This window comes from Haemophilus parahaemolyticus (assembly GCF_002015035.1).
In the GTDB taxonomy this organism is placed as follows: domain Bacteria; phylum Pseudomonadota; class Gammaproteobacteria; order Enterobacterales; family Pasteurellaceae; genus Haemophilus_A; species Haemophilus_A parahaemolyticus.
Genome location: NZ_MUXY01000002.1, coordinates 1 through 57,671, shown reverse-complemented (window position 1 = coordinate 57,671; position 57,671 = coordinate 1). Strand labels below are relative to the sequence as shown.

45 protein-coding genes, 5 tRNA genes and 1 pseudogene (1 of these 51 running past the window's edge) are annotated in these 57,671 nt (G+C 41.8%); 34 read left to right on the top strand and 17 right to left on the bottom strand.

Features of this window, described 5'->3' with window-relative positions:
- The 3 genes from glmS to proS all read right to left on the bottom strand — a co-directional run.
- Positions 1-971, bottom strand: partial view of a glutamine--fructose-6-phosphate transaminase (isomerizing) gene (glmS, locus tag B0185_RS04215; RefSeq protein WP_005706420.1) — the 5' portion only. It extends 850 nt beyond the left edge of the window; only the first 971 of its 1,821 coding nucleotides appear in the window; it begins with the start codon at positions 969-971; its stop codon lies beyond the left edge, outside the window.
- A 261-nt stretch (positions 972-1,232) separates the two neighbouring features.
- Entirely contained in the window at positions 1,233-1,997 is a 765-nt protein-coding gene (locus B0185_RS04210; protein ID WP_005706454.1) for a DeoR/GlpR family DNA-binding transcription regulator, read from the bottom strand.
- Positions 1,998-2,120: 123 nt separating this feature from the next.
- The gene (gene proS / locus B0185_RS04205; RefSeq protein ID WP_005706442.1) at positions 2,121-3,836 is read right to left on the bottom strand and encodes a proline--tRNA ligase; all 1,716 of its coding nucleotides are present in this window, start codon (positions 3,834-3,836) and stop codon (positions 2,121-2,123) included.
- Between the two features lie 267 nt (positions 3,837-4,103).
- Here proS and selB point away from each other — a divergent pair, with 267 nt between their 5' ends.
- The 3 genes from selB (at position 4,104) to trkA (ending at position 8,847) form a co-directional block, all read left to right on the top strand.
- Entirely contained in the window at positions 4,104-5,972 is a 1,869-nt protein-coding gene (gene selB, locus B0185_RS04200; protein ID WP_005706419.1) for a selenocysteine-specific translation elongation factor, read from the top strand.
- A 49-nt stretch (positions 5,973-6,021) separates the two neighbouring features.
- A complete protein-coding gene (rsmB, locus tag B0185_RS04195) occupies positions 6,022-7,320 on the top strand; it encodes a 16S rRNA (cytosine(967)-C(5))-methyltransferase RsmB (protein WP_039863221.1) in 1,299 nt (432 codons plus the stop codon).
- A gap of 150 nt (positions 7,321-7,470) precedes the next feature.
- Positions 7,471-8,847, top strand: a complete 1,377-nt coding sequence (trkA, locus tag B0185_RS04190; protein ID WP_005706439.1) for a Trk system potassium transporter TrkA — start codon at positions 7,471-7,473, stop codon at positions 8,845-8,847.
- A 50-nt stretch (positions 8,848-8,897) separates the two neighbouring features.
- Here the strand turns inward: trkA and B0185_RS04185 are convergent, their stop codons facing one another.
- Positions 8,898-9,641, bottom strand: a complete 744-nt coding sequence (locus tag B0185_RS04185; RefSeq protein WP_005706456.1) for a DeoR/GlpR family DNA-binding transcription regulator — start codon at positions 9,639-9,641, stop codon at positions 8,898-8,900.
- 163 nt (positions 9,642-9,804) lie between these two features.
- Entirely contained in the window at positions 9,805-9,975 is a 171-nt protein-coding gene (locus B0185_RS10220) for a hypothetical protein (RefSeq protein ID WP_005706385.1), read from the bottom strand.
- A 307-nt stretch (positions 9,976-10,282) separates the two neighbouring features.
- Here B0185_RS10220 and B0185_RS04180 point away from each other — a divergent pair, with 307 nt between their 5' ends.
- The 3 genes from B0185_RS04180 (at position 10,283) to rpoC (ending at position 19,704) form a co-directional block, all read left to right on the top strand.
- Positions 10,283-10,801 carry a hypothetical protein gene (locus B0185_RS04180; RefSeq protein ID WP_005706405.1) on the top strand — a complete coding sequence of 173 codons (519 nt, stop codon included), beginning with the start codon at positions 10,283-10,285 and terminating at the stop codon, positions 10,799-10,801.
- A gap of 326 nt (positions 10,802-11,127) precedes the next feature.
- Positions 11,128-15,156, top strand: coding sequence for a DNA-directed RNA polymerase subunit beta (gene rpoB / locus B0185_RS04175; RefSeq protein ID WP_005706424.1), 4,029 nt, complete (start codon positions 11,128-11,130; stop codon positions 15,154-15,156).
- Between the two features lie 261 nt (positions 15,157-15,417).
- Positions 15,418-19,704: a DNA-directed RNA polymerase subunit beta' gene (rpoC, locus tag B0185_RS04170; protein WP_005706428.1), complete on the top strand. Its 4,287-nt coding sequence runs from the start codon at positions 15,418-15,420 to the stop codon at positions 19,702-19,704.
- Positions 19,705-19,787: 83 nt separating this feature from the next.
- Here the strand turns inward: rpoC and B0185_RS04165 are convergent, their stop codons facing one another.
- From B0185_RS04165 to B0185_RS04140, 6 genes are all read right to left on the bottom strand, one after another.
- Complete coding sequence (locus B0185_RS04165; RefSeq protein WP_005706387.1) at positions 19,788-20,393, bottom strand: DUF4435 domain-containing protein; 606 nt, start codon at positions 20,391-20,393, stop codon at positions 19,788-19,790.
- Entirely contained in the window at positions 20,383-21,666 is a 1,284-nt protein-coding gene (locus B0185_RS04160) for an AAA family ATPase (RefSeq protein ID WP_005706414.1), read from the bottom strand. Before B0185_RS04160 ends, B0185_RS04165 begins: the two co-directional genes overlap by 11 nt.
- A gap of 208 nt (positions 21,667-21,874) precedes the next feature.
- Positions 21,875-22,120, bottom strand: coding sequence for a PIN domain-containing protein (locus B0185_RS04155; protein WP_005706408.1), 246 nt, complete (start codon positions 22,118-22,120; stop codon positions 21,875-21,877).
- A complete protein-coding gene (locus B0185_RS04150; RefSeq protein WP_005706391.1) occupies positions 22,117-22,356 on the bottom strand; it encodes an antitoxin in 240 nt (79 codons plus the stop codon). Before B0185_RS04150 ends, B0185_RS04155 begins: the two co-directional genes overlap by 4 nt.
- A 143-nt stretch (positions 22,357-22,499) precedes the next feature.
- Entirely contained in the window at positions 22,500-22,943 is a 444-nt protein-coding gene (gene mioC / locus B0185_RS04145; RefSeq protein ID WP_005706440.1) for an FMN-binding protein MioC, read from the bottom strand.
- Positions 22,944-23,069: 126 nt separating this feature from the next.
- A tRNA-Sec gene (locus tag B0185_RS04140) sits at positions 23,070-23,164 on the bottom strand.
- Between the two features lie 71 nt (positions 23,165-23,235).
- Here B0185_RS04140 and selA point away from each other — a divergent pair.
- The 9 genes and pseudogenes from selA (at position 23,236) to fucO (ending at position 34,424) form a co-directional block, all read left to right on the top strand.
- On the top strand, positions 23,236-24,666 hold the full coding sequence (gene selA / locus B0185_RS04135) for an L-seryl-tRNA(Sec) selenium transferase (RefSeq protein ID WP_005706438.1): 1,431 nt from the start codon (positions 23,236-23,238) through the stop codon (positions 24,664-24,666).
- 100 nt (positions 24,667-24,766) lie between these two features.
- A pseudogene (locus B0185_RS04130) lies at positions 24,767-25,165 on the top strand (bifunctional metallophosphatase/5'-nucleotidase); the annotation flags it as partial.
- A 196-nt stretch (positions 25,166-25,361) separates the two neighbouring features.
- Positions 25,362-27,020, top strand: coding sequence for a phospho-sugar mutase (locus tag B0185_RS04125; protein ID WP_005706435.1), 1,659 nt, complete (start codon positions 25,362-25,364; stop codon positions 27,018-27,020).
- Between the two features lie 313 nt (positions 27,021-27,333).
- On the top strand, positions 27,334-29,100 hold the full coding sequence (gene fucI, locus B0185_RS04120) for an L-fucose isomerase (RefSeq protein WP_005706432.1): 1,767 nt from the start codon (positions 27,334-27,336) through the stop codon (positions 29,098-29,100).
- 179 nt (positions 29,101-29,279) lie between these two features.
- Positions 29,280-30,713, top strand: a complete 1,434-nt coding sequence (gene fucK / locus B0185_RS04115) for an L-fuculokinase (RefSeq protein WP_005706403.1) — start codon at positions 29,280-29,282, stop codon at positions 30,711-30,713.
- Between the two features lie 20 nt (positions 30,714-30,733).
- Entirely contained in the window at positions 30,734-31,168 is a 435-nt protein-coding gene (gene fucU, locus B0185_RS04110) for an L-fucose mutarotase (RefSeq protein ID WP_005706417.1), read from the top strand.
- Positions 31,169-31,229: 61 nt separating this feature from the next.
- Positions 31,230-31,877: an L-fuculose-phosphate aldolase gene (fucA, locus tag B0185_RS04105; RefSeq protein WP_005706398.1), complete on the top strand. Its 648-nt coding sequence runs from the start codon at positions 31,230-31,232 to the stop codon at positions 31,875-31,877.
- Positions 31,878-31,919: 42 nt separating this feature from the next.
- Complete coding sequence (gene fucP / locus B0185_RS04100; protein WP_005706409.1) at positions 31,920-33,206, top strand: L-fucose:H+ symporter permease; 1,287 nt, start codon at positions 31,920-31,922, stop codon at positions 33,204-33,206.
- A gap of 66 nt (positions 33,207-33,272) precedes the next feature.
- Entirely contained in the window at positions 33,273-34,424 is a 1,152-nt protein-coding gene (gene fucO, locus B0185_RS04095) for a lactaldehyde reductase (protein WP_005706402.1), read from the top strand.
- 79 nt (positions 34,425-34,503) lie between these two features.
- Here fucO and B0185_RS04090 read toward each other — a convergent pair whose 3' ends face one another.
- The gene (locus B0185_RS04090) at positions 34,504-34,662 is read right to left on the bottom strand and encodes a glycine zipper 2TM domain-containing protein (protein WP_370447478.1); all 159 of its coding nucleotides are present in this window, start codon (positions 34,660-34,662) and stop codon (positions 34,504-34,506) included.
- Between the two features lie 209 nt (positions 34,663-34,871).
- Here B0185_RS04090 and recG point away from each other — a divergent pair, with 209 nt between their 5' ends.
- Complete coding sequence (gene recG / locus B0185_RS04085; RefSeq protein ID WP_005706392.1) at positions 34,872-36,953, top strand: ATP-dependent DNA helicase RecG; 2,082 nt, start codon at positions 34,872-34,874, stop codon at positions 36,951-36,953.
- A 143-nt stretch (positions 36,954-37,096) separates the two neighbouring features.
- Here the strand turns inward: recG and B0185_RS04080 are convergent.
- The 3 genes from B0185_RS04080 to B0185_RS04070 all read right to left on the bottom strand — a co-directional run bounded on the left by B0185_RS04080 (position 37,097) and on the right by B0185_RS04070 (position 38,767).
- A tRNA-Ser gene (locus tag B0185_RS04080) sits at positions 37,097-37,186 on the bottom strand.
- Between the two features lie 74 nt (positions 37,187-37,260).
- Positions 37,261-38,367: a tRNA (uridine(54)-C5)-methyltransferase TrmA gene (trmA, locus tag B0185_RS04075; protein ID WP_005706032.1), complete on the bottom strand. Its 1,107-nt coding sequence runs from the start codon at positions 38,365-38,367 to the stop codon at positions 37,261-37,263.
- 67 nt (positions 38,368-38,434) lie between these two features.
- Complete coding sequence (locus B0185_RS04070) at positions 38,435-38,767, bottom strand: MaoP family protein (RefSeq protein ID WP_005706022.1); 333 nt, start codon at positions 38,765-38,767, stop codon at positions 38,435-38,437.
- A gap of 176 nt (positions 38,768-38,943) precedes the next feature.
- Between B0185_RS04070 and B0185_RS04065 the strand changes: the two genes are divergently transcribed.
- The 12 genes from B0185_RS04065 to B0185_RS04005 all read left to right on the top strand — a co-directional run bounded on the left by B0185_RS04065 (position 38,944) and on the right by B0185_RS04005 (position 51,659).
- Positions 38,944-39,774: a virulence factor BrkB family protein gene (locus B0185_RS04065; protein WP_005706030.1), complete on the top strand. Its 831-nt coding sequence runs from the start codon at positions 38,944-38,946 to the stop codon at positions 39,772-39,774.
- Positions 39,771-40,205: a D-aminoacyl-tRNA deacylase gene (gene dtd, locus B0185_RS04060; RefSeq protein WP_005706027.1), complete on the top strand. Its 435-nt coding sequence runs from the start codon at positions 39,771-39,773 to the stop codon at positions 40,203-40,205. Before B0185_RS04065 ends, dtd begins: the two co-directional genes overlap by 4 nt.
- A 94-nt stretch (positions 40,206-40,299) precedes the next feature.
- Complete coding sequence (gene dapD / locus B0185_RS04055) at positions 40,300-41,124, top strand: 2,3,4,5-tetrahydropyridine-2,6-dicarboxylate N-succinyltransferase (RefSeq protein ID WP_005706025.1); 825 nt, start codon at positions 40,300-40,302, stop codon at positions 41,122-41,124.
- 119 nt (positions 41,125-41,243) lie between these two features.
- Positions 41,244-42,251 (top strand): biotin synthase BioB, encoded by a 1,008-nt coding sequence (bioB, locus tag B0185_RS04050; protein WP_005706028.1) that lies wholly within the window; start codon positions 41,244-41,246, stop codon positions 42,249-42,251.
- Positions 42,252-42,689: a type II 3-dehydroquinate dehydratase gene (gene aroQ / locus B0185_RS04045; protein ID WP_005706021.1), complete on the top strand. Its 438-nt coding sequence runs from the start codon at positions 42,252-42,254 to the stop codon at positions 42,687-42,689. It abuts the gene before it with no gap.
- Positions 42,690-42,833: 144 nt separating this feature from the next.
- Positions 42,834-43,616, top strand: a complete 783-nt coding sequence (locus B0185_RS04040; protein WP_005706016.1) for a glycosyltransferase — start codon at positions 42,834-42,836, stop codon at positions 43,614-43,616.
- A 104-nt stretch (positions 43,617-43,720) separates the two neighbouring features.
- Entirely contained in the window at positions 43,721-44,923 is a 1,203-nt protein-coding gene (locus tag B0185_RS04035; RefSeq protein WP_005706023.1) for an aromatic amino acid transporter, read from the top strand.
- Positions 44,924-45,012: 89 nt separating this feature from the next.
- A complete protein-coding gene (gene prfC, locus B0185_RS04030; protein WP_005706018.1) occupies positions 45,013-46,593 on the top strand; it encodes a peptide chain release factor 3 in 1,581 nt (526 codons plus the stop codon).
- A gap of 189 nt (positions 46,594-46,782) precedes the next feature.
- Positions 46,783-47,202 (top strand): phosphate-starvation-inducible protein PsiE, encoded by a 420-nt coding sequence (gene psiE / locus B0185_RS04020; RefSeq protein WP_005706017.1) that lies wholly within the window; start codon positions 46,783-46,785, stop codon positions 47,200-47,202.
- Positions 47,203-47,325: 123 nt separating this feature from the next.
- Complete coding sequence (gene rpoD / locus B0185_RS04015; RefSeq protein ID WP_005706024.1) at positions 47,326-49,197, top strand: RNA polymerase sigma factor RpoD; 1,872 nt, start codon at positions 47,326-47,328, stop codon at positions 49,195-49,197.
- 75 nt (positions 49,198-49,272) lie between these two features.
- Entirely contained in the window at positions 49,273-50,871 is a 1,599-nt protein-coding gene (locus B0185_RS04010) for a ShlB/FhaC/HecB family hemolysin secretion/activation protein (protein WP_005706015.1), read from the top strand.
- 83 nt (positions 50,872-50,954) lie between these two features.
- Positions 50,955-51,659 (top strand): SIMPL domain-containing protein, encoded by a 705-nt coding sequence (locus tag B0185_RS04005; RefSeq protein WP_005706031.1) that lies wholly within the window; start codon positions 50,955-50,957, stop codon positions 51,657-51,659.
- Between the two features lie 152 nt (positions 51,660-51,811).
- Here the strand turns inward: B0185_RS04005 and rpsT are convergent, their stop codons facing one another.
- Positions 51,812-52,075, bottom strand: a complete 264-nt coding sequence (rpsT, locus tag B0185_RS04000; RefSeq protein ID WP_005706020.1) for a 30S ribosomal protein S20 — start codon at positions 52,073-52,075, stop codon at positions 51,812-51,814.
- Between the two features lie 285 nt (positions 52,076-52,360).
- Here rpsT and murJ point away from each other — a divergent pair, with 285 nt between their 5' ends.
- From murJ to B0185_RS03985, 3 genes are all read left to right on the top strand, one after another.
- Complete coding sequence (gene murJ / locus B0185_RS03995) at positions 52,361-53,929, top strand: murein biosynthesis integral membrane protein MurJ (RefSeq protein ID WP_005706033.1); 1,569 nt, start codon at positions 52,361-52,363, stop codon at positions 53,927-53,929.
- A 105-nt stretch (positions 53,930-54,034) separates the two neighbouring features.
- Positions 54,035-55,033, top strand: a complete 999-nt coding sequence (locus tag B0185_RS03990) for a 2-hydroxyacid dehydrogenase (protein WP_005706029.1) — start codon at positions 54,035-54,037, stop codon at positions 55,031-55,033.
- Between the two features lie 115 nt (positions 55,034-55,148).
- Entirely contained in the window at positions 55,149-55,544 is a 396-nt protein-coding gene (locus B0185_RS03985; protein ID WP_005706014.1) for a YbaN family protein, read from the top strand.
- A 100-nt stretch (positions 55,545-55,644) separates the two neighbouring features.
- Here B0185_RS03985 and glnA read toward each other — a convergent pair whose 3' ends face one another.
- Positions 55,645-57,072, bottom strand: coding sequence for a type I glutamate--ammonia ligase (gene glnA, locus B0185_RS03980; RefSeq protein ID WP_005706019.1), 1,428 nt, complete (start codon positions 57,070-57,072; stop codon positions 55,645-55,647).
- Positions 57,073-57,345: 273 nt separating this feature from the next.
- On the opposite strand from glnA, the gene B0185_RS03975 reads away from it, so the two are divergent.
- The 3 genes from B0185_RS03975 to B0185_RS03965 all read left to right on the top strand — a co-directional run bounded on the left by B0185_RS03975 (position 57,346) and on the right by B0185_RS03965 (position 57,629).
- Positions 57,346-57,422: transfer RNA gene (locus tag B0185_RS03975), tRNA-Arg, on the top strand.
- 29 nt (positions 57,423-57,451) lie between these two features.
- A tRNA-His gene (locus B0185_RS03970) sits at positions 57,452-57,527 on the top strand.
- A gap of 25 nt (positions 57,528-57,552) precedes the next feature.
- Positions 57,553-57,629: transfer RNA gene (locus B0185_RS03965), tRNA-Pro, on the top strand.
- The last annotated feature ends 42 nt before the right edge of the window (positions 57,630-57,671 follow it).

Here is a 57,671-nt window from a genome sequence, read left to right as displayed (position 1 = left end):
TCACATGCCACACCTGCAATTGATTCTAACCAATAGCGTGCCACCATCCCTGCGTTGTAAGAAGTACCACACGCGACGATTTGGATATGTTCCACTTTCGATAAAATTTCCGCAGCATTTGGTGCAATAGCTTCTAAATTCACTTTGCCTTCTTTGATGCGGCCATCCAAGGTATTCATAATTGCCACAGGTTGCTCGAAAATTTCTTTCTGCATATAGTGGTGATATTGCCCTTTATCTGCTGCATCTTGCTCAAAGTTGCCTTCGTGAATTTCACGTTCTACTTTGTTGCCGTTGCGGTCGTAAATATCAACTGAAGTACGTGTGATTTCTGCCACATCGCCTTCTTCTAAGTAAGCAAAACGGCGGGTTACACTTAATAGTGCAAGCGGGTCAGAAGCGAGGAAGTTTTCACCGATGCCGTAACCGATAACTAACGGAGAACCTGAACGTGCTACGATTAAATGCTCTGGTTCTTCTTCATTTAATACTACGGTACCGTATGCACCGCGAAGTTGTTTCACGGTTTTTTGCACTGCTTCTAATAATGAATTTGATGTGCGGAATTCCCATTCCACTAAATGGGCGATCACTTCGGTGTCAGTTTGTGATTGGAACACATAACCGCGTGCTTGTAACTCTGCACGCAACTCTTCGTAGTTTTCGATAATACCGTTGTGAACCACCGCAATTTTGCCTGAGCGGTGAGGGTGTGCATTGGCTTCAGAGGGTTCACCGTGGGTTGCCCAGCGGGTGTGTGCTATCCCTGTTCCACCTAATAATGGTTGAGCTTCTAACGCATCATCTAAGGCTTTTACTTTACCCACGCGACGTAAAATATTCATTTGTTTATCTGCACCTAATACGGCAACGCCCGCAGAGTCGTAACCACGATACTCTAAGCGGTGTAATCCATCGACTAAAATTGCTGCTACATCACGTTGTGCTACCGCACCGACAATTCCACACATAAATTTGTTTCCTAATGTTTGTTTAATTTGAGTTTAAATTTATAGATTTATCCGTTTTTTCTTCTGCCAAATCTCCCCTACCCCTCTTTGATAAAGAGGGGAACCTATTCAAACCTAAAACTAATATCGAAACACTTTTAGATAAGTGAATATCTCAAGTGATATTAAAATGCCTTAGATATAATCCCCCTCTTTAGCAAAGAGGGGTAGGGGAGATTTGGCAGTAGTAATTAACGGAGAAAATACACGATAAAATAAGTACTATTTCGCCACAATCACTTCTACGCCGTTTTGTTCAATCAAAACTTTCGTTTCGTAACTTAATTGGCTATCAGTGATGATTTTGTCAATCTTCGACCAATCAAGTTCCACATTGGGCATTTTTCTTCCGATCTTTTGTGATTCGATTAACACAATTACTTCACGGCTTACTTCTGCCATCACTTGGCTTAACCTGACTAACTCATTGAACGTCGTTGTGCCGCGTTCTAAATCTAATCCATCAGCCCCAATAAAAAGCTGGTCAAAATCATAAGAACGAAGGGCATTTTCTGCCACTTTGCCTTGGAAGGATTCTGAGCGAGCATCCCAAGTGCCACCTGTCATTAACACCGTCGGTTCACATTCCAAGGTCGTTAGTTCGCTGGCAAGAGAAAGAGAATTGGTCATAATTACCAAGCCTTTTTGGTTTAAGGCTTTTACCAACGCCCCAGTGGTGCTGCCACTATCAATAATGATGCGATTGTGATCAGAAATAATTTCACAAGCCGCTTTGGCAATAGCTAACTTTTGTTTCGAAAGCTGTTCTTCGTTGTTTTCTTCTTCCATCAATTCCGATGGTATCTTGATTGCTCCACCATAGCGACGTAATAAAAAACCGCCTTCTTCTAACACCCGTAAATCCTTGCGAATGGTGACTTCTGAGGTATCAAAAAACTGAGCAAGGTAATCAACGCTTAATTCATTCTGCTCCATCAGCATAGAAACAATCAGCTGACGGCGTTGTTGCGTATTTCGTTTTGACATAATTTATAAACCATTAAGTTTCGATTCAAAACTTTGTGAATTATAATGAAATTCTGACCGCTTGCAAGTATAAAAAATGGCTAGGGATTACCTAGCCATTGGATTCTTTGCATTGAAGTAGTATTACGCTTTCACATTTTCTTTCAAAAACGCTAACAACTGCTCTTTCGCAATCATCTGTTTTTCGCCTGTGCGGCGGTTTTTGTATTCAATTTCGCCATTGTCTAGGTTTTTCTCGCCGATTACCACCATATGCGGTACGCCGATAAGTTCCATATCGGCGAACATCACGCCTGGGCGTTCTTTACGATCATCAAAAATCACATCAACGCCTTGTGATTGTAAAGTGCGGTAAAGTTCCTCAGCGTATTTTTGTACGCTTTCAGATTTGTGCATATTCATTGGCACAATCGCCACAGTAAATGGTGCAATTTCATCTGATGGCCAGATGATACCGCGCTCATCGTGATGTTGTTCAATGGCTGAAGCCACCACACGAGTTACCCCAATACCGTAGCAACCCATTGTCATCACAAGCGGTTTACCATCTTCGCCTTGAACGGTCGCTTTCATTGCTTCAGAGTATTTTTTACCAAGTTGGAAAATATGCCCCACTTCAATACCACGTTTGATTTGAAGCGTGCCTTTACCATCTGGACTTGGATCGCCTTCAACTACGTTGCGTAAATCAAATACTTCTGGCATTGCAACATCTCGTTCCCAGTTCACATTGAAGTAATGTTTTCCATCGATATTCGCACCACAACTAAAATCAGACATTAACGCCACAGTGCGGTCAATAATTGCAGGAATATTAAGATTTACCGCACCTAATGAACCCACGCCTGCCCCAATTTTCGCTTTGATTTCTGCTTCGTCCGCAAACTCAAGGGGATCTGCTACTAACGGGTGTTTTTGAGCTTTGATTTCATTTAATTCGTGATCGCCACGAATAATCAAGGCAACAAGCGGTTGATTTTCATTAGATCCTTTCACAATCAAGGTTTTTACTGTTTTCTCGATTGGCAAGCTGAATTGCTCTACAAGTTCATTGATCGTTTTCGCATTTGGTGTATCAACTAAACACATTTCTGCCGTTGGTGCTTGGCGTTCGCCTACAGCAATTGCTTCTGCAAGCTCAATATTTGCTGCAAAATCCGATTCTGTTGAGAATACAACATCATCTTCCCCGCTTGATGCCAACACTTGGAACTCGTGCGAAGCAGAACCACCGATAGACCCTGTATCCGCTTGCACCGCACGGAAATCTAAGCCTAAACGGTTAAAAATGTTACTGTACACTTGGTACATCACATCATAGGTTTCTTGCAAACTTTCTTGGGTAGTGTGGAAAGAGTACGCATCTTTCATAATAAATTCACGCGAACGCATTACACCAAAACGAGGGCGCACTTCATCACGGAATTTCGTTTGAATTTGGTATAAATTAAGTGGAAGTTGTTTGTATGAAGAAACTTCTCGGCGGACTAAATCTGTAATCACTTCCTCGTGGGTTGGCCCAAGTACAAAGTTACGGTTTCCGCGGTCTTCAAAACGAAGGAGCTCAGGGCCATATTGATCCCAACGACCAGACTCTTCCCATAATTCTGCAGGTTGCACCACGGGCATTAATACCTCGATTGCACCGCCTTTGTTCATCTCTTCGCGAATAATCTTTTCTACTTTTTTCAATACACGAATACCCGTCGGCAACCAGTTATATAAACCTGATGCCATCGGGCGAATCATACCTGCACGTAGCATTAACTGGTGGCTTACCACTTGAGCATCATTTGGCGTTTCTTTAAGAGTGGAGAATAAATATTGACTTGTACGCATTGTTTTTCCTATTTGTAAATTTAAATTATTCCGAATGTATGCCAAGACATTTGTAGGGGTGGGGTTTATCCCCGCCCTCTGTATAAATGGATATATTGGGAGGGGATAAACCCCTCCCCTACGTAAAAATTACGTTAAGGCTTATCTTGTCGTCTCTAATTGCACAATAAATAAATTTATTTGCAAAAATAGGGCTATTTTAGCGTAAAAAGGCGGGGTGTGGTATGATTGCCCACAATAAATACAGAAATTCAGCAAGGGGATAAGATGATTGTTGTTACCGCAGGTCACGTCGATCACGGCAAAACCGCACTACTGCAAGCCTTAACGGGCACAAACACGGCACACTTACCTGAAGAGAAAAAACGTGGGCTGACCATTGATTTGGGCTACGCTTATCTGCCGATCAAAACGCCAAACGGCAAGGAGGATATTCTTGGCTTTATCGATGTGCCAGGGCATCAACGCTTTTTGTCGAATATGCTTGCAGGCGTAGGCGGTATTCAGCACGCTTTGTTGGTAGTTTCCGCCGAAGAGGGCATTAAGCCGCAAACCGAAGAGCATCTTGAGATTCTGAAATTGCTCCGTTTTTCGCATATTATGCTGGTGATTACCAAAGCAGATCGTGCGGAAACAAACCAAATCGAACAGCTAATTCATTCCATTCAAAGCCGTTATCCTTTCTTAGCGGAAGTACCTGTTTTTGTGACTTCAGCACATACAGGACAGGGCATTGAAGCGTTAAAAAATTATCTGATTGCCCTTAATGCACAAGCTAAAAGTGCAATCGACAAACCGTTTCGCTATGCGATTGACCGTGTGTTCAACGTAAAAGGTGCAGGGCTGGTGGTTACGGGCACAGCAGTGGCGGGGCAGGTTAAAATTGGCTCGGAATTTTACCTCTCAAGCGGTCAAAAAGTGCGGATAAAAGGCATTCACGCTCAAAATAGTCCGTCGGAAATCGGCTTGGCAGGGCAGCGTTTGGCACTCAACATTGCGAACGTGGAAAAAGAGCAGGTGCAGCGTGGTGATTGGATTACCGAACTTGTGCCACAGTTCATGACTGACCGCATTACTGTGCGGTTCAACGTGATTCAGCCGTTAAAAGAGAGTGCCGTCGCCCATCTTTACCATTTTGCCTCGCACGTAACAGGCAAAGTGAGCTTGCTCAACGCTAAACAAGCGGTTGAAAATGGCGATTATTTTGCAGAAATTTTGCTAGATGAGCCGTTGCACATTGCGGTAAACGACAGATTGATTATTCGCAGTGGCGATGACCGACAAACGCTTGGCAGTGCGGAGGTGTTGGAGATTCATTCGCCTAAACGCCATAAACGTAGTGAAGCTCGTCTTGCTTTTGTCAATGAATTGGCAAAAACAACCGCTTGCGATGATTTTACTGCTCGTCTGGCGTTGGTGTTGCAAAATCGTGCTTTGACGTTGGATTTCTTGCTTTGGGCAGAACAGCGTTTTGCTAGCCAATTACCTGAAAATACAGATGCGATAGTTTATGATAAGTGGATTTTCTCCTGCAAATTTAAGCAACAAATCCAGCAAAGAATGGTCGAGAAACTAACGGAATATCATGCCAACCATCAAGACCAACTAGGGCTTTCTAAAGCTCGCCTTTATCGCATGGCGGTGCTTGAACAGCCTGAAGGTTTGGCGTTGCAATGGCTGAATGAATTAGTAGAAGAAGGCGTGCTGGCTCAAACGCGTGGTTGGGTGCATCTGCCTGAGCATCGCATTGAGTTTTCGGCAACAGAATTGCAAATTTGGCAACAAATTCGACCGCTTTTTGAAGCTACTAATCAAGCCCTTTGGGTGCGAGAAATCGCAACCGAGCTTAGCCTTGATGAAACGGATACGCGAAACTTGCTCTACAAAGCAGGAAAACTGGGCTATGCCGTGCCAATTGTCAAAGATCGCTTCTTACTTGCTGAACAAATCCAACAATTCGCAAGCTGGATTAAAGCATTTGTGCAAACCCACGGTGAGATTTCTGTTAATCAATTACGCGATGAATTGCAATATGGACGCAAACTTACCGTGCAGTTGATGGAGTATTTTGATCGCACAGGTTTCCTCCGTCGTAAAGGGAATGTGCATCTGTTGAGGGATGCGGAGAGTTTTTAATATTACCCCTCTTTGCTAAAGAGGGGGAATGTTCTTAGAAAAATATATGATGAAAAAAAAATCCCCTCGTGCGGTTGCCGCACAAATTATTTTAGAGGTGTTGGATCAGGGCAAATCGCTTTCTACCCTCATCCCTGAAGCTCACCATCAGCTTGAGCCAAAAGATTTACCGTTGGTGCAAGAGGTGACGTTTGGCATCTGTCGTGTGTTGCCTCGTTTGGAAAGCATCATCAAGCAGTTAGTGGAAAAACCGCTCAAGGGTAAAATCCGCTTGGTGCATTGCTTGCTGTTGGTTGGGTTGTATCAACTGCTTTATATGCGTGTGCCAGCTCACGCGGCAGTGGATGAAGTGGTGAATGCGACTAAAACGCTGAAACTCGACAGCTTCCGTGCTCTAACTAACGGCGTGTTGCGTCGTTTCCTGCGTGAGCAAGAGCAAATTCTCGCTGTAGTCGATAAACATTGGCAAACGCTTCACCCTGAATGGTTTGTGAATAAAATCAAAAAAGCCTATCCGCATTGGCGTGAGATTGTAGAGGCGAATAATCAGCGTCCACCGATGTGGGTTCGTGCCAACGTGCAGCATATTCAGCCGAAAGATTATGTGGCTTTATTGGGCGAGTTAGCAAATCAACGTGAAAATCCGCCCGCTTGCGTGCCTGATTGTGCTATTTTACTTGAGAATCCAGTGTCGGTAAACCAATTGCCTCACTTCGAACAAGGCTGGGCGACGGTGCAAGATGCTCACGCTCAATGGTCAGCTGAGTTGCTCGACGCTCAAAATGGTGAAACGATTTTAGATGCCTGTGCCGCGCCTGGTGGCAAAACCACACATATTCTTGAAAAAGCCCCGCAAGCGGTCGTTTTTGCGTTAGATATTGAAGAAAATCGCTTGAAACGTGTGCGGGAGAATTTAATGCGTCTCAACCAAGCTGCGACGGTGATTTGTGGCGATGCCAGCCAGCCTGATACGTGGCTTGAAAAGGGCGTAATGTTCGACCGCATTCTGCTTGATGCACCTTGTTCGGCAACGGGGGTGATTCGTCGTCATCCTGATATTAAATGGCTTCGCAAAGAAGCGGACATTACTGAACTTGCCAACTTGCAAGCTAAGATTTTAGAGGCACTTTGGGCAAGATTAAAACCAAACGGCATTTTGCTTTATGCGACTTGCTCGATTTTGCCAGAAGAGAACAGCTTGCAAATTCAACGTTTCCTTGAAAATCACTCGGATGCTGAAGCGGTGGAGATGGATTTTCACGGTGAAAAAGTGACCGAAAAACAATTCTTCCCTCAGCCCAACGGCGGGGATGGATTCTTTTATGCGAAGTTAAAAAAAGCGGGTTGATAAGAACAATATAATTCGTAGCAATCTCGTTTTGTGTAGGGGCGGGGTTTATCCCCGCCCGAAATCAATATCAATGATATGTTTTATTGGATGGGGATAAACCCCACCCCTACGCAAATGAGGGTAATACAATAAAAATAAAAAATCATTATGAAAATAATCATCCTCGGAGCGGGGCAGGTGGGCTCGACGCTGGCAGCTTCGCTTTCTAATGACGAAAACGACATCACGCTGATTGATGATCGCCAAGATTTGCTTGATAAATTGCAGGAAAAGCACGATTTACGCGTGCTAAAAGGCAATGGGGCATCGCCTCGTATTTTGCGACAGGCGGGAGCGAACGATGCAGATATGTTGGTGGCGGTGACCGATAGTGATGAAATCAATATGATCGCCAGTCAAGTTGCGTATAGTTTGTTCAAAGTGCCGACTAAGATTGTGCGAATTCGTAATAGTGACTATGTGCGTGAGCGTGAACATCTGTTCGGCAACGATAATTTACCGATAGACCACGTGATTGCACCTGAATTGTTGGTGCAAAAGGATATTTTACGTCTGATTAACTATCCTGGGGCGTTGCAAGTGGCACATTTTGCCGATGATTTGGTCAGCCTTGTTAGCACGAAAGCCTATTACGGTGGACCTTTGGTCGGTTACCCAATTTCTGCCTTGCACGATCATCTACCTTATATTGATGCTCGCATTGTGGCAATTTTCCGCCAAGATCGTGCCATTATCCCGCAAGGCTCGACTATTATCGAAGCAGGTGATGAAGTTTTCTTTATCTGTGAAACGCAAAACATCAAGGCGATTATGAGTGAGCTGCAACGTTTGGAGCGTCCGCATAAACGAGTGATGATTGTAGGTGGTGGCTCAATCGGATTAGGGTTAGCGAAGGATTTGGAAAATCAGTGCAGCGTGAAAATCATTGAGCGAAGCCGTGAAAAAGCTGAAGTACTTTCAACTAAGCTAGAAAAAGCCCTTGTGTTACAAGGCGATGCGTCGGATCAAGAGTTGCTTTTTGAAGAGCATATCGAAAATATTGATCTTTTCCTTGCCTTAACCAGCGACGATGAAGCCAATATCATGGCAGCACTGTTGGCAAAACGTTTAGGGGCGAAAAAAGCGATTGTGTTAGTGCAACGGATGTCTTATTTGCACTTAATTCAAGGCGGAACGATTGATATTGCGATGTCACCACAGCAATCGACTATTTCTGCACTTTCTAGCTATGTTCGCAAAGGCGATATTGTGAAAGTGGTTTCGCTCAAACAAGGTTTAGCTGAAGGGATTGAAGTGGTTGCCCACGGTGATGAGGAGTCTTCCAAAGTGGTAGGGAGAAAAGTACGAGAGCTTAAGCTTCCGCAAGGGGCGATTGTTGGGGCAATTGTGCGAGATAGTCAGGTGATGATTGCCCACAAATCCACTGAAATCCAAGCTGAAGACCGTGTGATTTTGTTCGTAAACGATAAAAAACACGTGAGTGAAATTGAAAAATTGTTCCAAGTAAGTTCGTTTTTCTTATAGCGATTTTAGGCATAAAAACACCGACCAAGCGGTCGGTTTTCTTTTGCAAATTACCAAATTACTTCTACGCAGTTTTGATACTGCGGTAACAACTCATCAGTAATCGGTTCGTCAGTAAACAGTTTATCAATTTCTGTCAATTTACAAAGTCTGAACACATCTTTTCGTTCAATTTTGGAGTGATCGGCAACTAAGAATTTTTGCTTGCTCATTGCAAGTACTTTACGTTTAAATGGCAAATTAAGTTGGTTAGATTCCCAAATTGCTCCTTCATAAATGCCTGTGCACGAGAAAATTGCCATATCAATATGTAAGCGTGAGAACAGATGTTCGGAAAAAGGGCCGTAGAAAGCATCATATTTTTCGGAATAAATACCGCCTGTGGCGATGGTTTCGATGTGAGGTTTATAGGCGAGGGCGTGGATGATACGCATTGAGCTGGTAATGATTTTACACGGAATATTAGGCAGACGTTGGGCGATATACCACGCGGTTGAGCTGGCATCAAGCACAATCACCGCATCTTCAAAAATCTGCTCGCGAATTAGCTCGGCAATGTGTTTTTTGCCGTCATTATGGGATTTCTTACGGGTAGAAAAAGATTGTCCAATATTCTGGCTTTGCAAACTCATCGCTCCCCCGTGTGTGCGATAGAGCTTGTTTTGGTCAGCGAGTTTGTTTAAATCGCGTCGGATAGTTTCAATCGATACCCCTAAACTTTCGGCAAGTTCTGCCGAACCTGCCTCTTCATACTCTTTTAAGTAATCTAAAATCAGCTCGTGGCGTTTTCCCATCGTCACATCCTGTGGTTTGTCGGAAAAGAATTTACCAATTTTGAGTGAAATCAGACCGCTTGTCGAGCAAGAAAGGCGAAAATTGGGAGGGGGATCACAAAATTCATTAACATAAAACTTTGTTCGTAGGGTGTGTGAAACAAAGGTTCACGCACGTAAGCGGTTAATTTTTATTGAGGTTTTGCGAAAATGTGTGTGGATTTTGCAAATCCGCACACGATACATTTTCTAGAGGTATTTTTGTAATGCTTTCAACTTTAGCTACGAGTTTTTTCTCAATCATAACCATTTGTTCTGTACTTTTTATTAAGCGATTGAAGAGATTTTTATCCATTATCCTTTTCTTCATCAAAAGAAATAAATGTTGATTTTTCAAAGAAGTATACTTCTTTTAGTTGTTATTGACATAACAACTAAACAATATTGATGAATTAAATTTATGAGGTGTTAGCTATGTCAGATAGTTTTAAAAATAGCCCTGAATATGATGATTGGATTGAATCAGGTGGGCGTGATTCAGATTACGAATACTATTACAATAAATGGTATCGTAGAACTCACGGGTAATTAGGAAATGGCAAGCTAATTTATTGATGAATTAGCTTGCTTTTTATTTGTTATTTAAATAGGAGATTTGGTATATGGGACTTTTCGATTTTATTGATGAAGTTGTTTCAAAAGCTACGGATTTTGTGACAGATGCAGTAGAAAGTGCAGTTTCAACAGTAGGCGATGTTACAATGGGAGCGTTAGATGTTACGCTCAACACTATTGAAAAAAGTGTTGATCTAGTCGGTGATGGGATTTCTGCAACAGTTGAAACAGTGAGCGATGCAACGGATGCTGTTTCAGATTTTGCGAAAGAAAATCCGACTGTAACAACAGTGGCAGTTGCAGCAGCAGGTGTAGCAGCTGCAACCGTTGCAGCACCAACAATCGCAACAACACTAGGTGCAAGCGGCGTGTTAGGTACGGCAAGTACAGGCACGGCAATTAATACGTTAAGCGGAGCAGCTCTTAAAAGTGCTTCATTAGCTAAAATTGGCGGTGGTGCTAAAGCTGTTGGTGGCTTAGGCGTTGCAGGTGGCAAGGGCGTTATTGGTGCAACTGGTGGAGTTTTGGGCGGTGGTATAGGAAATAATTTTTCTTCTGATAAATAGAACTTTAATCGCTCAAATTTTCGCAAAAAATTTGCTAAAAAAGCAGAAATCTTTTATAATCTCCAACCATTTTTGTATAAGTATTCGGCTGACGGTTTCTCGTCAGCCTTTTGTGCTTTATAAAAAAGTAAGTCTGTTTGTCATTTTATGGGCTTGTTTGCAAATTCCTTCCCCTTTTTAACCGCTTGCAGTAGTGATTTTTGACTCAAGAGAGGAAAAAGGAAAATGACACATCGTACTCTATTTTAATGCCACTTCCAGCCGAGTTTTCTCGTGTGGATTGTGAAATCTCAACCAAATACATAAAAATCAGAGGCTATCTACAAATGGCATACTCATATTCCGAGAAAAAGCGTATTCGTAAGAGCTTTGGTAAACGTCCACAAGTTCTGAACGTACCTTATCTATTAACTCTCCAACTTGATTCTTACGAGAAATTTATTCAACAAGATTCAGAAGGACAACAAGGTTTAGAAGCGGCATTCCGTTCTGTATTCCCGATTGTGAGCAACAACGGTGCAACAGAATTACAATACGTTTCTTACGAACTTGGTGAACCTGTTTTTGACGTACGTGAATGTCAAATTCGTGGCACAACCTATGCTGCTCCATTACGTGTGAAATTACGTTTAGTGACTTTTGACCGCGAAGCTGCAGCAGGCACGGTAAAAGATATTAAAGAACAGAACGTGTATATGGGCGAAATCCCATTAATGACAGACAACGGTACTTTCGTCATCAACGGTACTGAGCGTGTTATCGTTTCACAATTACACCGTAGCCCAGGCGTATTCTTCGATTCTGACAAAGGTAAAACCCACTCTTCAGGTAAAGTGCTTTATAACGCACGTATTATTCCTTACCGTGGTTCTTGGTTAGATTTCGAGTTCGATCCGAAAGATAACTTATATGCACGTATCGACCGTCGTCGTAAATTACCAGCAACGATCATTCTTCGTGCATTAGGCTACACAACTGAAGAAATCCTTTCGATGTTCTTCGAAAAAGTGAAGTTCACCGTTTCAAGCGATAACAAGTTACAAATGGAACTTGTGGCTGAGCGTTTACGTGGTGAAACAGCGTTATTCGACATTGAAGCAGATGGCAAAGTTTACGTAGAAAAAGGTCGTCGTATCACGGCAAAACACACGCGTGATTTAGCGAAAGCAGGCGTGACCAAAATTGATGTGCCAGTGGAATACATCGTAGGCAAAGTATCTGCGAAAGACTATGTGAATTTAGAAACAGGCGAGATCATCTGTCCTGCGAATATGGAAATCTCTTTAGAAATGTTAGCGAATCTTTCACAGGCAGGTTACAAAGAGATCGAAGTATTATTCACGAACGATTTAGACCATGGTCCTTATATTTCTGAAACGTTACGTGTAGATCCAACTTACGACCGTTTATCAGCGTTAGTGGAAATCTATCGTATGATGCGTCCAGGCGAGCCACCAACAAAAGAGGCTGCAGAAGGCTTATTCGATAATATGTTCTTCTCAACAGAGCGTTATGACTTATCAGCAGTAGGTCGTATGAAATTCAACCGCTCGTTAGGCATTGCAAAAGGCGAAGATTCAGGCGTATTAAGCAACGACGACATCATTGGTGTGATGAGGAAACTCATCGAAATCCGTAATGGTCGTGGTGAAGTAGACGATATTGACCACTTAGGTAACCGTCGTATTCGCAGCGTGGGCGAAATGGCAGAAAACCAATTCCGTATTGGTTTAGTACGTGTAGAACGTGCAGTGCGTGAGCGTTTATCTTTAGGCGATTTAGACGGTGTTACTCCACAAGATTTAATCAATGCGAAACCAATTTCTGCAGCAGTAAAAGAGTTCTTTGGTTCATCACAACTTTCGCAATTTATGGACCAAAATAACCCGCTTTCAGAGGTAACACACAAACGTCGTATCTCTGCACTTGGCCCAGGCGGTTTAACTCGTGAGCGTGCAGGCTTTGAGGTTCGAGACGTACACCCGACCCACTATGGTCGTTTATGTCCAATCGAAACCCCAGAGGGTCCAAACATCGGTTTGATCAACTCACTTTCTGTGTATGCACGTACTAATAACTATGGCTTCTTAGAAACCCCATTCCGTAAAGTGGTGAATGGTCAAGTAACCGAAGATATTGAGTACTTATCTGCGATTGAAGAAGGTAAATACGTTATTGCACAGGCGAACTCAAACTTAGACGAAGAGTTCCGCTTTACCGATACTTATGTAACCTGCCGTGAGCAAGGCGAATCTGGTTTATATAAACCAGAAGATGTTCACTATATGGACATTTCAACCCAACAAGTGGTGTCTGTGGCTGCTGCACTTATTCCGTTCCTGGAGCACGACGATGCGAACCGTGCGTTGATGGGTGCGAACATGCAACGTCAGGCAGTTCCAACATTACGTGCGGACAAACCATTAGTTGGTACGGGTATGGAAAAACCAATCGCACTTGATTCTGGTGTGGCGGTTGTTGCAAAACGCGGTGGTATAGTGCAATACGTTGATGCATCACGTATCGTGGTGAAAGTCAATGAAGATGAAACAATTTCAGGCGAAGCGGGTATTGATATTTACAACTTAATTAAATACACCCGTTCAAACCAAAACACCTGTATCAACCAAATTCCTTGCGTGAACTTAGGCGAACCAGTGGCACGTGGTGAGATCTTAGCGGATGGTCCTTCAACAGATTTAGGTGAATTAGCATTAGGTCAAAACATTCGCGTGGCATTTATGCCTTGGAATGGTTATAACTTCGAAGACTCAATGCTAGTGTCTGAGCGTGTGGTTCAAGAAGACCGCTTCACAACAATCCACATTCAAGAATTATCTTGTGTAGCACGTGATACCAAGTTAGGTGCGGAAGAGATCACTGCGGATATTCCAAACGTGGGTGAATCTGCATTAAGCAAACTAGATGAATCAGGTATCGTTTATGTGGGTGCGGAAGTTAAAGGTGGCGACATCTTAGTGGGTAAAGTAACCCCTAAAGGCGAAACCCAATTAACGCCAGAAGAAAAACTTTTACGTGCAATCTTTGGTGAGAAAGCGTCTGATGTAAAAGACTCTTCATTACGCGTACCAAACGGCACTTCAGGTACGGTTATTGATGTTCAAGTCTTCACGCGTGATGGTGTACAAAAAGATAAACGTGCATTAGAAATCGAAGAAATGCAGCTTCGTGAAGCGAAAAAAGACTTAACCGAAGAGTTAGAGATCTTAGAAGCGGGCTTATTCGCACGTGTACGTAGCCTTTTAGTGGAAGGTGGCATTGCTGAAGCAACATTAGATGGCGTAAACCGTGAAAAATGGTTAGAACAAACGCTTGAAGATGAAGCGAAACAAAACCAATTAGAACAACTTGCAGAACAATATGATGAATTACGCAAAGAGTTCGAACGTAAACTTGAAGTGAAACGTAACAAGATTATTCAAGGCGATGATTTAGCTCCTGGCGTGTTAAAAGTGGTGAAAGTATATCTTGCTGTGAAACGCCAAATCCAACCAGGGGATAAAATGGCGGGTCGTCACGGTAACAAAGGGGTTATCTCAAAAATCAACCCAGTTGAAGATATGCCATACGACGAAAACGGTCAGCCTGTGGAAATCGTGTTGAACCCTCTGGGCGTTCCATCACGTATGAACATCGGTCAGATCTTAGAAACCCACTTAGGTTTAGCGGCGAAAGGTATTGGTGACCAAATCAATGCGATGATTAAACAGCAACAATCAGTAGCGAAATTACGTGAATATATCCAAAAAGCGTATGATTTAGGTCACGGTTCACAAAAAGTGGATTTAAGCACCTTCTCTGATGAAGAGATTATGCGTTTAGCTGAAAACCTTCGTAAAGGCTTACCGCTTGCAACACCAGTGTTTGATGGTGCACACGAAAGCGAAATCAAAGGCTTATTAGAGCTTGGCGGCTTACCAACATCAGGTCAAATTACCTTATTTGATGGTCGCACAGGGGAGAAATTCGAGCGTCCTGTAACCGTAGGTTATATGTATATGCTCAAATTGAACCACTTAGTTGATGATAAAATGCACGCTCGTTCAACAGGTTCTTATAGTCTTGTTACTCAACAACCGCTTGGTGGTAAAGCACAATTCGGTGGTCAGCGTTTCGGTGAGATGGAGGTTTGGGCATTAGAAGCATATGGTGCGGCTTACACTCTACAAGAAATGCTTACAGTGAAATCGGATGACGTGAACGGTCGTACGAAGATGTATAAAAACATCGTAGATGGTACGCACTACATGGAACCAGGTATTCCAGAGTCGTTCAACGTAATCACCAAAGAAATCCGTGCATTAGCGATTGATATGGAGTTGGATGAGGCGTAATTAGAGGTTAACGGAGAAAGAAAATCTCCCTTCTTTAGCAAAGAGGGGCTGGGGGAGATTTGATAGCAATGTGAAATTTCCCAGTGTACTCCGTTTTTACTTCTGCCAAATTTCCCCTAACTCCTCTTTACTAAAGAGGGGGACTGGAACAAGCGGTCAAATTTGCAAAAAATTTTACAAATCGAACCGCTTGCAATCGAAAAAATTTTATAAGGTGGGCGAAGCCTGCCAAGCAAAACAACCTCAAACTAGGGGCAAAAAGTGAAAGACTTAGTTAAGTTTTTAAAAGCACAATCTAAATCAAATGATGATTTTGATGTAATTAAAATCGGTTTAGCCTCACCAGATAAGATTCGTTCTTGGTCTTTTGGTGAAGTCAAAAAACCAGAAACCATCAACTACCGTACCTTCAAACCTGAGCGTGATGGTCTTTTCTGTGCACGTATTTTCGGGCCGGTAAAAGATTACGAATGTTTATGTGGCAAATACAAACGCTTAAAACACCGCGGTGTAATTTGTGAAAAATGTGGCGTTGAAGTAACCCAAACTAAAGTTCGTCGTGATCGTATGGGTCATATCGAATTAGCTTGCCCTGTGGCACACATCTGGTTCTTAAAATCATTACCGTCCCGTATCGGTTTGATTTTAGATATGCCATTGCGTGATATTGAACGTGTGCTTTATTTCGAAAGCTATGTGGTAACAGAACCAGGTATGACTGATTTAGAAAAAGGTCAGTTATTAACTGAAGAACAGTTCATAGACGCGGAAGAGCGTTGGGGTGATGAGTTCGATGCGAAAATGGGTGCAGAAGGTATCCAAGCGTTATTACGCGATATGGATTTAGAGCACCAATGTGAGATGATGCGTGAAGAGTTACAAGAAACTAACTCTGAAACCAAACGCAAAAAAATCACGAAACGCTTAAAACTATTAGAAGCATTCCAACAATCTGGCAACAAACCAGAGTGGATGGTAATGACTGTGTTACCAGTGCTTCCACCAGATTTACGTCCATTAGTACCACTTGATGGTGGTCGTTTTGCGACATCAGATCTGAACGATTTATACCGTCGTGTGATCAACCGTAATAACCGTTTAAAACGCTTATTAGACCTCGTAGCACCAGATATCATCGTACGTAACGAAAAACGTATGTTGCAAGAATCTGTGGATGCGTTATTAGACAACGGTCGTCGTGGTCGTGCAATTACAGGTTCAAACAAACGTCCATTAAAATCTTTGGCAGATATGATCAAAGGTAAACAAGGTCGTTTCCGTCAAAACTTGTTAGGTAAACGTGTTGACTATTCAGGTCGTTCGGTAATTACCGTAGGTCCATACTTACGTCTTCACCAATGTGGTTTACCGAAAAAAATGGCATTGGAATTATTCCGTCCATTTATTTATTCAAAATTAGAATCTCGTGGTATTGCATCAACAATTAAAGCTGCGAAGAAAATGGTTGAGCGTGAAGAACCGATCGTATGGGATATTCTTGCAGAAGTTATCCGCGAACACCCGATTCTTCTAAACCGTGCGCCAACTCTTCACCGTTTAGGTATTCAAGCGTTTGAGCCAATTCTTATCGAAGGTAAAGCAATCCAGCTACACCCACTTGTTTGTGCGGCGTTCAACGCGGACTTCGATGGTGACCAAATGGCGGTTCACGTTCCATTAACGTTAGAAGCACAGTTAGAAGCACGTGCGTTAATGATGTCAACCAACAACGTACTTTCACCAGCAAGTGGTGACCCAATTATCGTTCCATCTCAAGACGTTGTATTAGGTTTGTACTATATGACGCGTGAGAAAGTAAACGGTAAAGGTGAAGGAATGTACTTCTTAGACCCTCGCGAAGCGGAAAAAGCGTATCGCACAGGTCAAGCAGAGTTACACTCACGTGTTAAAGTACGTATTACTGAATATGTGAAAAATGAAGTGGGCGAATTTGAGCCAAAAACTTCATTGATCGATACCACAGTTGGTCGTGCAATTTTATGGATGATCGCACCGAAAGGTATGCCATACAAATTGTTCAACCAAACGTTAGGTAAAAAAGCGATTTCTAAGCTTATTAACGAATGTTACCGTCGTTTAGGCTTGAAAGAATCTGTATTACTTGCTGACCAAGTAATGTATACAGGTTTCGCATATGCGGCACGTTCTGGTGCATCAGTGGGTATCAACGATATGGTGATCCCAGCACAAAAAGAAGAGATCATCCGTGCAGCAGAAGCTGAAGTTGCTGAGATCCAAGAGCAATTTAACTCAGGTTTAGTAACCGCAGGCGAACGTTATAACAAAGTAATCGATATTTGGGCAGCGGCGAACGAACGCGTGGCAAAAGCGATGATGGATAACCTTTCAACGGAAGAAGTGATTAACCGTGAAGGTAACCCAGAAAAACAAGCTTCATTCAACAGCATCTTTATGATGGCGGACTCTGGTGCACGTGGTTCTGCAGCACAGATTCGTCAGTTAGCAGGTATGCGTGGTTTGATGGCTCGTCCAGATGGCTCGATCATCGAAACCCCAATTACGGCAAACTTCCGTGAAGGCTTGAACGTTCTTCAGTACTTTATTTCAACCCACGGTGCACGTAAAGGTCTTGCCGATACGGCGTTGAAAACGGCGAACTCTGGTTACTTAACGCGTCGTTTAGTAGACGTAGCACAAGACTTAGTAATCATCGAAGACGATTGTGGTACTTCAGAAGGTATCGTAATGACGCCTCACATTGAAGGTGGTGATGAAAAAGTACCATTACGCGAATTAGTATTAGGTCGTGTAGCGGCTGAAGACGTATTAAAACCAGGTTCAGAAGAAGTATTAATTCCACGTAACACCTTAATCGACGAAAAATGGTGTGATGTAATCGACGAAAACTCTGTAGATAGCATCAAAGTACGTTCAGTAGTAACTTGTGATACCGACTTCGGTGTGTGTGCGAAATGTTACGGCCGTGACTTGGCACGTGGTCACTTGATCAACCAAGGTGAAGCGGTGGGTGTTATCGCAGCGCAATCAATCGGTGAACCAGGTACACAGTTAACGATGCGTACGTTCCACATCGGTGGTGCGGCATCTGCGGCAGCCAAAGAGTCTAGCGTACAAGTGAAAAATAACGGTACTATTAAGTTAGCAAATGCGAAATTCGTTACTAACAAAGATGGCAAGTTGGTATTAACTTCACGTAACACTGAATTAACCGTGATCGACACCTTCGGTCGTACCAAAGAGAACTATAAAGTCCCTTACGGTGCAGTGCTTTCTAAACACGACGGCGATGAAGTGGCAGTAGGCGAAGTAGTTGCAAACTGGGATCCGCATACTATGCCTGTTATCTCAGAGGTATCAGGTCGCATCCAATTCAGCGACATCGTCGATGGTTTAACCGTTACTCGTCAAACTGATGAATTAACAGGTTTATCATCTATCGTGGTACAAGATGTGGGTGAACGTGCAACTGCAGGTAAAGATTTACGTCCAGCATTACGCTTAGTGGATGCAAACGGTAATGATATCTTAATCCCTGGCACAGATGTTCCAGCACAATACTTCTTACCAGGTAAAGCAATCGTAACGCTTGACGACGGTGCAGAAATTGGCGTGGGTGAAGCGTTAGCACGTATTCCACAAGAATCTGTGGGTACGAAAGATATTACCGGTGGTCTTCCACGTGTTGCAGACTTATTCGAAGCACGTAAACCGAAAGAACCAGCAATCCTTGCGGAAATCTCAGGTATCGTTTCATTCGGTAAAGAAACCAAAGGTAAACGTCGCTTAGTAATCACTCCTGCAGAGGGCGAAGCATACGAAGAAATGATTCCAAAATGGCGTCAGCTCAACGTATTTGAAGGCGAAATGGTACAACGTGGTGACGTAATCTCTGATGGTGCAGAAACGCCACACGATATCTTACGTTTACGCGGTGTACACGCAGTAACTAACTACATTGTGAACGAAGTACAAGAAGTTTACCGCTTACAAGGGGTAAAAATTAACGATAAACATATCGAAGTTATCGTTCGCCAAATGTTGCGTAAAGCCATCATCACCAACGCTTACGACTCAGAATTCCTTGAAGGGGAACAAGTGGAAGTGGCACGCGTGAAAATTGCGAACCGCAAACGTGCAGCCGAAGGCAAACCGTTGGTAGAATTTGAACGTGAATTGCTTGGTATCACCAAAGCATCACTTGCGACTGAGTCATTTATCTCAGCAGCATCGTTCCAAGAAACTACACGCGTATTAACTGAAGCAGCGGTGGCGGGTAAACAAGACGAATTACGTGGCTTGAAAGAGAACGTCATCGTGGGTCGTTTAATCCCAGCGGGTACAGGTTTTGCTTACCACAAAGCACGTGCAGAAAAACGTGCTGCGGCAGCTGCAGGACAAGCGGTTGATTTTGCAGAAACTTTTGCAAATCCAACTAACAGCTTTGCTACTGATGCTGACATCGAAGCCGAATTTGAATTCGTGGCTGATGATGCAACGCAAAGTTTAGCTGCGTTGTTAAACGCAGAAATGGAAGCGGAAGAGTAATCCAGAAGGTGGGCTAAAAGCCCACCGTTAAGAGATAGAAAAGCCCTCAGAGCTTAAAGTCCTGAGAGCTTTGTCCTAATGCCTTATAAGAGTGAGCATAAGTCGGAATAATAGTCTATACGTTCATTATCTATTTCTAGGGTTTTATCTAGTAGTATAAAACTAGTAAGAAATCTATCACATGAATTACCTAGTACCTGAATACCTCTTTGCTCAAATTGAAGAATAATATCTAACTTAATTAATTCCTGTAATTGATCGTGTATGTTTTGTGACCAGATGTTAATTTCCTTCTTGGATATTTTCCCTCTAGAGTAGTTTTCAATTATTAAATCTAAAGCAATTTTAGAGAATAAACAATTTTCAATAGAATGCCCATAGGTATATAGGATATTCTTATGAAATGTTTTTTTATTGTGATATTCTAAATAATCAGAATCTCGAGCAACTATAATAGAATTATTTAACTTACCTGATTTTATTTGCTCGATTTTTTCATCTAGAATACTACATCCCGTGATATTTTCCTCATATCTAAAGCTGAAAGTTTTTCTTTTAGAGAATATAGAGAATATTTTTCCCCAAAAGAACTCATCATTTTTATCCTCAACATAAACGATATAATCTGTTTCAGTAAATTCGGATAAGCTATTTTCTGCATCAAGAGAGTATTCTAAATCATCTTTCATGTATAAAGCCTGTCAATTCACGAATGTCATTCATCTTAATAATTTTACTTTTATGTTTACCTGCGATTTCAGGTGAATGTGTTGCAACAATTATCTGAGCATTGGGATTTAAAGCTAAAACAGAAGAAATAATTTCTCTTTGCCATTCGATATGTAAAGATATTTCTGGCTCATCAGCAAGAAAGATACAACGCTCTTTTCTTTGTAATAATGTTTCGATTAGTAATATTAATAATTGTTTTTCTCCAGAGGATAGCTTAAATAGTGATATTGGTATTTTATCATTTTTAACAAAGTTTAATTCTCCTTTGTTTAGCTTGAAACGTTTATCTGTAAATTTAGATAGAGTGTCTAAAAATAAGTTATTGTTAGAAAATATTTTCTCATTTTTTGCCTCTGCTTCACTAGATAATTCTATGATTTTATCAAATATTTGTTTTGTTATAATTGCTTGGGATGGAATTTCAAAATCATCATTAATTCCGCTTTTTTTCTTAAACAATTCTATTGTTTCAATTTCATCAAAAACGGTATTAATGTAATTGTCTATTTTATGTTCTGTATCCTTGTCATTGAATCCAAAACGCTTATAAGTTCTTTTTAATTTTTGTCTTTCACTTTCCTTATTAGCAATACGTTTAATTGCCCTTTTATTGGTGTCTAGAAGAGATAATAGAACGTCTTTTTGTAGTTGCTCTGATATGGTTTGAGACTGTTGAGTAAGTTCAAGTTGATATTTACTAAATTGAGATAGTAATTCATCTAAATAGTAATCTATGGATGATGAAATTCCTTTTTTGTATAATTCATTTTTGTCTCTTTCGTATTTATAATTGTTTTTATTTCTATAGACTGATAGAGAATATAATTTTACATATTGATTCATATGTTCTTGTAAGTCGATATAACGCTCTTGTATCCTTTTTCGAATAAATAGACTTCTTCCCTCACTAAGGATTGGAAGTGTATATTCTATACTATCTATTTTATATGTGATTGTTGGTATTTTTTCTTCATCTAAGTCATTCTTTATAATTTGTATAAATGCAGTTCTATGGGTGTTTTCTAATGTTATATTTATTTCTTGAAATTCACTTTCACTTAATTCAAGCATGTCAATAGATAAAGCAGCATGTAGAATGTTCATAAAAGTAGTTTTTCCAGATCCGTTTCTACCTATAATAATATTAATATCATCATTGAATTTATTATTACAAGTGTATTCTTCCCAGAATCCTAAAATTTTTATAGATGTAATTTTATAATCAGACATACTATATCTCCATAATATAAACTTTTATTTATTATATCATTTAAATAATATTTAGACAGTGTTTAATATAATCTAGTCTAGTCATCCTAACTTATTTTGCCAATCCTCTGAACCTCTTTTATATTATGGTTTACCAACACCGCATTTATTGCCAAAGCATGACAGGCAATCCATAAGTCATTACTGTCAATCAGTGTACCTTGCTGTTTTAAGATATTCGCACATTTCGATATCTTGGATAAACAATAGGAATACGTTGCGTGATTTTGTTGATTTTCTCTAGTGCTTTTTCAGGGTTCGCACTACCATTCGCACCTTTAAGTAACTCGGCATAAGTCACAAAACTCATCACGAGCTGATCTTGAGGTATGAGTTGAGCCACTTTTTCTGCAACTGAAAGCGGTCTATTTTTCATGAAATAAATCAAAATATTGGTATCAAGCATATAAATCATAATGAATCACGCTCCTGTGGCGGTGCAACATCTCGATTTTCTAACGTTTCAATAAAATCTTCATCAAATCCTTCAAACAAAGCCAAAAATTCCATATCTGCTTTAGGTTTAAAAGGTCGCAAAATAATATCGCCATTTTCTCCGTGTAGAATTTCAACTGTATCTACATCTAAACGGAAATCAACAGGAATTCTTACTGCTTGGCTGTAACCACTTTGAAAAACTTTTGTTATCATAGTATTACTCCGTATATATTTGTTTTTATAAGTATACACAATTTATTTAGCATAATTTATAATCAAAATTTAATATAACAAAACCCTCAGAGCTAGAAAGTCCTGAGGGCTTTGTTTTGCAAAAAGAATAAAAATCTGACCTCTTATAACTTAACTAAAAAACCTTCTAACCAATTTTCTGCCGTTTCGTCGTGTTCAAAATTAGTCACGGTATCAATACGCTCCGAGTTGCACACCTGTGTTGCACCTTTTGCCTTTAAAGTATTTTCAACAATATCCACTGCGTGGCAGAAGGTGTCGTAATCAGAGCTTCCAAGCCCAACTACACCAAACTTCATTTGGCTAAAATCAAGCGGTTGATTTTCGAGCTCTTCAAACAAAGGTTTGATATTATCAGGCAGTTCGCCTGCACCGTGGGTTGAGGTCACCACGATTAAAATGGGTTGCGATTGAATGTCTACCAGCGTTGCATGATTAAAAAGCTCAACATTAAAGCCTTTGGCGGTTAAGCAACTTTCAAGATGGTCGGCAACATATTCTGCACCACCTAAGGTGCTGCCTGTGATAATGCAAATGGATTGGGTCATAAATTTTCCTTTGAATGATATTCGTAGGGAAGGGGAGTTATTCCTTCTCTTTTCTTATAAATAAAGGACAGGGATAAACCCTGTCCCTACGAGTGAGTTTGGTTAGAAATGAGACTTGAAAAGTATTGGCGGAAGGTCATGGGAGTCGAACCCACCCGAGAACGCTGGCGTCCTCAACAGGATTTGAAGTCCTGCCACCTCACCGGAGATGACGACCTTCCGTTTTAAAAGTAGCTATATTCTACTTTATTTATTAGAATTATCCAACGTTTAGATTTCTCAATTCTTGGCTATGCAATATTTATTTCGTCAAATTCCCTCGGTCGATAAGCTACTCAAACAGCCACAAGCGGTCGATTTTATTCAACAATTTGGACATCAAGCCGTGGTCGAGCAGCTGCGTTTATTGATTGAACAGGCTCGCTCTCATATCCAACATCATCATTCCTTGCCCGATTTTTTGACCAATGAAACCACGCTTTTTGCACAGCTTTTCCATTCCCTTTCCCAATTGCAATCGGTGCAACTTCGCCCTGTGTTTAACTTAACGGGCACGGTGTTGCATACGAATTTGGGGCGGGGATTATGGTCAGAAGCGGCAATTCAAGCGACAACCTGTGTGATGCAAAATAATGTGGCATTGGAGTTTGATATTGATGAGGGGAGAAGATCACATCGTGATCTCTATATTTCTGAGCTGGTTGCCAAAATCACAGGAGCAGAAGCGGCTTGCGTGGTAAATAACAATGCGGCGGCGGTGTTGCTGATGTTGGCAACTTTCGCTAAGGATAAAGAGGTGATTGTCTCAAGGGGCGAGTTGGTCGAAATTGGCGGGGCATTTCGCATTCCCGATATTATGTTGCAGGCGGGGTGTAAGCTAGTGGAAGTCGGCACGACTAACCGCACACACCTTAAAGATTATCGCAATGCGATCAATGAAAATACCGCCTTTTTGATGAAGGTGCACACGAGCAATTACCACATTGAGGGCTTTACCAGTTCCGTGCCAGAGGAAGAATTAGTCGCACTTGGTAAAGAGTTTGACTTGCCAGTAATAAGCGATTTAGGCAGTGGCTCACTGATCGATATGGCATCGCTTGGTTTACCTGCCGAACCGATGGTGCAACAAAAAGTCGCGGCAGGCGTGGATTTGGTGTCTTTTTCGGGCGATAAATTATTGGGCGGACCTCAAGCAGGCATTATTGTCGGCAAAAAAGAATGGATTGATGAGCTACAAGCCCATCCGCTCAAGCGAGTGTTGCGTTGTGATAAAGTGATTTTATCTGCGTTGGAGGCGACCCTTCGCCAATATCTTTTACCTGAAAAATTGTCTGAAACTTTACCGACTTTGAATTTACTCACGCAATCGGTTGATTTGCTGAAGATCCGAGCAGAAAAGCTCAAAGAAGTATTAGGCAAGCGGTTAAATTCACGCTATATTTTACAAGTTGAGCCAAGCCTTGCTCAGATTGGCAGTGGGGCTTTGCCAACGGAAAAACTTCCCTCTGTTGCTGTTACAATCGAAAGTGAAAAACAGAGCGATTTATTAGTATTAGAGCAACAGTTTAAACAATTACCAACCCCGATTATCGGGCGTTTTGCCGATAAAAAATTTTGGTTGGATTTGCGTTCTGTGGCTCAATTTGAACCGCTGATTGAGATGCTGTCTTTTAATATTCCCTTCTTTAGCAAAGAGGGGCAGGGAGAGATTTGGCAGAAATGAAAACGGAGTTCATCTGAGAATTGAACATCGTTATCAAATTTCCCCTAACCCCTCTTTTCTAAAGAGGGGGATTTTTTTATTGTGATATTCACCACCAACCTACTTCGACGCCATTCAACCAGGTGATACAGAATACCGTTACAATGCAGAGCGTAAAAAATCGAAATATGTGACGTTCGACATTTTTGGGGCATGAACTACAATATCGACTTACGCAAACCAAGCGGTGAGAAATCGTCGATCTGAAACTTGCCGATGGTACTCCTGTAACTGATGATATGAAAATCAAACTTGGTATGAACTCTTATCGCTTCGGTCAAATGGCTAAAAAAGGCGGGATTTGGGAAGGTCAGCAAATCCCAACTCTTTGGGAATCTAAAGTGGCAATGGGTCAAGAGAAAGGTACAATCCAAAATATGATGATCGACTACATCTCCAACGTGAAAAAAGCAAAGTGGAAGGTGTTTCACACAATCACTGGAAGATTATAGGCTTATAATTTTTACATTTTACTTTTCCGTTAACCATAACAGCCCCTTTGGGGCTGTTTTTTCTTCCCAATCGTTTTCGTTTTTCCATTCTTTTATCTTTATCAAAAAACCAATAGAATTTTGCAAAAAATCGTGTCAATCCAACCGCTTTTCAGCTAATCTATCTGAGGTATTTATTCACAATCAAATTACAGAGGATTTGTTATGGAGACACTTTTCACTACAGCTCAAAACTGGTTAAATCAAGACCCAGATCAAGAAACTCGTGCGGAGCTAGAGCAACTAATTGCGGAGGCAAAAGCAGGAAAAGCGGATGCACAAGCAGAATTAGCAAACCGTTTTAATGGTCGCTTACAATTTGGTACAGCGGGCTTGCGTGGTCGTTTGCAAGCAGGTTCAATGGGCATGAACCGTGTGTTAGTGGCACAAGCGGCAGGTGGTTTAGCGGAATACTTAAAAGGTTACGATAAAGAGCCGTCTATTGTAATTGGCTACGATGGTCGTAAAAATTCGGATGTGTTCGCACGCGATACCGCAGAAATTATGGCGGGTGCAGGCATTAAAGCGTATTTATTACCACGCAAATTACCAACCCCAGTGTTAGCCTATGCAATCCAATACTTCGATACCACTGCAGGCGTAATGGTAACGGCAAGCCACAATCCACCTGAAGATAACGGCTATAAAGTTTACTTAGGTAAAGCAAACGGTGGTGGTCAAATCGTTTCACCTGCGGATAAAGAGATTGCTGCACTTATCGACAAAGTAGCGGCAGGTAACATTGCAGATTTACCACGCAGCCAAAATTTCACTGTGTTAAGTGATGAAATTGTAGATGCTTACATTGCGAAAACCGCAAGCCTTGCGAAAGAGCCAGCGTGCGATATCAACTACGTTTACACTGCAATGCACGGCGTGGGCTATGAAGTATTAAGCAAAACCCTAGCAAAAGCAGGCTTACCGCAACCGCACGTGGTAGCTGAACAAGTATGGCCAGATGGCACATTCCCAACCGTAAACTTCCCTAATCCAGAGGAAAAAGGTGCGTTAGATTTAGCGATTGAAGTAGCGAAAAAACATAATGCCGAATTTATCATCGCAAACGACCCAGATGCAGACCGCTTAGCGGTGGCATTGCCAGATGCAGAAGGTAACTGGAAACCTCTTCACGGTAACGTGATTGGTTGTTACTTAGGTTGGTATTTAGCAAAACAATATCATGCACAAGGCAAAAAAGGTGTGTTGGCATGTTCATTGGTTTCTTCACCAGCCTTAGCGGAAATTGCGAAGAAATATGGTTTTGACTCAGAAGAAACTTTAACTGGCTTCAAATATATCGGTAAAGTAAACAGTTTATTATTTGGTTTCGAAGAAGCATTAGGTTACTTAGTAGATCCAGATAAAGTACGCGATAAAGATGGGATTTCAGCAGCAATTGTATTCTTAGATTTAGTACGTAGCCTCAAAAAAGAAGGTAAAACACTTGCAGACTACGCAGCAGACTTCACTAAAGAGTTTGGTGCTTATGTAAGCGGTCAAATTTCTATCCGTGTTAGCGATTTATCTGAAATTGGTAAATTGATGAGTGCATTACGTCATAATCCGCCAGAAGAAGTGGGTGGTTTCAAAGTGGCGACATTCTTAGATCATACTAAAACTGACCGCCAAAGCGATATTTTGGTATTCGTATTAGAAAATGGTAGCCGTTTAATTGCTCGTCCATCAGGCACAGAACCGAAAATCAAGTTCTACTTAGATGCGCGTGGTACTGATCCGAAAAATGCAGATGAAGTATTAGCACAATTCGATGAAAGCGTACGCGTTCTTCTTCGTCAAGAACAATACGGTAAACAAGATTGCTAATCCGTCATTTTGTAAAATAGCCTAGAAAAAACACCGCTTCTCTTTTGTAGGCTAGAGTGAGCACAAGGATGCAGTAGCGGTTCTAAATGCCCCGTAAGGGGCATATTTATTTCTCCTATAAGATATGCCCGTTTTAACTATTTTAAGTCTAAAACGGGCATTTAATTTTCCTCTAAAGCTACCTCCAAGCGGTTATTTTTGTGATCTTGCTCACAGAACTGAACATAAAATCGCGTTTTTCTTCAAAAAAGCCTTTCCCTGTGAATAATAAAAAACAGAAATTTTCTTTATTCAACCAATCAGGAGAAATGCTATGACTGCTTTGAAATCCACTCCCGTGAAAATTGGTATCCGCCCAACCATCGACGGTCGCCGTTTAGGAGTGCGTGAATCACTCGAAGATCAAACAATGAATATGGCGAAAGCTGTGGCGAAATTGATTAGTTCAGAAGTTCGTCATACCAATGGCGATTTTGTGGAATGTGTAATCGCAGACAGCTGCATCGGTGGCGTGGCAGAATCTGCCGCTTGTGCCGAAAAATTTAAACGTGAAAACGTGGGGGCGGTAATTACAGTTACCCCTTGCTGGTGCTATGGTTCTGAAACCATTGATATGGATCCACACACACCAAAAGCAATTTGGGGCTTCAACGGTACAGAACGCCCAGGGGCAGTTTATTTAGCGGCGGCTCTTGCTGGTCATAATCAGCTTGGTTTACCTGCTTTCTCTATTTACAGCCACGAAGTGCAAGAAGCAGACGACCAAACTATTCCAGCGGATGTGCGTGAAAAATTATTACGTTTTACCCGTGCTGGTTTAGCTGTGGCAACTTTACGCGGTAAATCTTACCTCTCTATCGGATCTGTTTCGATGGGTATCGCAGGTTCTATTGTGAACCAACCATTCTTCCAAGAATACTTAGGTATGCGTAACGAATACGTGGATATGTCTGAAATTACCCGCCGTATCGACCGTGGCATTTACGACCACGAAGAGTATGAATTAGCACTTAAATGGGCTAACGAATACTGCATTGACGGCGTTGATGTAAACGCACCAGAAAATCAAATGACTGCGGAAGAAAGAGCGGAGTTACGTAAAACTTTAGTCAAAATGACCATCATCGCACGCGATTTAATGGTCGGCAATCCAAAATTGGCTGAACTTAACTTTGGTGAAGAAGCGTTAGGCCACAATGCGATTGCAGCAGGTTTCCAAGGTCAACGTCATTGGACAGACCATCGTCCAAATGGCGACTTTATGGAAGCGATGTTGAACTCAACTTATGACTGGAATGGCGTACGTCCTCCATACATTCTTGCCACTGAAAATGACAGCTTAAATGCCGTAAATATGTTGTTCGGTAACCTTTTAACTGGTCAAGCTCAAATCTTTGCTGACGTACGTACTTACTGGAGTGAAGACTCCGTAGAACGTGTGACAGGCTGGCGTCCAGAAAACGGTTTCATTCACTTAATCAACTCTGGTTCTGCCGCATTAGATGGAACAGGTCAGCACCAAGACAAAGATGGCAATCCTGTAGTGAAACCAGCTTGGGAAGTGACTGAGGCAGACGGCAAACGCTGCTTAGAAAATACTCGTTGGTGTCCAGCGGTGTATGAATACTTCCGTGGGGGCGGTTTATCTTCTCAATACCTCACCAAAGGTGGTATGCCATTTACCATGCACCGCATTAACTTTGTTAAAGGTGTAGGCCCTGTTCTTCAAATTGCGGAAGGTTGGTCAATCGAGTTACCTGAAAATGTACACGACATCTTAAATAAACGTACTAATGAAACTTGGCCAACCACTTGGTTCGTGCCTCGCCTAAATGGTAAAGGTGCATTCAAAGATGTGTATTCTGTGATGGCAAACTGGGGTGCAAACCACTGTGTAGCCACTTACGGACACGTTGGGGCAGACTTAATTACCTTAGCTTCTATGCTTCGTATTCCAGTTAATATGCATAACGTGGAAGAAAAAGATGTCTTCCGTCCAAGTGCATGGAATATGTTTGGTCAAGATAAAGAAGGTCAAGACTACCGTGCTTGTGCGAACTTTGGGCCGCTTTATAAATAACGCAAGCGATTGAAATTTGTGTGTGAATTGCAAATTTCCTCAAATGGAGGAAATTTGAAAAGATGCTACTTAAACGATGAGGTTGAATTTTCTGCCAAATCTCTCCCCCTCTTTGCTAAAGAGGGGGGAAGAGAGCGGAGTAATAAGTAGCATCACATTTCAGAATTCAGGAGATAACCATGGCAATTGCATTTATCTTCGACTGTGGTGCAACCAACCTTCGCACCATTGCTATTGATGATACAGGGAAGATTTTAAGTGCTCACCATCTACCTAATAACACTCAACCTGGGGTAGAAAATCCAGATTATCACATCTGGGCGATTGATGAAATTTGGGGCAAATTGCTCACCTGTGCGAAACAAACCTTAGCGGAATTAAGCCCAGAACAACGTCAGCAAATTGTGGGCATTTCCGTGACCACCTTTGGCGTGGATGGTGCGTTATTTGACAAACAGGGCAACCAACTTTATCCGATTATTTCGTGGAAATGTCCACGTACCTTGCCAATTATGACAAGCCTCGCAAATTACATTGATGTAGAAAAACTTTATCAACGTAATGGTGTAGGACATTACAGCTTTAATACCCTATTCAAACTGTTATGGCTTAAACAGTATCAACCTGAGGTTTATGCCAAAGCAAATAGTTTTATGTTTATTTCGTCTATCTTGACCTACCGTTTAACAGGCGTGCAAAGCACAGACCGCACAATGGCAGGAACTTCTATGATGACTTGTATTGAGCAAGATGCTTGGGACGACGAAGTATTGAATTTATTGGGCTTGAGCAAAGAGCATTTCCCACCAATGAAAAGTGCAGGTGAGGTCATTGGCGGATTAAAAGCGGATCTTGCGGTTGAGTTAGGCTTGTGTGCTGATATTCCTGTGATTTCTTGCGGACACGATACTCAATTTGCGATTTTTGGATCAGGTGCGGATTATAACCAACCTGTTTTAAGCTCGGGTACTTGGGAAATTTTGATGGCTCGTACTCAACAGGCAAAACCAGAATGGCAATTTGCTCAACGCGGTTTAACGATTGAATTTGATAGTCAAGCGGGCTGCTTCAATCCTGGTGTGCAATGGGTAGCTTCAGGCATTATGGAATGGCTCGGAAAACGCTTCTTTACTGAAGTGGCAGGTACGGATGCCTATTACCGCACTATGATAGAAGAAGCAAAAGCAATTCCAGCCGGCGCAAATGGCGTGAAATTGATTGGCAATTTTGATGGAACAACCGAACAAATGGGCTCTATCGTTGGGCTATCTATGCATACTCAACGCGGAGAAATCTATCGCGCAGGCTTAGAGTACATGGCTTACCGCCTAAAAGATGGCTTACAGCTCTTGCAAAAAGTAGGCAACTTCAATGCTGAAAGTTTAATTTGCGTAGGTGGTGGTTCGAAAAATGCACTTTGGAATCAAATCCGTGCTGATGTGCTGAATTGTCCAGTTGATGTGGTGGATTTCCCAGAAACCACGGTTTTAGGTGCAGCGATGTTTACTTTCTTCGGTGCGGGTAGATTTGGCTCACCGCTCGAAGCTCAACAAGCGATGCGACCAACTGTTACAAGGATTGAGCCCTCAGAAAACAGCCAGTATTACAAATAAATAATAAAAGGAGACACCCTATGTTAAAAGGCATCCACCCCGCAATTTCCCCAGAATTATTAAAAATTTTGGCTGAAATGGGACATGGCGACGAATTGGTCCTTTCTGATGCTCACTTTCCAGCACATCAATTACATCACAAAGTAATTCGTGCTGATGGTGTTGACATCCCAACTTTATTGCTTGGTATTACTCCGCTGTTTGAATTCGACCAATACGTTGAAGCACCATTAGCCATGATGCAAGCGGTAGAAGGAGATAGCCTCGATCCAAGCGTAGAAGCTCGTTATTTAGAAGCTATCAAAAAAATTAACGGCACTGCACCAAAAGTAGAACGCGTCGAACGCTTTGCTTTTTATGAGCGTGCTAAAAAAACTTATGCCGTAGTAATCACAGGCGAAACTGCCAAATATGGCAATGTGATTATTAAGAAAGGCGTTACGCCTGTGGAATAACCCTACAAGCGGTTAAAAATCTTAGAAATTTTACTAATCTTACAATAAAAAGGTGAATCAAATGAACAGACTAGAACTTTCTCAAAAAATTATTGATACCTGTATGGAAATGACACGTCTTGGTTTAAACCAAGGTACTGCAGGAAATGTGAGTGTGCGTTATAAAGACGGTATGCTTATTACCCCAACAGGTAAACCTTACGAACTCACTAAACCTGAAGACATCGTTTACGTAGATAAAAACGGTAAACACGAAGAGGGAAAATTACCTTCAAGTGAATGGCAATTTCACCTAGCGGCGTATGAAGCACGCCCAGAGGCGAATGCAGTAGTACATAACCACGCGAAAAACTGTGCAGGGCTTTCTATTCTCGAAAAACCGATTCCGCCGATTCACTATATGATTGCAGTTGGTGGTACAGATCATATCCCTTGCGTGCCTTATGCTACTTTCGGTACACATCAATTGGCTGATTATGTGCGTGAAGGGATTAAAGAAAGCAAAGCGATTTTACTTTCACACCACGGTTTAATTGCGTGTGAGTCTAACCTTGATAAAGCGTTATGGCTTGCTCACGAAGTAGAAGTGTTGGCAACGTGGTATTTGCAACTGTTATCGACAGGCTTAGATATTCCGCTACTCAGCAAAGAGCAAATGGCGGTTGTGCTTGAAAAATTTAAATCTTACGGATTACGTATTGAAGAATAATCCTAGCTGAAATCATACCCATTCAATATGAGGAAACATATTATGAGTGCTAAAGTTTTAGAAAAGAAATTCCTTGTTCCCTTCATTTTAATTACGAGCTTATTTGCTCTTTGGGGATTTGCGAATGATATTACCAACCCAATGGTTGCCGTATTCCAAACCGTAATGGAAATCCCAGCCTCTGAAGCGGCACTTGTGCAATTTGCCTTCTATGGTGGTTACGGCACAATGGCAATTCCAGCCGCACTTTTTGCTAGCCGTTATAGTTATAAAGCTGGCATTATGTTGGGCTTAATTCTTTATGCAATCGGGGCATTTTTATTCTGGCCTGCTGCAAAATATGAAGTGTTTAATTTCTTCTTAATTTCACTTTATATCTTAACTTTCGGCTTGGCTTTCTTAGAAACCACAGCAAATCCTTATATTCTTGCAATGGGTGATCCACAAACTGCAACGCGTCGTTTGAATTTTGCACAATCTTTCAACCCGCTAGGCTCAATTACAGGGATGTTCGTTGCCTCTCAATTAGTACTGACTAATTTAGAATCAGACAAACGCGATGCGGCAGGTAACTTGATTTTCCATACGCTTTCAGAAGCCGAAAAAATGGGGATTCGCACTCACGATTTAGCTGAAATTCGCGATCCTTATGTTGCGTTAGGTTTCGTTGTGGTTACCGTGCTTATCATTATCGGCCTTTATAAAATGCCATCAGTAAAAGTAGAAGAAGGTGCTCGTATCTCATTTAAAGAATCTTTTGGTCGCTTAATTCAAAGAGCAAAATATCGTGAAGGTGTGATTGCACAAGTATTCTATGTGGGTGTGCAAATTATGTGCTGGACGTTCATTGTGCAATACGCTGAACGTTTAGGTTTCACTAAATCGGAAGGTCAAAACTTTAACATTATCGCGATGGGTATCTTCATTGTGAGCCGTTTTGTCAGCACTAGTTTAATGAAATATCTTAAAGCTGAATTTATGTTAATGCTCTTTGCTATTGGCGGATTCTTCAGCATCTTAGGTGTCATTTTCATCGACGGAGTATGGGGCTTATATTGCTTAATCTTAACTTCAGGCTTTATGTCTCTCATGTTCCCAACTATCTACGGTATCGCTTTAGATGGCTTGAAAGAAGAATCAACTTTAGGTGCAGCAGGTTTAGTCATGGCGATTGTGGGCGGTGCGTTAATGCCACCACTACAAGGTATGATCATTGACCAAGGCGTTGTTATGGGCATCCCAGCTGTAAACTTCTCATTCATCTTACCACTTATCTGTTTTGTGATGATTTCAATCTACGGTTACAGATGCTGGAAAGTCTTAAAATAAATTTCTGATGGCACAGGATGTGCCATCATTCCCTCTTCTTTAATTTGTAAAATCATGGAGTCTATTATGGCTAATCGAATCATTCTTAATGAAACCAGTTATCATGGTGCAGGTGCGATTGGACATCTTGTTGATGAAGTACGCAGTCGCCAATTCAAAAAAGCTTTTGTCGTAACTGACAAAGAATTAGTGAAATTCAACGTTGTCGAGAAAGTTACCCGCTTGTTAGATGAAGCAGGCTTACCTTACGAGATCTTTGATGAAGTCAAAGCTAATCCAAGCGTAGAGGTGATTAAGCAAGGCGTAGCAAAATTTAAAGCCAGCGGTGCGGATTACTTAATTGCTATTGGTGGTGGTTCACCAATTGATAGCTCAAAAGCGATTGGGATTATTATCGACAACCCTGAATTTAGTGACGTATTATCACTCGAAGGTGTAGCGCCAACACGTAATAAATGTGTACCGATTATTGCTATTCCAACTACTGCAGGGACTGCTGCTGAAGTGACGATTAACTACGTTATTACTGATGAAGAGAAAAAACGCAAATTCGTTTGTGTTGACGTGCATGATGTTCCAATTGTTGCATTAGTCGATCCAGAAATGATGGAAAGCATGCCAAAAGGTTTAACTGCAGCCACTGGTATGGATGCCTTAACTCACGCCATCGAAGGTTATACTACCAAAGCTGCTTGGGCATTAACCGATGCATTACACTTAGAAGCAATCCGCTTGATCTCTAGCTCCTTACGTGGTGCGGTAGAGAATACCAAAGAAGGCCGAGAAGGTATGGCACTCGGTCAATATGTCGCAGGAATGGGCTTCTCAAATGTGGGATTAGGTATTGTACATAGTATGGCTCACCCTCTTTCTGCCTACTACGACACACCACACGGCATTGCAAATGCGGTGTTATTACCTTATGTTTTAGCATTCAATGCACGAGCAACAGGTGAAAAATTCCGTGAAATTGCACGTGCAATGGGCGTTAAAGGCGTTGATGACATGAGCCAAGAAGAGTATCGTCAAGCTGCTATTGATGCAGTAAAACAACTCTCTCATGATGTTGGCATTCCAGAAAAATTACATATGATTGGTGTGAAAGAGGAAGATTTAGTATCCCTTTCTCAAGATGCACTGAAAGATGTATGCACAGGTGGCAATCCGCGTGATTGCACAGCAGAAGAGATCCTAGAAATCTACAAAACTGCCTTTTAAGTAGAACTATAATAAAAACTTAACTCCGTATTGCCCGATTATTTGTCGTGTTTGAATAATCGGGCTTTTTTGTGGGTAGTTACTTAATTTGGCTACCAATCACGCCACCTAAAGCAGCTCCGCCTAAGGTTGCACCTGTTGAATTGCCGATCATATTGCCAGCAACACCACCAATTGCTGCACCAATCGCTGTGTTGCGTTGTCGTTTATCCATACTGCCACAAGCCACAACCCCCATCACTAAACCTAATACGAAAATTTTTGAAACGTATTTCATGTTAAATTCCTCTATAAATGATTGCGTGAAATTACGCACTATTAAGACGAATAAGATCAGCATAAGTTCTTTACCAAGAAAAATCTTTACAGCACCTCAAAACTTGTATAAATGAACAGTCTTCTTTATAATCTTCCCTTTCAAGCGGTCATTTTTAGATAATTTTTGCAATGAATACTCAACTTTTAGATGGCGTGCCACTCACTAGTCTGTCAGGTGTAGGAGCGGCGATTGCCGAGAAACTTAGCCGAATTGGCATTCAAAACGTGCAGGATCTGCTGTTTCATTTGCCGATGCGTTATGAAGATCGCACGCAGATTACACCCATTTCAGACGTTCGCCCTGAAAGTTTTGCCACCATTGAAGGCTACGTGCAGCACACCGAAGTGCAATTTGGGCGTCGCCCGATTTTATCGGTCACGCTTTCCGATGGCACGAGCAAAATTATGCTTAAGTTCTTCAATTTTAATGCAGGAATGAAAAATAGCCTTGCCGTGGGCGTGCGGGTGAAAGCCTTTGGAGAAATCAAACGTGGACGTTATATGGCAGAGATTCATCACCCCGAATATCAAATTATTCGCAATAATCAACCGCTTGCATTGGCGGAAACACTCACACCAATTTACTCCACCACCGAAGGATTGAAACAGGCTTCACTGCGTAAAATGACCGAGCAAGCCTTGGCGGTGTTGCAGAATGTGCAAGTTGCCGAACTCTTGCCTGAGCAATACAACCCGCATCAATATAGCCTTAAAGAAGCATTGGCGTTGTTGCATCGCCCACCACCGAGCGTATCAGCTGAGGTATTAGAAAAAAGCGAGCATCCTGCCCAGAAACGGTTGATTTTTGAGGAGCTTTTGGCACACAACCTCGCAATGCAGCAACTTCGCTTAGGCGTAAAACAGCAATATGCCGAACCGTTAAGTTATAAAACTGATTTGAAACAACGCTTTTTGGAGAGCCTACCATTCCAACCCACTAATGCCCAAAAACGCGTTACCGAAGATATTGAACGCGATTTAGCACAATCGTCGCCGATGATGCGGTTGGTGCAAGGTGATGTAGGTTCGGGAAAAACCTTAGTCGCAGCACTTGCCGCACTCACCGCTATTGATAACGGCAAACAAGTAGCGTTGATGGCACCGACGGAAATTCTGGCTGAACAGCACGCTAATAACTTCGCCAATTGGCTTCGTCCGTTTGGGATTGAAGTCGGCTGGCTGGCTGGAAAAGTGAAAGGCAAAGCGAGAAATGCTCAGTTGGAAGCGATCAAAAATGGCGACGTGCAGATGATTATTGGCACGCATGCCCTGTTTCAAGAGAGCGTGGAATTTCATGACTTGGCGTTGATTATTATCGACGAGCAACACCGTTTTGGGGTGCATCAACGTTTGACGTTACGTGAAAAAGGTGTCAAAGCTGATCACTATCCACATCAACTGATTATGACCGCAACGCCAATTCCACGAACGCTAGCGATGACGGTTTATGCCGATTTAGATACTTCAATTATCGATGAATTGCCACCTGGGCGAACGCCTATTAAGACGGTAGTTATTTCAGAAGATCGCCGCCCTGAAATTGTGCAACGTGTTTATCAAGCCTGCAAAAATGAGAAACGCCAAGCCTATTGGGTTTGCACGCTTATTGATGAATCAGAAGTGCTGGAAGCCCAAGCCGCGGCAGCCATTGCCGAAGATTTACAGCGTGCCTTGCCTGATTTGCGGATTGGTTTGGTACATGGGCGAATGAAACCACAAGAAAAACAAGAAATAATGGCGGAATTTAAAGCTGCAAACATTGATTTGTTGGTAGCAACTACAGTGATTGAGGTGGGTGTAGATGTGCCAAATGCGAGCTTAATGATTATAGAAAATTCAGAACGCTTAGGATTAGCACAACTTCACCAATTGCGTGGACGGGTTGGACGTGGAGCGACGGCTTCGCACTGTGTGCTGATGTATAAACCACCGCTAGGCAAAATTTCCAGCAAACGCCTGCAAGTGATGAGAGATAGTCAAGACGGCTTTTACATTGCAGAGAAAGATTTGGAAATTCGTGGAACAGGCGAAATTCTTGGTACGAAACAAACTGGTTCGGCGGAGTTTAAGGTGGCAAATTTAATGCGTGATCGCAAAATGATTCCGCTCGTCCAACGCTACGCCAAGCAAATTATTGTGGAAAATCCACCGCTTGCAGAGGCGTTGATTAAACGCTGGTTGAATGAAAAGGCGGAATATACGAATGCGTAGATAGAATAAAAAATCCTTCTTTTGTTAATGATCTGCATCTTAATCAGTTAGAAGTTTAGTCTAACTTTTGGGGTGCAGATCAAAATTGGTAAATTTTAGATATAAAAAAACCGCTTGTTATAAAACAAGCGGTTAGAATTTGATGGCGGAGGAAGTGAGATTCGAACTCACGGAGGGCGTAAACCCTCGCCGGTTTTCAAGACCGGTGCCTTCAACCACTCGACCATTCCTCCGTTGAAAACGAGCAGAATAATATCGGTTTATCGGTAAGCGGTCAAGCAAAAGTTTGACTGAAAATATTAAATGACTATTTTCTAATCAACCAAACACCACTTTCAATGTGATGCGTGTAAGGAAATTGGTCGAACAGTGCTGCACGTTCAATTTTATGCGTTTGCGAAAGCTGTTTTAGGTTATCTGCCAGCGTTTCTGGATTACACGAGATGTATAAAATTCGCTCATAGGCTTGCACCATATCGAGTGTAGCTTGATCTAAGCCTGCACGAGGTGGATCGACAAAAATCGTGTTGCATTCATAGCTTTTCAAATCAATGCCTTTCAAGCGGTTAAATTCCCGCACGCCATTCATCGCTTGGGTAAACTCTTCAGCAGACATTCGAATAATCTGCAAATTATCCACACCATTTTTTTCAATGTTGTATTGTGCTGATTGCACTGAAGATTTTGAGATTTCTGTCGCCAGCACTTTGCGGAAATTGTCGGCTAACGCAATCGAGAAGTTGCCGTTGCCGCAGTAAAGTTCCAGCAAATCACCCGTGCTGTTTTTGGTGCAATCTCTCGCCCATTCGAGCATTTTAATATTCATTTCGGCATTCGGTTGGGTGAAGCTGTTTTCCACTTGGCGATAAACATAATTTTTGCCCGCAAGTGGTAGAATTTCCTCAACAAAATCACAATCTAACGCGATTTTTTGCTTAGTTGCACGCCCAATAATTTGCACCTTAAAGCCTTGATTTTCCAAGCGAATTTTTAAGGCTTGTGCTTGTTCTGTCCAGCTTTCGTCCAATTTTTTATGATAGAGCAGAGAAACGGCGATTTCGCCACTCAAGGTGCTTAAATAATCCACTTGGAATAACTTACGAGTTAAGATTTCATTACCGTGAATTTCAACCAGCAAAGCTTGCATCATACGGTTGATCAGTTCATTCGCAATTGGGAAGTTATCTACGCGATAACGCTGTTTGGTTGCTTGATCAAACATAATATGATAAAGCTCATTGTCGCCTTGTTCGTTTTTGTCGTGCCACACGCGGAATTCAGCACGCATACGGAAATGGCTTGGTTCTGAAGCAAAAACGTCCAATACGGGGGCGTTAAACGGGGCAAGTAAAGCGGTTAAATTTTCAGTTTTTTTTGCAAGAAGCTCGGAATATTGTTCGATAGGTAATGTCATGGTTTTCTTCAGATAAAAAACAAGGTGCAAAAATGCACCCTATCTATAAAAAATATTAGTGAATAGCTTATTCTGCGGCACTAAAATCGTCACCAGCGTCGCTGCCTGCGTTGCCAGAAAGTGTGTAGATACGTTTTGATTTAGTCGTTAATGAACGATATTTTAACCACGCTTTTTCGATGATGCTTTCTGCGATTTCATCGCCTTTCATCACGGCAACAAAACGTTCTTCTTCTGCGGTTGCTGCTTTACGTTCGCCACTTTCTAATGCTAAACACGCTTGACCATATTGCTCTAAAATTTGAGCTTCGCGGATGGTGTAGTCACCGTGGCGAGCAAAACCACGCGGGTAGTTTTTATCATCAAAGTAACGACGGGTTACGCTAAAACTTTCTGCCATAATATGCCTCTTTATAATATGCAAATTTGCTGTGGGAAAATAAAAAATCAATTGTGCATTAAAGCAAGGAATAAAAATAAGGTCAAGGATTTATGCATGCAAGCGGTCGTTTTCTTGCAAAAATTTACCTATAATGGGCAATTCTGTGATTTTGATAAAAGGACTTTTACTTAAAAATGAAACCTTACATTAGGCTTTTCTTTCGTGTTTTTTTCAAGCGAATAGGGCAAAACCAAATTCCAGTCACGGCAGGCTATTTGACCTACAACACAATGCTTGCCACTGTACCATTGATTATGGTGATTTTCTCTGTGTTTACCATTTTTCCGTTTTTTGAGGAAGCCACTGGGCAAATTAAAGCACTCATTTACGACAATTTCGCACCAAGTGCAGGCGATTTAGTGCAAGAATATTTGGAAAGTTTTGTCGCCAATTCCCGTAAAATGGGGATCGTTAGCACGCTCGGTTTGGTTGTCGTTGCGTTGATGTTGATCCATAACATCGATAAAGCACTTAACAGTTTGTGGCACGAAACCCGCAAGCGGTCAATTTTGCTCTCATTTTTGCTCTACGCCTTGTTACTGGTGTTCGCACCGCTCCTCACGGGGATGAGTATCGCGATTAGCTCTTATATTATGTCGCTGCGGATGTTTAGCGATTTGGAGGTGCTTTCGCTCGGCAATTATCTGCTAAATTATGTGCCGTTTTTGCTCACGTGGCTGCTATTTAGCTTGATTTATTGGTTGGTGCCGAATACCAAGGTAAAATGGCATCACGCCTTGATTGGGGCGTTATTAGCAGGGATTTTCTTTACGCTCGGTAAACAGGTTTTTATTTGGTACATTACCACTTTCCCTTCTTATCAAGCGATTTATGGTGCATTGGCAACCCTGCCAATTACTTTATTGTGGATTCATCTAAGCTGGCAGGTGGTTCTCTTTGGTGGGCAATTTGCCGCTGTGTTAAAAGATGTTGAGTTGATTCAAAAAGGAGAGTTAACTTTATGATTGCGTTAATTCAGCGAGTGAAATGGGCAAAAGTGGAAGTAGAAAACCAAACGATAGGCGAAATTGCCCATGGGTTATTGGTGCTATTAGGTGTAGAACAAGGCGATACGCAAGAAAAATCTGATCGCTTATTGGAGAAAGTGCTGAATTACCGCATTTTTTCCGATGAGCAAGGTAAAATGAATTTGAATGTGCAACAATCGGGTGGAAGTTTACTTGTGGTTTCACAGTTCACGTTGGCTGCTGATACGCAAAAAGGCTTACGTCCAAGTTTCTCAAAGGGGGCGAGTCCGCAAGTGGCGAACGAGCTTTACACTTACTTTCACCAGCAAGCAGTGAAAAAAATTCATACCCAAACAGGACAATTTGCGGCAGATATGCAAGTCTCATTACAAAATGACGGACCAGTGACTTTTTGGTTGCAGGTTTAGCGATTTATTTGTGGAAAAAAACGCCTTTCTATGTTAAAACTAGGGAGCTTTTTTCGTTAAATTTTTAACAATTTTATTTACAAGGAACACAACAATGTCTTTACAAGCAATTATTGAAGCGGCATTCGAACGTCGTGCAGAAATCACTCCAAAAACTGTGGATGCAGCAACGCGTGCAGCAATTGAAGAGGTGATCGAAGGGTTAGACAACGGCACTTACCGCGTGGCGGAAAAAATTGATGGCGAATGGGTTACGCATCAATGGTTAAAAAAAGCGGTTTTACTTTCATTCCGCATTAACGACAACCAAATCATTGACGGTGCAGAAACCAAATACTACGACAAAGTGGGCTTAAAATTTGCAGACTACACTGAAGAACGCTTTGCACAAGAAGGCTTCCGCGTAGTGCCTTCTGCAACCGTGCGTAAAGGGGCTTACATCTCTAAAAACTGTGTGTTAATGCCATCTTATGTGAACATCGGTGCTTACGTTGGCGAAGGCACAATGGTGGACACTTGGGCAACCGTAGGTTCTTGTGCACAAATCGGTAAAAACGTTCACTTATCAGGCGGCGTGGGCATCGGTGGTGTATTAGAGCCATTACAAGCAAACCCAACCATCATCGGCGACAACTGCTTTATCGGTGCACGTTCTGAAGTGGTTGAAGGTGTGATTGTTGAAGACGGCTGTGTAATCTCAATGGGCGTATTCATCGGTCAATCAACCCGTATTTATGACCGCGAAACAGGTGAAATCCACTACGGTCGCGTACCAGCTGGTTCTGTGGTAGTGTCTGGTAGCCTACCATCAAAATGCGGTAAATACAGCCTTTACTGTGCAGTAATTGTGAAAAAAGTAGATGCAAAAACTTTAGGTAAAGTGGGCATCAACGAATTACTTCGTACGATTGAAGAATAATTTTTAAATGTAGGGAGTGTGAACCCTTGGTTTACGCACGCAAGCGGTCTATTTTCATAAGAAAAGGTAAAACGTGCGTGGATTTTTCAAATCACACCCCCTACTCTAGTGGAGGCACTATGACCACCTACAATCTACGCTTAAAAGCTAAAAACGAACTTACTCCTCACCCCACTGCCCAATACTGGCGAAAGTGCCAAGTTGAAGAACTTTTCGATTTACCTTTTATGGATTTAGTCTTCCGAGCGGCAAGCGTTCACCGTGAACATTTCAACCCTAACGCCATCCAACTTTCTACTTTGCTTTCCATCAAAACAGGTGGCTGTGCGGAAGATTGCGAATACTGCCCGCAGTCCGCTCGTTACGACACAGGTGTGGAAAAGCAAACGATGCTCGATGTGGAATATATTGTCGAAAAAGCCAAAATCGCCAAATCCCGTGGTGCAAGCCGTTTCTGTATGGGTGCAGCGTGGCGAGGCCCGAAACCGAAAGATATTGAAACCGTCTCAAACATTATTCATGCAGTGAAATCTCTTGGTTTAGAAACCTGTGGTACGTTCGGAATGTTAGAGGACGGAATGGCAGAAGATTTAAAAGAAGCAGGCTTGGATTATTACAACCATAACCTCGATACTGATCCAGAACGCTACAATAAAATTATCCACACCCGTTCTCACGACGACCGAATGGACACACTCGGCAAAGTGCGTCATGCAGGCTTGAAAATCTGCTGCGGGGGCATTGTGGGAATGAACGAAACCCGTGCCGAACGAGCGGGTTTAATTGCTAGCCTTGCGAACCTCGACCCGCAGCCTGAAAGCGTGCCGATTAACCAATTAGTGAAAGTGGCAGGCACACCACTGGAAAATGCGGAAGATTTAGACTGGACGGAGTTTGTCCGCACTATCGCTGTTGCACGTATTACAATGCCAAACAGCTACGTTCGCCTTTCTGCAGGCAGAAGCAATATGCCAGAATCAATGCAAGCTCTTTGCTTTATGGCAGGTGCAAACTCGATTTTCTATGGCGACAAATTACTTACTACTGAAAATCCTGAAGAAGACGGCGACCGTGTACTAATGGAAAAATTGAATTTGTATCCGTTGGCGTATGAAGCGGAAAATTAAATGAAAAAAATCCTTTTATTAAATGGCCCAAACCTGAATATGCTTGGTAAACGTGAGCCTCAGATTTACGGCTCACAAACCCTTGCAGATATTGAAACGCACCTTCAAACTGAAGCTCAAAAGCGGGGCTACCAGCTTGATTATTTCCAAGCCAATGGCGAAGAGCCGTTGCTTAACCGTATTCATCAAGCCTTTGGCAACGTGGATTTTATTATCATCAACCCCGCGGCGTTCACCCACACCAGCGTTGCCTTGCGCGATGCGTTGTTGGCGGTTGCCATTCCTTTTGTGGAAGTGCATCTTTCTAACGTTTACGCCCGTGAACCTTTCCGCTATCACTCTTATCTCAGCGATGTGGCAAAAGGCGTGATTTGCGGTTTAGGCGCAAAAGGGTATGATTACGCCCTTGATTTTGCGATTTCGCAGCTTGAGAAATAATCGCTTGTCTTTATGAACATTGCTTACCAATCGTAGGGGCAAATTACATTTGCCCCAAAACATTAGTGGGGCATCAGGGCGAATATAATTCGTCCCTACACAAAGAGCAATATAGTTGCTCAAATATGTAAAATAGGAAATTAAATGTCAGTCAAATACGAAAAATTTATCGTGCTATGCAACGGGCTTTCTCGCTTGTTGGGCAACATCGTGAAAATTTCGGGCTATCCGTTCCACGCCCTTTTTCCGAAAAAACGCTTTACGATTCCTGAATTTAGCCCTGCAAAACTCAGCACAAATCGCAAGGATAAAATCAACCGCACGATTTGGCAGACCAACTATTCCAACAAAGTAACGTTACCGATGTATTGCAACTATTTGTTCAACCGCTTGATGTCGTTGAGCTACGATTATCGGTACGTCAGCACCGAAGAACGCGAAGAATATCTGAAAACCCACGCAGAGCCACGTGTGTTTGAGGCTTACAGCCAACTAACCGATGGTGCTGCCCAAGCGGATTTTTGGCGTGTCTTTACCCTATGGCGTGAAGGTGGGATTTACATCGACATCGACGGGCATTTGGTTTTCCCACTTTCGCAAATCATCCGCGAAAACGACAGCGAAGTGCTGATCAAACGTCGCGACAAATACACTAACTTCTTCCTCGCGTGCGAAGCGGGGCACTCAATTATGAAAGCAACGCTCGATCGCATTGTCGATAATATCGAAAACCGTCGCATTGATGGTGGCGTATTTGTGATGACAGGACCCGACACCTTAAATGCTGCGATTGGGAATCAAATCGTGAACACTCGCCGTGATAAAATCACTTGCACACAAGGCACATTCACCAACGAGCATTTCCAATATATCGACAAGCCGCGTAGTAAGTGGAATTACAAAAAGAATGAGGAACTATTGAAATAGGTGTAGAATAGCCCTGATTTTGACCTTTCAAGCGGTCGTTTTTCGCAAATTTTTTGCAAAAACGACCGCTTGTATTTTTGTGATTTAAACTTTTAGGACTTTGTGTGAAAAAACAACCCTCTCTTTTAGGTGGTGCGAGTATTATCACTGGTGTATGCGTGGGTGCTGGAATGTTGGGCTTGCCAATGTCGGGGGCAGGGGCTTGGACTGGCTGGACGCTCGCGGCTATTACGTTTACGATGATCACGATGACACTCTCTGGCTGGCTATTGTTAGAAGTGTATCAAGACCACCCCATTCGTGCCTCTTTTAACACCGTAACCCAAGCGGTGCTAGGTAAGCATATTAACATTATCAACAATCTTGCCGTTTATTTTGTGGGCGGTATTTTGCTTTATGCCTACATCACCGCTTCAGGCGAGATTCTACAGAATTTAGCCAAGCCTTACCTTGATTTGGGTAATGCAAGCGGTCGAATTTGGTCGGTGATTTTCGTTGCGATTTTCTCCTTTTTCGTTTGGCATTCTACTCGCCTAGTTGATCGTATCTCAGTGGTGCTGATTGCCTTTATGGCGATTTCATTCTGCTTGAGCATTTCAGGGCTGATTAGCCATATCGACTTGAACACATTGTGGGATTTATCGAACGAGAGTGGAGGATATGCCAAATATAGCCTTGCGGTATTGCCGATTGCATTAACTTCGTTTGGCTATCATCACTCGGTTTCTTCAATGCGCGCTTATTATGGTGAGGAACGTAAGGCAAAATGGGCGATTATGGGAGGTACTTTTATTGCACTGGTACTTTATTTGCTCTGGGTTATCAGTATTTTTGGCGTATTACCGCGTGAGAATTTCGCCCCAATTTTGGCAAGTAATGGCGATTTAGGCGTGCTGTTGCAACACATTGGTGAGCAGATCGAAGTTGGGCAAATTTCGCAAACCTTGCACGCTTTTTCGATTGCGGCGATTTTATCTTCATTTATTGGCGTTGGGCTTGGTACCTTCGATTTCTTAGCGGATTTCTTTGGTTTTGCTGATGATAAAGTGGGAAGAACCAAATCTTGGGCTGCTACCTTTTTACCACCCTTGATTTTCTCGTTGCTCTCGCCACTTGGTTTTTTAAAAGCGATTGGCTATGCGGGGGCGATTGCAACACTTTGGACGTGCATTATTCCTGCGTGGCTGGCTTACAAAACGAAAAAAGGCAATCAAGCGGTTGTTTTTTTAGTCTTTATTTTTGGTGTTTGCACTGCGATTTTCCACTTGTTGGCAATGGCGGATCGCTTACCAATGTTTAAAGGATAACATTGTATGTGTTCGCTTTTGCAAAGCATGCCATTTTCAAGGATAATAGGCCCATTTTTTAACACAATTTGAACGAATAAGAGAAGATTATGACCTATCCTCAAGAAGTGAATAAACGCAGAACCTTTGCGATTATTTCCCACCCCGATGCGGGTAAAACAACCATTACCGAAAAAGTACTTTTATACGGAAACGCAATTCAAACTGCAGGTTCGGTGAAGGGAAAAGGCTCAACCGCTCATGCGAAATCCGACTGGATGGAAATGGAAAAACAACGTGGAATTTCTATCACTACCTCTGTGATGCAATTTCCGTATAACGACTGTTTGGTTAATCTCCTTGACACCCCAGGACACGAGGATTTCTCGGAAGATACTTACCGCACTTTAACGGCGGTGGATAGCTGTTTGATGGTTATCGACTCGGCGAAGGGTGTTGAGGAACGTACTATTAAATTGATGGAAGTTACCCGCTTACGCGATACACCAATCATCACTTTTATGAACAAACTCGACCGTGATATTCGCGACCCTATGGAATTGTTGGACGAAGTGGAAAGCGTGTTGAAAATCCGTTGTGCACCAATCACTTGGCCGATTGGCTGCGGAAAATTGTTTAAAGGCGTGTATCATATCGCCAAAGATGAAACCTATTTGTATCAATCAGGGCAAGGCTCGATCATTCAAGAAGTGCGTATTGTCAAAGGCTTGGATAACCCAGAATTAGATGCGGCGGTGGGTGATGATTTAGCCCAACAATTGCGTGATGAGCTAGAATTAGTTCAAGGTGCAAGCAACGAATTCGACCACGAAGCCTTCATCAATGGCGAACTTACTCCAGTGTTCTTTGGAACGGCTCTCGGTAACTTTGGGGTGGATCACTTCTTAGATGGCTTAACCGAATGGGCACCAAAACCACAGCCACGCCAAGCAGATACTCGCACAGTAGAAAGCTCGGAAGAGAAATTCAGTGGTTTTGTGTTTAAAATCCAAGCGAATATGGATCCGAAACACCGCGACCGCGTTGCCTTTATGCGTGTAGTTTCAGGTAAATACGAAAAAGGAATGAAGCTCAAACACGTCCGCATTGGCAAAGATGTAGTGATTTCAGATGCACTTACTTTTATGGCGGGCGACCGTGCCCACGCGGAAGAAGCGTATGCGGGCGATATTATCGGCTTACACAATCATGGCACGATCCAAATTGGTGATACCTTCACTCAAGGTGAAACCTTGAAATTTACGGGGATTCCAAACTTTGCCCCTGAATTGTTCCGCCGTATTCGTTTGAAAGATCCGCTTAAGCAAAAACAATTGTTAAAAGGTTTAGTGCAACTTTCTGAAGAAGGTGCGGTGCAAGTGTTCCGTCCACTGATGAATAATGATTTAATCGTGGGCGCGGTGGGTGTACTTCAGTTCGATGTGGTGGTTTCACGCCTCAAAACCGAGTACAACGTAGAAGCGATTTACGAAAATGTGAACGTGGCAACCGCTCGCTGGGTGGAATGTTCGGACGCAAAAAAATTTGAAGAGTTCAAACGTAAAAACGAGCAGAATTTAGCCTTAGATGGTGGCGATAACCTCACTTATATTGCCCCAACAATGGTGAATTTGAACTTGGCTCAAGAGCGTTATCCTGATGTGGCGTTCTTTAAAACACGCGAGCATTAAAAATAACGCTATTTATGTTTGAGACAGGCTTCATATTCGTTTAGAATCCGAAGCCAGAGAGGGGAAAGCGGTTTATTTTCTTCTATAATTCGCAAATTTTCCCTCTCACTCCGAAAATTTTTCGGTTTTTTCCTCCCTCTCCCGCAAGCGGGCGAGAGGAATGATTGTTTTTTCCATTCATCGATTTTTATGACCACACACAACCTTGCCACCCATCTTTCAGGCATAATGCCGAAATTACTTAAAACTATTTTAATTGGCTTTGTTCTTAGTTTAACTGTTGTATTAATTATTGCTTTAGCAAAAATCAGTTATAGCTTATTTTTAATGGTACTCAGCCCAGATGCAATTGTGACGAATACTTTAGCTGAGAAAATTCTTAACTTTTTCCTCTATTTCGGGTTCTTAGGACTAATTTCTCAATATTTCCGCAGTGGCTATCATTTTCCGTTACGTTATTTTATTTATACGGGAATTACTGCAATGGTGCGGCTAATTATTGTGGATCACGAAAGTGCAACCAGCACGATTCTCTTTGCAGGTGCGATTTTATTGATGGTTATTGCACTTTGTTTGATTTTATATTCGGATAAAGTGAAAAATATTTAATCGCTTTTTACTTGAAAACCACAACAAAAAATCCGATATAACAGCCCTATTTTGACAAAACAGCTCAAAAAAATGATATAATCCATCACTATTTTTGCCTGCTCGAAAAAAACGGAAATCATTATGGAACAACACGTAGATCAACAATTAGAACAACAATCTCAAATCGAACTTCTGATTGCTCAAGGTCGTGAACAGGGTTATTTGATTCTGTCTGAAGTGCACGATCACCTGCCTGAAGAATTGGTTGATGCAGAGCAAATCGAAGATATTATTCAAATGATCACGGATATGGGGATTAAGGTATTAGAAACAGCCCCTGATACTGATGAGTTAATGCTTGCCGAAAATATTACCGATGAAGATGTGGTAGAAGAAGCAACAAAAGTGCTTTCTACGGTGGAGTCGGAACTAGGCAGAACAACTGATCCTGTGCTTATGTATATGCGAGAAATGGGAACTGTTGAATTACTTACCCGTGAAGATGAAATTCAGATTTCAAAGCGCATTGAAGAAGGCATTAATGAAGTTCAATGTGCGGTAGCGGAGTATCCTGAAGCCCTTGAAGGCGTATTAGCTTGTTATGATGAAGTAGAAGCAGGTAATATGCGTTTAGTGGATTTAATAACCGCTTTTGTTGATCCAAATGCTCAAGAAGAAGATCCTGTAGATGATGATTCTATTCATCTTGATGACGATGCACATCCAGATGTAGACGATGTTGAAGATGAGGAAGAAGAGGATGATGGCGACAACAATAACGCAGATTCTGGCGATGATAACTCAATCGATCCAGAGCTTGCTCGTGAAAAATTCACTGCTCTTAAAGAACAGCACGAAAAAGCGTTATTAGCCATTCGTAAACATGGTCGTACACACGCAAAAGCACGTGAACAAATCAATGCGTTGTCTGATATTTTCCGTGAATTCCGTTTAGTACCGAAACAATTCGATTTACTTGTGGAAACGATGCAGAAATTGATGAAACAAGTGCGTGCGGAAGAACGTCAAATCCAACGCTATGCAGTGGAATATGCGGGAATGAAGAAAGCGGACTTCCTCAAAAACTTCCAAGGTAATGAAACCAGCGAAGCGTGGATGGAAAAAGCTATCAATGCAAAACGTGGTGGTGTGCCGAAATTAGCGAATTATGTTGAGAAAATTCGTGTAAATATCGTGAACTTGCAGAATTTAGAACAAAATTCTGGTTTGACCATTTCCCAAATTCGTGAAATTGGCGGACGTATTGCCAACGGTGAATTAAAAGCACGTCGTGCGAAAAAAGAGATGGTGGAAGCAAACTTACGTTTGGTGATCTCTATTGCGAAAAAATACACTAACCGTGGTTTACAATTCTTGGATTTAATCCAAGAAGGGAATATTGGCTTGATGAAAGCGGTAGATAAATTTGAATACCGTCGCGGTTACAAATTCTCAACCTATGCAACTTGGTGGATTCGTCAGGCGATTACTCGCTCAATTGCAGACCAAGCACGTACGATTCGTATCCCAGTGCATATGATTGAGACAATTAACAAACTTAACCGTATTTCTCGTCAATGCTTACAAGAAATGGGGCGCGAAGCGACACCAGAAGAACTTGCTGAGCGTATGAATATGCCTGAGGATAAAATCCGTAAGGTGTTGAAAATTGCTAAAGAGCCAATTTCAATGGAAACGCCAATCGGTGATGACGACGATTCGCATTTAGGTGATTTCATTCAAGACGAAAGCCTTGAATTGCCTTTAGATTCCGCAACGGCAGAAAGCCTACGTATTGCAACCAATGAAGTATTGGAAGGCTTAACCCCGCGCGAAGCAAAAGTATTACGTATGCGTTTCGGGATTGATATGAACACCGACCACACGCTCGAAGAAGTGGGTAAACAATTCGATGTAACCCGTGAGCGTATTCGTCAGATCGAAGCGAAGGCGTTGCGTAAATTACGCCACCCAAGTCGCTCTGAAACGTTACGTAGTTTCTTAGACGATTAATCTTTTTTCAAGCGGTCAATTTTTTGCAAAATTTTGCGAAGAATTGACCGCTTATTTTTTTATTTCATCGCGGCTATGAATAAACTTGCTTTTTCCCTTCTTCTTGCTCTTTTTTCATCAAATGTTTTGGCTGATGATATTACCCAATCCCTCCAACAATCTAAACAAGAACTTGCAGAACTACAGATCCAAAAGCAACAACGCTGGTTAGAACAACATCAATTCCAATCTACTTCGCAAGCGGTTGAAAATAGCGATTTCTCGCAAATTTGTTTAGATTATCAAGGTGTGAAATTTAAAGGTATAACACTGATTGATCCAACGCCTTTTTTGCCTAAATCGGGCGAATGTTTGAATGAAGCTCGTCTTAATCAGCTGAGCCAACAACTTACTCAAGCCTACGTGGAAAAAGGTTACATTCATAATCCTTTTCAGTTTGAAGACGATCAATCAGGTGTTTTAACCCTGCATGTATTTGAGGGCAAAATTGTTGTTGTGGAAAGCGATAATAAGCGGTTTAATCTTGGACAAATCTTGCCAAATGCGATAGGTAAACTGCTGAAAGTGCAAGATCTCGACCAAGCACTTGATCAAGCGAATCGTATCACGGGAAACCGTGTGTCTGTCGATGTTTTGCCAGCTAAAAATGGCGAAGTTAAACTGAAATTTACGAACGAACCGACTTCCCGTATCAATGGTTCAATTGGATTAGATAATTATGCATCAAGAGCCTATGATCGTTGGCAGGCACGTTCTTCAGTTAGCATTGGAAATCCTTTTGGCTTATCGGATACGCTCTATCTAAGTGGTACGCATACATTAAAATCCCACCACCAATTTAGCCGCTCTGCATTGCTCTATTATTCTTTACCTTATGGTTATTGGACATTCAGTGGCTTTGCATCCGTTTCTCAGTTTAAAACGCCACTCTCACTTCAGACGTTAAGTCTGCAGCAAAAAGGACGAACTCTCCAAACGGGATTAACTGCAGATTATGTTTTCCATCGTGGTTCTAACCATATTTCAACATTTTCAACGCAGGTTGAGAAAATTAACAGCAAAAACCGACTGGATGATGTGATTTTAGACCTTCAAAGCCCTAAATTAAGTAGTATTTCTATTGGATTCAATCATTTGCAACTGTTTGAAAATGCCACTTTTGTTACTGATTTCCGCTATGAACAGGGGCGAAATAAAGGCGAAAATCAGCCAGAAGATCGTTTTAATCGTTGGAATTTTGAGCTGAAATTTAACCGCTATCAACCGATTGGTGAACAACTTTTTCGCCATTCTCATCAGCTCACAGCACAATATAGCTACGATTATTTGCCTTCGATTAAACAAGAAGATTTAACGGGACGAAATAGAGTGAGAGGCTTAAATGATTTGAGTTTATCGGCAGAGAAAAATATTGTTTTACACAATGATATTGCTTGGGTAAAAGCAACTGAATTCGGCACATTTTCTCCCTACGTTGGGATTGATTTTGGCGTACAAAAATCAACACAAACGAATGCCCAACGAGAACAAGCCTTTGCTTATGCTGTTGGGTTGAATTGGGAGCAGAAAACCTTTCAAGCTAACCTTGAATGGGCAACTGGACGATTGTTTTCTAAAACTGATGGTGTAAAACAAGAGCGATTGTTACTAGGAAATATTTCTTATCAATTTTAAGGAACGGTCATGAGATATTTCGCTAATGGCAGTCATTTATTAGATGAGAACTCGTTAATATGCTAAGAAATAGGAGAATGAAGATGAATCTGAAAAAACTTTTTATTATTCTACCGCTTGTAGGGGCAAGTCTTGCTACTTCAGCTGAAGTTTTAACCGATGTGAATCAAGCGACTATGTTCCAATTTTCTGCAGAAGCGAGTAGAACGGTGGAAAAAGATTTAATGGACGTGAGCCTTTATAGTCGTAAGTCAGGTAAATCGTTAGTTAATCTTAAAAACGAAGTCTCTGTTAATTTAAACAAAGTGCTTGCAGCCGTAAAGCAATATCCTGAAATTGAGGTAAAAGTGGATGGGATTTCAAATCGAGTGAATTACAACGAAAAAGGTAAAGTGGATGGCTGGATTGCAGAGGGTTATATTAATCTGAAAAGTAAAAGCTTTTTATCTATTGAAAAAGTGTTAGAAGGTTTGAGTAACCAAGTCGCGATTAATGATATTCGCTTTAGTGTTTCGCCCGAAACGATGAAGGTATTAGAAGATGAATTAACGTTAGAAGTCATTAAACGATTCAAACACAAAGCTGAGGTTGTACAAAAAGGCTTGAATGCAAAAGGCTATCAACTTGTGGATGTACAATTAAATACGCTTAATAGTGAAGGAACTTATTATGGTGTTCGTCCAATGATGGCAATGGCTAAATCAGCAAATTACTCAGAAGAGATGCCATTAGAGGCAGGCAAAGAAACCATTTCTGCGACAGCATCAGGCAAAGTGAAATTTGAATAATAATATTTAAAGCCGAGATGAGAATATTAAAAAAATTATTAGGATTGTCGTTATAAAATACAAGCGGTATTTTATTATGCCATAAGCTTTATAGGGTGTAGTCGATATAAAAAAACCGACCAAGCGGTCGGTTTTCTTTTTTGTTTTGCAAATTATGCTAACGCTTTGATACGTGCAGATAATTTCGCTTTGTGGTTTGCTGCTTTATTTGCGTGGATTAAGCCTTTAGATGCCATACGATCCACTACTTTTTGCATTTCAACGAAAGCTGCTTGAGCTGCTGCTTTATCACCTGTTGCTACTGCTGCATATACTTTTTTGATGAATGTACGCATCATTGAGCGTTGGCTTGCGTTGTGTTGGCGGCGTTTTTCAGATTGAACCGCACGTTTTTTTGCTGACTTGATATTAGCCAAGGTCAAACTCCTAAGATATCTGTGTTAAATAAATAAACATAAACCGTGGTTTATGTTGCTATCGATAGTTTTTAATTCATTTTCAACGAGACACGTGCTTGAAAATAACACCGTTTTTCTGTTTAAGAAAACGATAGGGCGAGATTTTATCAGTTTTTTTCTGATTTTCCTATAAAAAAACTGATAAAATTCCGATCAATTTTTGTGATCGTGTGGTATAGCCTATATCAAACAAGCAACCCCCTCTTTGCTAAAGAGGGGATCCTCTTTTAACTTGAGAATACTATGAGCAAAAAACTTCTAAAATCAGGTGTATTAGTCAGCGGGCTAACCCTCATTTCCCGCGTGCTGGGCTTAATTCGCGATATGATCGTAGCAAGTGTACTAGGGGCGGGAGCGATGTCAGATGTCTTTCTTTTTGCCAATCGTATTCCTAATTTTCTGCGTCGTTTATTCGCTGAAGGGGCTTTTTCTAAGGCATTTGTGCCCGTTTTAGCGGAATATAATTCCGATAACGACTTGAACAAAACCCGTGAATTTGTGGCGAAAGTGTCGGGGTCGTTGGGGTTGGTAGTGTCTGCCGTGACATTATTGGCAATGATTGGCTCGCCTGTTGTAGCTGCACTTTTCGGTACAGGCTGGTTTATGGATTGGCTTAATGGTGGGGCTGATGCGGAAAAATTTACCCAGGCCTCGCTATTGTTGAAAATCACCTTTCCTTATTTATGGTTTATCACTTTCGTTGCCCTTTCTGGTGCAGTGCTAAACACGATTGGTAAATTCGGGGTGATGGCATTTTCGCCTGTGTTGCTGAATGTAGCGATTATTGCGATGGCTATTTTCGGTGCAGGTTATTTTGAGCGACCAGATATTGCCCTCGCATGGGGGATTTTTTTAGGCGGTTTGCTGCAATTCTTATTTCAAATTCCATTTATGAAAAAAGCGGGCTTACTAGTGAAACCGCAATGGGCGTGGAATGATGAGGGCGTGAAAAAAGTGCGTATGCTGATGCTACCTGCGCTTTTTGGTGTATCAGTAACCCAAATCAATCTCTTATTAAATCAAGTGATTGCCAGCTTTTTGGTGACTGGCTCAATCACGTGGCTTTATTATTCCGACCGCTTGATCGAATTCCCACTCGGTATTTTTGGCATTGCAATTTCTACTGTGGTGCTCCCAACGTTGTCTAAAATTGCTAAGCAGAAAGCACTAAATGAAACTGCACGCCAAGCCCAATTCCAAACTACAATGGACTGGGGTGTTAGAATGGTGTTATTGCTAGGTATTCCTGCAATGATTGGTATTGCCACGCTTGCCCAACCGATGATGATGACGCTTTTTATGCGTGGCAAATTTGGGCTTTCAGATGTAATTGCTTCGAGTCATTCGCTCTGGATTATGTGTTTAGGGCTGAACAGCTATATGCTAATTAGCATTTTAGCGAATGGTTTTTATGCTAATCAAAACACCAAAACACCGGTAAAAATTGGCTTAATTGCGACCGCTTGTAATATGTGTTTTGGTTTGCTTGCGATTCCGTTTGGCTACTTGGGGTTGGCAATGGCATCAGCATTATCTGCTGCGGTGAATGCCTCTTTGCTTTATCGCCAACTGTCGAAACAAGGGATTTATCACATTTCTCGCAAAACGATTTTCTTTATCCTAAAAGTGGCGATTGCTGCACTTGTGATGGGTGGGCTAGTCAATTATTTCTCGCCATATTTAGAGGAATGGTTTGAAATGAGTACGCTGATGAAAGCCTATTGGCTTGGTTGGTTGATTGTGCTTGCTGTAATTAGTTATTTCGCAATGCTCTTTATTTTAGGCATTCGTAAGTGGGATTTTCGAAGTTGATTCTTTTTCGATTTCTTTCATTGATTGAACTAAATACAACAGGCGGTTAAAATTACCACAGAATTTACTAAATTGTGTGGCATTTTTGATGCCTAAGGATGAGAAATGAAAGTTGCTGTGTATAGCACTAAAAATTACGACCGAAAATATTTAACCGTTGCAAACGAGAAATTTGGCTCAGCATTTGAGTTGGAGTTTTTCGATTTTATGCTCGATCGTAAAACCGCAAAAATGGCAGAAGGAGCAGATGCAGTGTGTATTTTTGTGAACGATGATGCGAGCTGTCCTGTATTGGAAAAATTAGCGAAGTTAGGGATTAAAACCATTGCTTTGCGTTGCGCAGGGTTTAATAACGTGGATTTACAAGTTGCGGAAGAGCTTGGCATTCAAGTGGTGCGTGTACCTGCTTATTCGCCAGAGGCGATTGCCGAGCATGCTGTGGGTTTGATGCTGACTTTAAACCGACGTATTCACAAGGCTTATCAACGCACACGTGATGCAAATTTCTCATTGGAAGGTTTGGCGGGATTTAATATGCACGGTAAAACGGCGGGCGTAATTGGCACGGGTAAAATTGGGATTGCTACGATGCGAATTTTGAAAGGTTTTGGGATGAATATTCTGGCTTTCGACCCGTTTCATAATCCGATTGTGGACGAGTTAGGAGGTAAATATGTGTCGTTGGACGAGCTTTATGCTCATTCCGATGTGATTACCTTGCATTGCCCTGCGACTGCAGAAAATCATTACATGCTGAATGAAACGGCATTTAATAAAATGAAAGATGGCGTGATGATTATCAACACCAGCCGCGGCGGTTTGATTGATAGCCAGGCCGCGATTGAAGCGTTAAAACGCCAAAAAATTGGAGCATTGGGCATGGATGTTTACGAAAACGAACGTGAGTTGTTCTTTGAAGATAAATCCAATGATGTGATTACCGATGATGTGTTCCGCCGTCTCTCGTCTTGCCATAATGTGTTGTTTACGGGGCATCAAGCGTTTTTAACTGAGGAAGCGTTAGTCAATATTTCGGAAGTGACGCTTTCGAATATTTTAGATGTCGCCAATAACGGTGAATGTGTGAATGCGGTGAAAGTCTGATTTTAGCTATACAAGCGATAGTATTTTAAAGATGATTTGCAATAGGTTATTTGTTGCAAATCATTTTTATTTATAGATAATAGTGCTTATTTTTAACGCATGATTAACTTTTTCTATGAAGATTCTTTACGCACTTTTGGGTTTTATTTTTCTCGGAATTGGCATTGCAGGCATTATTTTACCAGGCTTACCAGGCACGGTTTTTTTGCTGAGTGCTTTGTTCTGCTTTACGCGTAGTTCTGAGCGTCTGCATAATTGGTTTATTGGTACCCAAATTTATCAGAATCATTTGAAAGAGTTTAATGAGCAACGTGCATTGACTAAAAAGGCGAAGATACGGATTCTGATGATCGGTACAACAGCGATGGGAATTACGTTTTTTATTAGCTCATCGTGGGTCATTAAGAGCATTATCTTGTGTGCGTTGGTGGTGAAATATCTGGTGTTCTTTTTCTATATTAAGACGTTGGATGAAGATGTACCTAATTTGCAAAAAAGTATAGAAAATTGACCGCTTGAAAAATAAATAAAAGAACGCCCGTCTATGTGTGAACATAAACGGGCGTTTCGTTATACAAGCGGTTAATTTTGCTTGTCATTTTGTAAAAGAATTAAGCGTAGTACATCTCAAATTCCACTGGGTGTGGAATCATATTTAAACGTTCTACTTCTTTACGGCGAATGCCGATGTAGGCTTCGATAAATTCTTTGCTGAATACGCCACCTTGGGTTAAGAAGTCGAAATCTGCCGCTAACGCATCTAACGCTTCACCTAACGAACTAGCTACCGCAGGAATTCCTTTTAACTCTTCTGGCGGTAAATCGTAGAGGTTTTTATCCATAGCATCGCCTGGGTGGATTTTGTTGATTACACCGTCAAGGCCTGCCATTAACAATGCTGCAAAACACAAGTATGGGTTTGCTAATGGATCTGGGAAACGTGCTTCTACGCGAGTCGCTTTCGGGCTAGTTACTGCTGGAATGCGGATTGAAGCTGAACGATTACTTGCAGAGTAAGCAAGTAATACAGGGGCTTCAAAGCCGGGTACTAAGCGTTTATATGAGTTGGTTGATGGGTTGGTAAACGCATTCAATGCTTTAGCGTGTTTAATGATACCGCCGATATAGTAAAGGGCAGTTTCAGACAAGCCTGCGTATTTGTCGCCCATAAACACGTTTTTGCCATCTTTGCTTAATGACATATTACAGTGCATACCTGAGCCATTATCGCCTGCGAATGGTTTTGGCATAAAGCACGCGGTTTTTCCGTGTTCAAGTGCGACGTTTTGTACCACATATTTATAGATTTGGGTTTCATCTGCTTTTAAAGTTAAGCTGTTGAAACGGGTCGCAATTTCATTTTGACCTGCGGTTGCCACTTCGTGATGGTGTGCTTCGATCACTAAGCCCATCTCTTCCATAATTAAGCACATTTCTGAACGAATATCGTGTGCTGTATCGATTGGAGCAACGGCACAGTAGCCACCTTTTTTCAATGGGCGGAAAGCGTTGTTCCCATTTTCATATTTACGGTTGGTGTTCCACATCGCTTCAACATCATCAATATGATAAGAGACATTTTGCGGATCGGTTGAGAAACGCACATCATCAAATAAGAAGAATTCTGGCTCTGGACCGAACATTACACTATCTGCGATCCCTGTGGATTTTAAAAAGTTTTCCGCACGAATTGCGATAGAGCGCGGGTCGCGGTCGTAACTTTGCATTGTGTTAGGGTCGTAGATGCTACAGCGGAGAGAGAGGGTAGGGATTTGAGCGAATGGGTCAACAACAGCGGTTTCAGGGATTGGCATTAACAGCATATCTGCTTTGTTAATGGCTTTCCAGCCTTCAACCGATGAGCCATCGAACATTTTGCCTTCTTCGAAAAGATCTTCAAGGTCGTCAGCGACAAGGCTTACAGGTAAAGAAACACCGTGTTCCTTACCCTTAATATCGGTAAATCGTAATAAAACGAACTTAATTTCGTTTTCACGAATCATTTTTGCAACGTTTGCGATTGCATTGGTGTTTGACATTTGGCTTCCTCATTAAATACACAACGTGAAATAAAGTAAAATAATAACATTTCTCTTCACTAAATAGTGAGATTTTCATTAATAAAAGCAGAAAATTTCCTTTAATGAGATGAGCGATGTTAGAATTTATGCAAGAAAAAGATAATTATCATGCAATTTGTATGAAATAAAAACAAATGAATGGAAATATTAAATTTTTTCCAAAAAGTGCTAGACAAGGGAGAGTGAAATCTATAATATACGCCTCCGTTGCGACGCACTAATCAAAACAACGCGTTCGTAGCTCAGTTGGATAGAGCGTTGGCCTCCGGAGCCAAAGGTCGCAAGTTCGAATCTTGTCGAGCGCACCAGGTCAAATGCTAAAACCAACCAAGTTATGGTGGCTATAGCTCAGTTGGTAGAGCCCTGGATTGTGATTCCAGTTGTCGTGGGTTCGAATCCCATTAGCCACCCCATTAAATATCTCGAAAGAGAATTAGACGGCGAGTAGCGCAGCTTGGTAGCGCAACTGGTTTGGGACCAGTGGGTCGTAGGTTCAAATCCTATCTCGCCGACCACTTTTTATTTGTTCTTTAAAAATTTATCAGACAATCTGTGTG

Excerpts from the sequence above, each read along its gene's own strand:
- dapD (WP_005706025.1), top strand. The coding sequence starts at position 40,300 with ATGTCTTTACAAGCAATTATTGAAGCGGCATTCGAACGTCGTGCAGAA.
- B0185_RS04010 (WP_005706015.1), top strand. The coding sequence starts at position 49,273 with ATGAATAAACTTGCTTTTTCCCTTCTTCTTGCTCTTTTTTCATCAAAT.
- mioC (WP_005706440.1), bottom strand. The coding sequence starts at position 22,943 with ATGACCCAATCCATTTGCATTATCACAGGCAGCACCTTAGGTGGTGCA.
- B0185_RS04090 (WP_370447478.1), bottom strand. The coding sequence starts at position 34,662 with ATGGGGGTTGTGGCTTGTGGCAGTATGGATAAACGACAACGCAACACA.
- fucA (WP_005706398.1), top strand. The coding sequence starts at position 31,230 with ATGAACAGACTAGAACTTTCTCAAAAAATTATTGATACCTGTATGGAA.
- B0185_RS04160 (WP_005706414.1), bottom strand. The coding sequence starts at position 21,666 with ATGTCTGATTATAAAATTACATCTATAAAAATTTTAGGATTCTGGGAA.
- rsmB (WP_039863221.1), top strand. The coding sequence starts at position 6,022 with ATGAAAAAAAAATCCCCTCGTGCGGTTGCCGCACAAATTATTTTAGAG.
- B0185_RS04040 (WP_005706016.1), top strand. The coding sequence starts at position 42,834 with ATGTCAGTCAAATACGAAAAATTTATCGTGCTATGCAACGGGCTTTCT.
- dtd (WP_005706027.1), top strand. The coding sequence starts at position 39,771 with ATGATTGCGTTAATTCAGCGAGTGAAATGGGCAAAAGTGGAAGTAGAA.
- B0185_RS04180 (WP_005706405.1), top strand. The coding sequence starts at position 10,283 with ATGGGACTTTTCGATTTTATTGATGAAGTTGTTTCAAAAGCTACGGAT.
- murJ (WP_005706033.1), top strand. The coding sequence starts at position 52,361 with ATGAGCAAAAAACTTCTAAAATCAGGTGTATTAGTCAGCGGGCTAACC.
- psiE (WP_005706017.1), top strand. The coding sequence starts at position 46,783 with ATGACCACACACAACCTTGCCACCCATCTTTCAGGCATAATGCCGAAA.
- B0185_RS04185 (WP_005706456.1), bottom strand. The coding sequence starts at position 9,641 with ATGGGAAAACGCCACGAGCTGATTTTAGATTACTTAAAAGAGTATGAA.
- selA (WP_005706438.1), top strand. The coding sequence starts at position 23,236 with ATGCAATATTTATTTCGTCAAATTCCCTCGGTCGATAAGCTACTCAAA.
- glnA (WP_005706019.1), bottom strand. The coding sequence starts at position 57,072 with ATGTCAAACACCAATGCAATCGCAAACGTTGCAAAAATGATTCGTGAA.
- bioB (WP_005706028.1), top strand. The coding sequence starts at position 41,244 with ATGACCACCTACAATCTACGCTTAAAAGCTAAAAACGAACTTACTCCT.
- B0185_RS04155 (WP_005706408.1), bottom strand. The coding sequence starts at position 22,120 with ATGATTTATATGCTTGATACCAATATTTTGATTTATTTCATGAAAAAT.
- rpoD (WP_005706024.1), top strand. The coding sequence starts at position 47,326 with ATGGAACAACACGTAGATCAACAATTAGAACAACAATCTCAAATCGAA.
- B0185_RS04065 (WP_005706030.1), top strand. The coding sequence starts at position 38,944 with ATGAAACCTTACATTAGGCTTTTCTTTCGTGTTTTTTTCAAGCGAATA.
- B0185_RS03990 (WP_005706029.1), top strand. The coding sequence starts at position 54,035 with ATGAAAGTTGCTGTGTATAGCACTAAAAATTACGACCGAAAATATTTA.
- B0185_RS04150 (WP_005706391.1), bottom strand. The coding sequence starts at position 22,356 with ATGATAACAAAAGTTTTTCAAAGTGGTTACAGCCAAGCAGTAAGAATT.
- fucI (WP_005706432.1), top strand. The coding sequence starts at position 27,334 with ATGACTGCTTTGAAATCCACTCCCGTGAAAATTGGTATCCGCCCAACC.
- B0185_RS04005 (WP_005706031.1), top strand. The coding sequence starts at position 50,955 with ATGAATCTGAAAAAACTTTTTATTATTCTACCGCTTGTAGGGGCAAGT.
- B0185_RS04070 (WP_005706022.1), bottom strand. The coding sequence starts at position 38,767 with ATGGCAGAAAGTTTTAGCGTAACCCGTCGTTACTTTGATGATAAAAAC.
- fucU (WP_005706417.1), top strand. The coding sequence starts at position 30,734 with ATGTTAAAAGGCATCCACCCCGCAATTTCCCCAGAATTATTAAAAATT.
- aroQ (WP_005706021.1), top strand. The coding sequence starts at position 42,252 with ATGAAAAAAATCCTTTTATTAAATGGCCCAAACCTGAATATGCTTGGT.
- proS (WP_005706442.1), bottom strand. The coding sequence starts at position 3,836 with ATGCGTACAAGTCAATATTTATTCTCCACTCTTAAAGAAACGCCAAAT.
- fucO (WP_005706402.1), top strand. The coding sequence starts at position 33,273 with ATGGCTAATCGAATCATTCTTAATGAAACCAGTTATCATGGTGCAGGT.
- fucK (WP_005706403.1), top strand. The coding sequence starts at position 29,280 with ATGGCAATTGCATTTATCTTCGACTGTGGTGCAACCAACCTTCGCACC.
- rpoB (WP_005706424.1), top strand. The coding sequence starts at position 11,128 with ATGGCATACTCATATTCCGAGAAAAAGCGTATTCGTAAGAGCTTTGGT.
- prfC (WP_005706018.1), top strand. The coding sequence starts at position 45,013 with ATGACCTATCCTCAAGAAGTGAATAAACGCAGAACCTTTGCGATTATT.
- selB (WP_005706419.1), top strand. The coding sequence starts at position 4,104 with ATGATTGTTGTTACCGCAGGTCACGTCGATCACGGCAAAACCGCACTA.
- fucP (WP_005706409.1), top strand. The coding sequence starts at position 31,920 with ATGAGTGCTAAAGTTTTAGAAAAGAAATTCCTTGTTCCCTTCATTTTA.
- trkA (WP_005706439.1), top strand. The coding sequence starts at position 7,471 with ATGAAAATAATCATCCTCGGAGCGGGGCAGGTGGGCTCGACGCTGGCA.
- B0185_RS04210 (WP_005706454.1), bottom strand. The coding sequence starts at position 1,997 with ATGTCAAAACGAAATACGCAACAACGCCGTCAGCTGATTGTTTCTATG.
- recG (WP_005706392.1), top strand. The coding sequence starts at position 34,872 with ATGAATACTCAACTTTTAGATGGCGTGCCACTCACTAGTCTGTCAGGT.
- B0185_RS04125 (WP_005706435.1), top strand. The coding sequence starts at position 25,362 with ATGGAGACACTTTTCACTACAGCTCAAAACTGGTTAAATCAAGACCCA.
- B0185_RS03985 (WP_005706014.1), top strand. The coding sequence starts at position 55,149 with ATGAAGATTCTTTACGCACTTTTGGGTTTTATTTTTCTCGGAATTGGC.
- trmA (WP_005706032.1), bottom strand. The coding sequence starts at position 38,367 with ATGACATTACCTATCGAACAATATTCCGAGCTTCTTGCAAAAAAAACT.
- B0185_RS04165 (WP_005706387.1), bottom strand. The coding sequence starts at position 20,393 with ATGAAAGATGATTTAGAATACTCTCTTGATGCAGAAAATAGCTTATCC.
- B0185_RS10220 (WP_005706385.1), bottom strand. The coding sequence starts at position 9,975 with ATGGATAAAAATCTCTTCAATCGCTTAATAAAAAGTACAGAACAAATG.